The organism is Brevundimonas sp. Soil_N_31 (assembly GCF_057655995.1).
The window spans coordinates 544756-590333 of the sequence record NZ_JBDGLE010000001.1 but is presented as its reverse complement, the minus strand read 5'-3'; the positions used below and the strand labels follow the sequence as shown (position 1 = coordinate 590333).

The window sequence follows — 45578 nt, the reverse complement described above, 5'->3', positions numbered from 1 at the left end:
CCGGGTTCGATCACCCCGCACACCAAGTTCGTGGCCGAGGCCTACATCCTGAACAAGGAAGAAGGCGGCCGTCACACCCCGTTCTTCACGAACTACCGTCCGCAGTTCTACTTCCGCACGACGGACGTGACCGGCATCGTGCGCCTGAAGGAAGGCGTCGAGATGATCATGCCGGGCGACAACGCCGAGCTGGACGTCGAGCTGATCACGCCGATCGCGATGGAAGAGAAGCTGCGCTTCGCCATCCGTGAAGGCGGCCGCACCGTCGGCGCCGGCGTCGTGGCCAAGATCGTCGAGTAATCGACGGGCGGCTTTCGAGCCGCACAGTACGAGTAAGCGTACCGGCCTCAAGCAACCCGCAAGGGCGGTAGGCCAAGAGTAAAGCGTAACAGAGCGGCCCCCGGAGACATCCGGGGGCCGTTTTGCATGTCAGTCGTTCGGGGCGCCGGTCGCGGGATCGGTTTCCGTGCGGCCTGAGTTGCTGCTGCCCTCGGCGCCCTTGGGCTCGGTGGCCGGGCGAGGCGGACTGCCCTCCTTGTCGGGACGCTGGTTCTCGTTCTCGGTTTCGCGGGTCTTGGGGCGTGGTTTCGGCATGAGCACCTCCTGAATGAGGTCAATGCGGCGATACGCGGTGAAGCTCCGATCTTTTGTGCAAGGCGCTGAACGCTAACCCGGCCTCAAGGGCTTGGCCGTATGAGGCGGTGTTGGAACGGGACTTGCTGTGATCGTTCCGAAGGGAGCGTCATGTCGGGACCACTATCAGTTGAAATCCGCAACCTCGTCGACCTGTCGGCCGAGGAGGGCGTCCAATGGAACAAGTGGGCGCGCGCGGACCCGGACCTGAGCAGCCCCTATTTCCGGTGGGAGTTCGCACGGACGGCCGGGCCGATCTGTCCCGGTTCGGCTGTGGCCGTCTTCAAACGGGACGGCCGCGTCGTCGGCTATTATCCGCATCAGCGTCGGGGCGGGACGGTTCAGCCCCTCGCCGCGCCGATGAACGACTATCACGGCGTCATCGGCCCGCGCGAGAACAAGCCTTCGATGCAGGAGGCGGCGGCCTTGATCGGCGCGCCGCGTTTCGCCGCCGCCGCCTGGATCGGCGAGGCGCCGCAGGCGATGCTGCGCAATCACAGCGTGGTCTCCGTGGTGCCGGATGAGGGCGGATTCGACGCCTGGTACGCACGACGCCGGAAGGCCTTCCCGAAATACTTCAAGGACAAGGAGCGCTCTCGTCGCGGCCTGGACGGTGCGTTCAGGGCGGTCGAAATCGAGATCGAGCTGCACGATCACGCCCTGCTGAAACGCCTGATCATCGAGAAGAGCGAACAGTACCGCCGCACGGGGCATCACGACATCTTCGCCTGCGGCTGGACGGGCGACGTCCTGCACGCCTTGATGGATTGCCGGGGCGAGGACGGCTTCGGCGCCTCGATGGCCGTGCTGCGGGTGGACGGGCGGGTCGTCGCCATGGAGTACTCCATGCACGCCGGGCGTCATTTCCACCTGTGGTTCCCGGTCTATGAGCAGGAGGTCGCGCGCTGGTCGCCCGGCATCGTGCTGACGCAGGAGACGATCCGTCTGGGCTCGGAGCGCGGCTATCGCATCTTCGACTACGGCGTCGGCGTCGGCGGCAACTACAAGAAATACTATGACGACGGGGGCCTTGTGACCGTCGAAGGCGTTGTGGCTCGACCGGGCGTCGGCGTCGCCATGTGCGCGACGGCGAGCGCCGCCCTGGGCGTGCTGGGCCATGCACGGGCGGAGCGGTTGCGCATCAGCACGCGGCGGCGTTGGTCCGTGGTCGAGGCGTGTGAGACAAGTCTGGCCGGTCAGGCCTCGGGCGTGCTGAGAGCGGCCGCCGACATGGTGCGGAAACAAAAAGCGGCCGGCTCGGCCGATTGATGAGGAGAGCGGTATGACGGCTTCCATGACCCGCTACGCGGGCCCGATCACCCAGGCCGAGATCCACCCTCACGCCCTGGTGGCCGACGGCTTCGCCGAGGATCAGGCGCTGGCCGAGGTGCTGGACCGCTATCCGGCCGATTTGTTCGACATCAACCTGTACGACTATGACGACGAGGGTCAGGTCAGCCTGCGCACCGGCGCGCGCGGGCGCCTGAACGGCGCCGAACTGCTGGAGGCGATCCAGCAGGGCCGCCTGTGGGTCAATATGCGCAAGGTGGAGCAGGGCTGGCCCGAGCTGTGGCGCGCGGCCATGGTCGACTTCGAGCGCATACTGGGCGGCTATGGAGTGAAGGCGGCCAGCGCCAGCGGCCAGCTGATCCTGTCCTCGCCCAAGGCGCGGGTGCCCTACCACTTTGACGCCGGCGGCGTGGTGCTGTTGCACATGCGCGGCCGCAAGCGCCTGTTCGTCTATCCGGGTGATGAGGCCCATCTGCCGGAGCGCAGCATGGAGCAGGTCGTCACCCGCCAGACGACCGAAGAGATTCCCTATCGCCGCGCCTTCGAGGACGACGCCCGAATCGTCGACCTGGAGCCGGGGCAGGCGCTGACCTGGCCCTTCTATGCGCCGCATCGGGTGGAGAATCTGGACCGTTTCTGCGTCTCCCTGTCGGTGGAGTTCCAGAGCTGGCCGTCGCGTATCCGCAACGGGGCGCTCTACACCAACGCCTTCCTGCGCAGCCGGGGAGGGGAGCCGCGCACGACGGATCGCATGAGCAAGCCCGAACTGGCCGCGCGCTGGGCCGCTTCGGTGGCGTTGAAGCGCACGGGCCTGATGAAGAGCCGCATCGCCGCGTTCGAGCGGGATTTCGAGCCTGCTGTGGGCGCGACGGATGGCGCTGCGGCCTTGGCGCCGGATCGTGCAGGCGGTCCCGCAACCTGACGGTCGCCTTAGGTTAAAAGGGGTTCATGACCTCGATTTAAACTGACTTTGCGGGGCGCGGCCCTCAGTTTCGCCTGGACACAGAGACAGGGAGACCCCGCTGATGAAACCCGCTGCAATAGCCGCCGCCATGGGAACCGCACTGGCCGCATCCGCCGTTCTGGCGGCGCCGGCCATGGCCGAGGATGTGACGATCCGCAACGCCGTGGCGCGCGTCATCGTTATTCCGGAAGATCGCTCGGACGTCGGCGTCGAGATCACGCAGGGCTCGGCCGGCCTGCCGGAGCTTCGGATTGAACGCAGAGGCGCTCAGGTCCGCATCGATGGCGGCTTGGGACGCGGGCGCGGCATGAGCTTTAACGGCGGCCAGATCGGCTCGTGCAACAGCGGCCCCGCAGACGCTCGCCAACCCGGCGAAGGCGCGACGGTCGAGGTGCGCGGCAAGGGCCGCATCCGCATGGAGGAGGCCCCTCTGATCGTCCTACGCACGCCGCGCGACGTGGATGTCAGCGGCGGCGGCGCCATCTTCGGTTCGGTGGGGCGCGGCGCCCGGTCCGTCGAGTTGGGTAATGGAGGCTGCGGCTCGTGGACGGTGGCCAACGTTGATGGCGATGTGGACCTGTCGGTCGGCGGATCCGGCTCGATCAGGGCTGGTACGTCACGCAATCTGGAAGCTGCGGTCGGCGGTTCCGGTTCGGTCTTCGCCGGCGCCACGGGCAAGCTGGACGCCAGCGTCGGCGGTTCGGGCGGCATCGATGTAGCGCGTGTGGATGGAGAGACCAACGTCGCCATCGGCGGATCCGGCGGCGTGCGGGTGCGCGGCGGCCGCGCCTCGACCCTGGAAGTCTCAATCGGCGGTTCGGGCGACGTGAGCTTCGGCGGAACGGCGGGCGATGTTTCGGTCGCCATCGCTGGTTCGGGCGACGTGCGAGTGGCCGAAGCCACGGGCGCGGTGTCCCGCTCGATCGTGGGATCAGGGGATCTGCGCATCGGTCGCTGACGCCGCGCCCCCCTGAAGGAGAAGGCCCGGGAGCGTGGAACCCCTCGGGCCTTTTTCATGCCTGGAGCCTGGACGGTCCGGGCAAACAAAAACCCCGGCGGATCGCTCCGCCGGGGTTTCGTTGATCCGTGCGGTCGGAAGACCGCGAAGATCGCTTAGAGGCCGAGCAGGGCGGACACGCCGTTGTGCGTGCGGCCCAGGTTGGCGCCGGCTTGGTCGCGGGCTTGCAGACCGCCGCCGAAGCTGTAGCGCATGCCGATCTTGAAGACGTTGGCGTCGACGTCCAGGTCCGAGGACTTGACGTAGTCGTAGCCGCCGAAGACCGAGTACGGCGAGTTGGCGAACTGGTACTCAGCAGCCACGCCGGCCGACCAGGCGTCGACGTCGCCGTTGCCGATGAACATGTTGTCGGCGTCGACGTTGGTGTAGGCGGCGCCGCCGCTCAGGCGCAGTTGCGGGGTGGCGTAGAAGGCGGCGTCACCGGCCACGGTCCAGATGTCGGCGTCAGCCGCGGTGCCGTACGAGACGACGCCCGTCAGGGTGGCGCGGTCCAGGTACTTCTGACCTTCCAGGCCGAAGGTGTTCAGCGTGGTGTTGCCCAGTTCCGAAGCGGCGTAGAAGCCGCCGAAGCGCATGTCTTCGATCTTCTTCGACAGGTGCACGGCGCCGGCCAGGGTGGTTTCGTCGCCAGCGTGCTGGACGTCCGTGTAGGCGGCTTCAGCGTTGAAGGTGACGGTCCAGTCGCCGAACACCGGCGAAGCGACGGTGCCGTCGATGACGCCGCGGTTCACGTCGGTGCCTTCGACGTCAGCGTAGTTGTAGGCGATGCCGACCGAGCCGATGGCGTCTTGAGCGAAGGCGGGAGCGGCCATCAGGGTCGCGGCGGCGACCGAAGCGAGAAAGACGGTTTTCATTTTTTTGTCCTTATGTACTGCCGCCAAACAAGCTTGGCCCGTCCGGCGATGGGCGAGACATAGGTCGCTCTTTGGCGCTTTGCCGTAACAAACATGTCATGCAGAGGTCACATCAGGGGCGATGTTGCCCAAAAGTGACGCATTGCGGCATAACTGCGTCAGTATGCGGCGCGCATTGCGGCGACGCCTTTCCGTGGTGTTCATCTGGCCGTTTTCCCGCCTCAGTCCCTAACGGTCGGCCCGTGTTATGTTGCGGTGCGGCGGTCGGGGAGGGGCGCGGGCGACGTGAGTCGCAAACCCTGACGGGGCGGGGATTTCCGCCCTTGACGGAAACGGAATCGGAAGGCATAAGCACCCCTCTTGTTGGACCGGCTGTGCACTTTCGGGTGCAGACGCGGTCCGCAGGGACGACCTAAGTTACTGTTCTTTGCAGCTTCTTGGGAACTTACGGCCTTCGCGGGGGACTGCGTGGGCCGCTCGTTTTTGCGGATTTGCGTTTCCTGGGAGCGAGTGATCGCTCTGAGGCTTCGGTCTTTGAAATGGTTCACAGGGACGCGGCTCCGGCCGCATGGGAATAACAACCGATATGGATCAAAGCATCCGCATCAGGCTCAAGGCCTTCGATCACCGCGTCCTCGACTTTTCGACGCGCGAAATCGTTAACACCGCCAAGCGCACGGGCGCGACCGTTCGTGGTCCGATCCCGCTGCCGACCCTGATCGAAAAGTTCACCGTGAACCGCTCGCCGCACGTCGACAAGAAGTCGCGCGAGCAGTTTGAAATCCGCACGCACAAGCGCGTGCTCGACATCGTCGACCCCACCCCGCAGACCGTGGACGCGCTCATGAAGCTCGACCTGTCCGCCGGCGTGGACGTCGAGATCAAGATCTAAGAAAGAAAGAGGCGGGATCCGACATGCGCACGGGCGTGATCGCCAAGAAGCTGGGGATGACCCGCGTGTTCGCCGATGACGGCGCACACGTTCCGGTCACTGTGCTCCAGCTCGACGGCTGCCAAGTCGTCGGCCAACGTACCAAGGAGCGCGACGGTTACGTCGCCCTTCAGCTGGGCGCTGGCGTTAAGAAGGCCAAGAACACGGCCAAGGCTCAACGCGAAGTCTTCGCGAAGGCCGAGGTCGAGCCTAAGGCCTATGTAACCGAGTTCCGCGTGGGTGAAGACGCCCTGCTGGACGTGGGCGCCGAACTGTCGGCCGACCACTTCCTCGCGGGCCAGAAGGTCGACATCCAGGGCCATACCATTGGTAAGGGCTTTGCCGGCGCCATGAAGCGCTGGAACTTCGGTGGTCTGCGCGCCTCGCACGGCGTGTCGATTTCGCACCGTTCGCATGGTTCGACCGGCCAGCGTCAAGATCCGGGCAAGGTCTTCAAGGGCAAGAAGATGGCTGGCCATCTCGGCCAGGAAGTCGTCACGACCCAGAACCTGACCGTCGTCCGCGTCGACGCCGAGCGTGGCCTGATCCTGATCAAGGGCGCTGTCCCGGGTCACGACGGCGCCTACGTCAAGGTCAGCGACGCCATCAAGAAGGCCCGTCCCTCGGACGCCCCGTTCCCGGGCGCCGTGAAGTCGGCCGCTGCTCAACCCGCTTCGACCCCGGCGGAAGCGCCGGCCGTGGAAGCGACCGAAGGCGGTGAAGCGTAATGAAACTCTCGGTCATCAAACTCGACGGCAAGGCTGCTGGCGACGTTGAGCTGTCGGACGCCGTCTTCGGCATCTCCGACATCCGCGGCGACCTGCTGGCCCGTTACGTCAACTGGCAGCTGGCCAAGCGCCGCGCCGGCACGCACAAGGTTCAAACCCGCAACGAGAACTCTCGTACGGGCAAGAAGATGTACAAGCAGAAGGGCACCGGCGGCGCTCGTCACGGTTCGCGCCGTGCGCCGCAGTTCGTCGGCGGTTCGCGCGCCTTCGGTCCGGTTGTCCGCGACCACGGCTACTCGCTGCCGAAGAAGGTCCGCGCCCTGGCTCTGCGTCACGCCCTGTCGTCCAAGGCCAAGGCCGGCGACCTGGTCGTCGTCGACAGCGTCTCGGTCAAGGAAGCCAAGACGGCCTCGCTGCGCGAGACCTTCGGCAAGCTGGGCTGGACCAAGGCTCTGATCATCGCGGGTCCGGAAGTTGAAACCAACTTCGGCCTGGCCGCGCGCAACATCCCGCACATCGACGTGCTGCCGAACGCCGGCCTGAACGTCTATGACATCCTGCGGGCCGACAAACTGGTGCTGACCAAGGCGGCTGTTGAAGCCATCGAGGCGCGCTTCGCTGAGAAGGAAGCCGCATAATGGCCGCCGCTCAACCCACCGCCAAGCACTACGACACCATCCTGGCTCCGGTGATCACCGAGAAGGCCACGATCCTGTCGGAGCAGAACAAGGTCGTCTTCCGCGTCGCCGGCACGGCGACCAAGGACGAGATCGCCGCTGCGGTCGAAAGCCTGTTCAAAGTCAACGTCCTCAAGGTCAACACCCTGGTTCAAAAGGGCAAGACCAAGCGCTTCCGGGGCATCCTGGGCCGTCGCGTGGACATCAAGAAAGCGATCGTGACGCTGGCCGATGGTCAGTCGATCGACGTCACGACGGGGCTCTAAGAAGATGGCTCTGAAGCATTACAATCCGACGTCGCCGGGCCGCCGCGCCCTGGTGCTGGTCGACCGTTCCGAGCTGCACAAAGGCCGCCCGGAGAAGTCGCTGACCGAAGGCCTGACCAAGTCGGGCGGTCGTGGTCAGGGCGGTCGCATCGCTGTCCGCTTCCGCGGCGGCGGCGCCAAGAAGCTGTACCGCAAGATCGACTTCAAGCGTCGCAAGTTCGACGTGGTCGGCACGGTCGAGCGTCTGGAATACGACCCCAACCGCACCGCCTTCATCGCCCTGGTGGTCTACCCGGACGGCGAGAAGACCTACATCATCGCGCCTCAGCGCCTTCACGCCGGCGACACCATCGTCGCGGGTGAGAAGGTCGACGTGAAGCCGGGCAACGCCATGCCGCTGCGCTCGATCCCCGTCGGCACCATCATCCACAACGTGGAGATGAAGCCGGGCAAGGGCGCTCAGCTGGCCCGTTCGGCCGGCGCCTACGCTCAACTGGTCGGTCGCGACCAGGGCTACGCTCAGATCCGTCTGGGCTCGGGCGAGCTTCGCATGGTCCTGGACGGCTGCATGGCCGTGGTCGGCGCCGTGTCGAACCCCGAGCACATGAACCAGAACCTGGGCAAGGCGGGCCGCAAGCGTCACATGGGCTGGCGTCCGCACGTCCGCGGCGTCGCCATGAACCCGATCGACCACCCGCACGGTGGTGGTGAAGGCCGGACCTCTGGTGGTCGCACCCCGGTTACGCCGTGGGGCAAGGACACCAAGGGCACCCGTACCCGCAAGAACAAGGCCACGGATAAGTTCATCATCCGTAGCCGTCACGTGAAGAAGGCTCGCTAAGAATGGCCCGCTCCTCCTGGAAAGGCCCGTTTGTCGACGGGTATCTGCTCAAGAAGGCCGACGCCGCTCAATCGTCGGGCCGCAAGGACGTGATCAAGACGTGGTCGCGCCGCTCCACCATCCTGCCGCAGTTCGTCGGTCTGACGTTCGGCGTCCACAACGGCCAGAAGCATGTGCCGGTGTCGGTCTCCGAAGAAATGGTCGGCATGAAGTTCGGCGAGTTCGCCCCGACCCGGAACTTCCCGGGCCACGCGGCGGACAAGAAGGCCAAGAGGAAGTAATCCATGGCCCAGACCAAGAACCCCCGTCGCGTTGAAGCGACCGAGGCCCGCGCCAAGCTGGTCAACGTCCGCATCAGCCCGCAGAAGCTGAACCTGGTGGCCGCGTCGATCCGCGGTCTGCCGGTCCAGAAGGCGCTGAACGAGCTGGAATTCAGCCACAAGCGCATCGCTGGCGATGTCCGCAAGGTTCTGTACTCGGCGATCTCGAACGCCGAGAACAACCACAACCTCGACATCGACAACCTGGTTGTCGCCGAGGCCTTCGTGGGCAAGAACCTGGTGATGAAGCGTTTCGCGAGCCGCGCTCGCGGTCGCTCCTCGCGCATCCTGAAACCCTTTAGCGAGATCACGATCGTGGTCCGTGAAGCCGGCGAGGCTGCCTGATGGGACAGAAAATCAATCCGATCGGTCTGCGCCTCGGCGTGAACCGCACGTGGGACAGCCGCTGGTTCGCCGGCGGCGCTGACTACGCCAAACTGCTCCACCAGGACCTGAAGCTGCGCACGTGGCTGAAGGAACGCCTGTCGGCCGCCGGCGTGTCGCGCATCATCATCGAGCGCCCCCACAAGAAGTGCCGCGTGACGATCTACGCCGCCCGTCCGGGCGTCGTGATCGGCAAGAAGGGCGCTGATATCGAGAAGCTCCGCAAGGACATCTCGGCCCGCACCGAAGGCGAAGTTCACCTGAACATCGTCGAGGTCCGCAAGCCGGAGACCGACGCTCAGCTGATCGCCGAGAACATCGCTCAGCAGCTGGAACGCCGTATCGCGTTCCGTCGCGCCATGAAGCGTTCGATGCAGTCGGCCATGCGCCTGGGCGCCAAGGGCGTCCGCATCAACGTGTCGGGCCGTCTGGGCGGCGCCGAAATCGCTCGTATGGAATGGTACCGCGAAGGTCGCGTGCCTCTTCACACGCTGCGCGCCGACATCGACTACGGCTTCTATGAAGCCAAGACGACCTACGGCATCATCGGCGTGAAGGTCTGGGTGTTTAAGGGTGAAGTGCTCGAGCACGACCCGATGGCCCAGGACAAGCGTTGGGCCCAGGAAGCCTCGGGTCCGTCGTCCAACGAAGGCCGTGAGCGCGGCCCCCGCGGTGATCGCGGTCCGCGCCGTGGTCGTGAGGGCTGATAGGCCATGTTGCAACCGAAAAAGACCAAGTACCGCAAGGCCTTCAAGGGCCGCATCCACGGCTCGTCCAAGGGTGGTTTCTCGCTGAACTTCGGCTCCTACGGTCTGAAGGCCGTCGAGCCGGAGCGCATCACGGCGCGTCAGATCGAAGCGGCTCGCCGCGCGATCACCCGTCAGATGAAGCGTCAGGGCCGCGTCTGGATCCGTATCTTCCCGGACGTGCCGGTCTCCGGCAAGCCGGCCGAAGTGCGGATGGGTAAGGGCAAGGGCGCGGTGGACCACTGGGCCGCTCGCGTGGCCCCGGGCCGCATCATGTTCGAAATCGACGGCGTGCCGGACGACGTGGCTCGTGAAGCGCTGCGCCTCGGCGCCGCCAAGCTGCCGATCCGCACCAAGGTGGTCACCCGCCTGGACGCCGGCATCGTTACGGAGCAAGCCGCCTAATGACCAAGATCGCCGATCTCCGGTCGCAAACCGTCGACCAACTGTCCGACGAGCTGCTGAAGCTCAAGAAGGAACAGTTCAACCTGCGCTTCCAGGCCGCCACCGGCCAGATGGAAAAGACCCACCGGGTCTCGGAAGTGCGCAAGGACATCGCTCGCATCTCGACGCTTCTGCGCGAGAAGCGTGCGGCCTCGTAAGGAAACACCGATGCCCAAACGCATTCTTGAAGGCGTGGTCGTCTCCGACAAGGGCGACAAGACCGTCGTCGTGAAGGTCGAGCGCACCCTGCTGCACCCGCTGCTCCGCAAGACGGTCCGCAAGTCCAAGAACTACCATGCCCACGATGAAGCTAATGCTCTCAAAGTCGGCGATATCGCGCGCATCATCGAATGCGCCCCCAAGTCCAAGCTGAAGCGCTGGGAAATCATTTCCCCGGCCTCGGCTTCGTAAGAAGAAGGATCGGATCCCATGATCCAGATGCAAACTAACCTGGAGGTCGCCGATAACTCGGGCGCTCGCCGGGTCATGTGCATCAAGGTGTTGGGCGGCTCCAAGCGCCGCTACGCCTCGATCGGCGACACCATCGTCGCCTCGGTGAAGGAAGCGATTCCGCGCGGCCGCGTGAAGAAGGGCGACGTCGTTCGCGCCATCGTCGTGCGCACCGCCAAGGACATCCAGCGCAAGGACGGCTCGGTCATTCGTTTTGACAAGTCGGCCGCCGTCATCGTCAACAAGCAGAACGAGCCTGTCGGCACCCGTATCTTCGGCCCGGTTCCGCGCGAGCTGCGCGCCAAGAACCACATGAAGATCATCTCGCTGGCTCCGGAGGTTCTGTAACCATGGCCGCCAAGATCAAGAAGGGCGACAACGTCGTCGTCCTGACCGGCAAGGACAAGGGCCGCACCGGCAAGGTGATGCAGGTTCTGCCGACCGAAAACCGCGTCGTCGTGCAAGGCGTCAACATGGTTCAGCGCCACACGCGCCCGACCCAGGCTGACCCGCAAGGCGGCATCAAGCACAAGGAAGCCTCGCTTCACCTGTCGAACGTCGCGATCGCCGACGCCAACGGCAAGGCGACCCGCGTGGGCTTCAAGGTCGAGGGGGACAAGAAGGTCCGCTTCGCCAAGTCGACGGGAGACGTCATCTGATGGCCGACACCAAGTACACGCCGCGCCTCAAGGCCGAGTATCAGGACCGCATCCGCGGCGTCCTGAAGGAAAAGTTCGGCTACTCCAACGAGATGCAGATCCCCAAGCTGGACAAGATCGTCCTGAACATGGGTATCGGTGAAGCTGTCGCCGACTCCAAGAAGGCCAACGCGGCCCTCAAGGATCTGACGGCCATCGCCGGTCAGAAGGCTGTGCCGACTAAGGCTCGTAACTCCATCGCCGGCTTCAAGCTGCGCGAAGGCATGGTCATCGGCGGCAAGGTCACGCTGCGCGGCGCCCAGATGTACGAGTTCCTGGACCGCTTCATCACGATCGCCCTGCCGCGCGTGAAGGACTTCCGGGGCCTGAAGGGCACTTCGTTCGACGGTCGCGGCAACTACGCCACGGGTCTGAAGGAGCACATCGTGTTCCCGGAGATCAACTACGACCAGATCGACCAGATGTGGGGCATGGACATCGTTGTCTGCACCACGGCCAAGACCGATGAGGAAGCCAAGGCTCTCCTCACCGAGTTCAAGTTCCCGTTCGTGAACTGATCGGGAAGGGAAGAGAACAATGGCTAAGAAAAGCGCCGTAAACCGCAACGAAGCCGTCAAGGCCCTGGTTGCGAAGTATGCCGCGAAGCGGGAAGCCCTGAAGGCGACCGCCAACGACGAGAGCCTGCCGCTGGAGGAGCGCTTCGACGCGCGCCTGAAGCTGGCGGCCCTGCCGCGTAACTCCGCGCCGACCCGCATTCGCAACCGTTGCGAAGTCACGGGCCGCCCGCGGGCTTACTACCGCAAGCTCAAGATGAGCCGTGTCGCCCTGCGTGAGCTGGGCAACATGGGTCAGATCCCCGGCCTGACGAAGTCGAGCTGGTAAGGGGAGCGAACAGATATGATGATCAACGATCCCCTGAGCGATATGATCGCTCGCATCAAGAACGCGGCCACCCGCAAGCGTTCGTCGGTGCTCACCCCGGCTTCCCGTCTGCGTCAGCGCGTCCTCGACGTGCTGCAGGACGAAGGCTACATCCGCGGCTACTCGCTGGTTCAAAACCCCGGTGAGTTTCCGCAGTTCGAGATCGAGCTGAAGTACTTCGACGGCCAGCCGGTGATCGCCGAGATCGCCCGCGTGTCGAAGCCCGGCCGCCGCGTCTATTCGGCCATCAGCGATCTGAAGCCGATCAAGAACGGCCTCGGCATCTCGATCCTTTCGACTTCGAAGGGCGTCATGTCCGACGCCGCCGCCCGCGACGCTAACGTCGGCGGCGAAGTCCTCTGCAGGGTCTACTGATATGTCTCGTATCGGCAAGAAAACCATCGCCGTGCCGAAGGGCGTGACTGTCACGCTCAACGGCCAGGCCGTCACCGTGAAGGGTCCGAAGGGCGAACGCTCCTGGACCGTCGCCGAAGAGATCGAAGTCACGCAGGAAGGCGACGAACTGTCGCTGACCCCGCGTTCGGACACCCAGCGCGCTCGCGCCATGTGGGGTCTGTCGCGCACCCTGGTCGCCAACATGGTGACCGGTGTGACCGACGGCTTCGAGAAGACCCTGGAACTGGTCGGCGTCGGTTACCGCGCCGCCCTGAAGGGCAAGGATCTCTCGCTGCAGCTCGGCTTCTCGCACGACGTGGACATCGTTCCGCCGGAAGGCATCACCTTCGCCGTGCCGAAGCAGACCGAGATCAAGATCTCGGGCAACGACAAGCAGGCTGTGGGCGAAATCGCCGCCGTCATCCGCAAGATGCGTCCGCCGGAACCCTATAAGGGCAAGGGCGTGCGCTACCAGGGCGAGTTCGTCCGGCGCAAGGAAGGCAAGAAGAAGTAAGTCATGGCTCTCTCTCTTCAACAACAAGCCAAGCGCCGCGCCGAGCGCACCCGTCGTCGCCTCAAGGCGGTGGCCAATGGTCGTCTGCGTCTGTCGGTCTTCCGTTCGGACAAGAACATCTCGGCTCAGATCATCGACGATGCCCAGGGCATCACGGTGGCTTCCGCCTCGTCGCTGGAAGGCGGCAAGGGTTCCAAGGGTTCGGACGTCGCAGCCGCCGCCAAGATTGGCAAGCTGATCGCCGAGCGCGCCATCGAGAAGGGCGTCACGGACGTCGTCTTCGACCGTGGCGGCTACATCTATCACGGCCGGGTCAAGGCGCTGGCGGAAGCCGCGCGCGAAGCCGGTCTGAACTTCTAAGGGAACGGCAAGCATGGCTCGTGAACCCCAACGCGGCGGCGGCGATCGCAACCGTCGCGACAACCGCAACGCTCCCGTTGAAGGTCCGGATTCGGACATCATCGAGAAGCTGGTGCACATCAACCGCGTCGCCGCCACCGTCAAAGGCGGCCGCCGGTTCTCGTTCGCGGCCCTGATGGTCGTCGGCGACGGCAAAGGCCGCGTCGGCTTCGGTCACGGCAAGGCGCGCGAAGTGCCGGAAGCCATCCGTAAGGCGACCGAAGAAGCCAAGAAGACCATGATCAAGGTTCCGCTGCGCGAGAACCGCACCCTGCACCACGACGGCTCGGGCCGTTGGGGCGCCGGCAAGATCATGATGCGCGCTGCCCCTCCGGGCACGGGCGTCATCGCGGGCGGTCCGATGCGTGCGGTCCTCGAAACCCTCGGCGTCCAGGACGTCGTGGGCAAGTCGACCGGCTCTTCGAACCCCTACAACATGATCCGCGCCACCTTCGAAGCTCTGAAGGTTCAGTCGTCGCCGCGCCAGATCGCCTCCAAGCGGGGCAAGAAGGTGTCCGACCTGATGGGCCGCCGCAATGACGGCGCCTCGGCGCCGGAAGCCGTGGAGGGCTGATAGATGGCCAAGACCGAAAACAAGACTGTGACCGTCCGTCAGACGGCGAGCCCGATCCGCCGCAAGTCGGATCAGCGCGCCACCCTGGTGGGCCTGGGTCTCAACCAGATCGGCCGTGAGTCGACCCTGGAAGACACCCCCTCCGTCCGTGGGATGATCGCCAAGGTCGCCCACATGGTGGAAGTGGTCGAGAAGTAAGACGGTTCGCCCTCTCCCGTTCGCGGGGGAGGGCGTTTCGCTTTATGAAGGAAGCATCTTGCGATGCTGACGCGGGTCGCTTAATCAGCGGCCCTTCAATTTATCCAACGCCGAGTCAGGACCGCCTGGCGGACCTGGCGCTAGCACCCGAAAGGATCAGGCAATGAAGCTGAACGAAATCCGTGACAACGAAGGTGCCGCCAAGAAGCGTATGCGCGTCGGCCGCGGCCCGGGCTCGGGCAAGGGCAAGACCGCCGGTCGCGGCGTCAAGGGTCAGAAGTCGCGTTCGGGCGTCGCCATCGGCGGCTTCGAAGGCGGCCAGATGCCGCTGTACATGCGTATGCCGAAGCGCGGCTTCAACGTGCCGAACGCGCCGAAGCTGGCTGAAGTCAACCTGTGGCGCCTGCAAGAGGCCGTCGAGGCCGGCAAGCTGGACGCCAAGGCCGAGATCAACGGCGCGGCCCTGGTCGCCGCCGGCGTGATCCGTCGCGTCAAGGACGGCGTGCGCGTCCTGGGTGAAGGCGAACTGAAGGCCAAGCTGAACCTGGTCGTGTGGTCGGCCTCGTCCGGCGCCGTCAAGGCGATCGAAGCCGCCGGCGGCTCGGTCACCCAGCAGCGCATCGAAGCCGAAGCTAAGGCTGCGGCTCGCCTCGAAAAGCGCAACGCCGCTCGCGGCAAGGCGCCGGAACCCAAGGCTCCGAAGGGCGACGCCAACAAGATCTCGGCTCGCGCCAAGCGCACCGCCGCCAAGGCCTAAAATCCGATATCGTCATCCTGTCGGGGGCGCGGCTTTCGCGCCTCCGTCGGGATCGTCCGGACCGGGATGACGATTTTCCGAAAGCGGCCCTCGCAAGAGCGCCGCTTTCCGCCTATCTGACGACGGGCATAGTCGTGGGGACCGCCTGATGGCTTCGGCCGCTGAACAACTTGCTGCCAATATGAACATGGGCTCGTTCGCGAAAGCGACCGAGCTGCACAAGCGCCTGCTGTTCACGCTGGGCGCGCTGCTGGTCTACCGGATCGGCACCTATGTTCCGATCCCTGGGATCAACGGCGAGGCCTTCCTGGCCTTCTTCCAGAACCCGGATGGCCAACGCGGCATCCTGGACATGTTCAACATGTTCTCGGGCGGCGCCGTCGAGCGCATGGCCGTGTTCGCGCTGAACGTCATGCCCTACATCTCGGCGTCGATCATCGTCCAGCTGATGGGCGCGGTGTATCCGCCGTGGGAGAAGCTGAAGAAGGAAGGCGGCGAGTCGGGCCGCAAGCAGCTGAACCAGTACACCCGCTATCTGACGGTATTCCTGGCCCTGGCCCAGTCCTTCGGCATCGCGGTGGGCTTGAACGCCCAGCCGGGCCTGATCGACCAGCCGGGTCTGTTCTTCATCATTTCGACGGTCACCGTCCTGACCGGCGGCACCATGTTCCTGATGTGGCTGGGCGAGCAGGTGACGGCGCGCGGCGTCGGCAACGGCATCTCCCTGATCATCTTCGCGGGCATCGTGGCGGTTCTGCCGTCGACGGTGGCGCGGATGCTGGGCTTGGCCCAGCAGGGCCAGATGTCGGCCTTCACCCTGCTGTTCATCGCCATCATGGCGGTGGCGGTCATCGTCTTCATCGTCTTCATGGAACGCGCCCAGCGCCGCCTTCTGATCCAGTATCCGAAGCGCCAGGAAGGCAACCGCATGACCGGCGGCGACAAGTCGTTCCTGCCGCTGAAGGTCAACACCGCGGGCGTGATCCCGGCCATCTTCGCCTCGTCGCTGCTGATGCTGCCGACGACGGTGGCCCAGTTCACGGCCAATGCGAACCTGCCGGACTGGATGAGCTGGCTGCCCCTGGTGACGGCCCAGCTGACGCACGGCCAACCGGTGTTCATGATCCTGTACGCTGTCCTGATCGTCTTCTTCTGCTTCTTCTACACCTCAATCACCTTCAACCCCGAGGACACGGCCGAGAACCTACGCAAGTACGGCGGCTTCCTGCCGGGCATTCGTCCGGGCAAGCGCACGGCCGAGTATCTGGACTATGTGCTGACGCGCCTGACGGTGATCGGCGCCGCCTATATCACCGCCGTCTGTCTGCTGCCGGAGTTCCTGGTCAGCAGCCTGGGCAACAGCCTGTACTTTGGCGGAACGTCTATCTTGATCGTGGTCTCGGTGACGATGGACACTGTCGCCCAGATCCAGTCGCACCTGCTGGCGCACCAGTACGAGGGTCTGATCAAGAAGGCCAAGTTGCGCGGCCGTGGCCGGGGCGGTTCCGCTCCTGTCCGTCGCTGATCGGGTAGGGGAGCCCGGAATATAAAATGAACCTGATCCTGTTCGGGCCGCCTGCGGCCGGCAAGGGCACCCAGGCCAAGCGGCTGGTCGAAGAGCGAGGCATGGTCCAGCTCTCGACCGGCGACATGCTGCGTGCGGCTATTGCTTCCGGCTCGGAGCTGGGGCTGAAGGTCAAGGACGTGCTGGCGCGCGGCGACCTCGTCACCGACGAGATCGTCATCGCCCTGATCGAAGCCCGCCTGCCGGAGGCCGAGGCCGCCGGCGGCGCCATCTTCGACGGCTTCCCCCGCACGGTGGCCCAGGCTGAAGCCCTGGACCTCATGCTGGCCAAGTGCGGCGCCAAGATCGACAGCGTCATCCGCCTGAAGGTGGACGACGCCGCCCTGACCGACCGTATCGGCAAGCGGTTCGCCGAGCAGGGTCGGGCGGACGACAACCCCGAGACCTTCAAGGACCGCCTGGCCGTGTACAACCGCCAGACCGCGCCGCTGCTTCCCTACTATGCAGACCAGGGCAAGCTGACCGAGGTCGACGGCATGGGCGACATCGCCGCCGTGGCCGCCGCCATCGACGCGGCGCTGGACGCCTGAGCCGGCACGCGGTCTGATCCCCTCCGCTTCTGAAGCGTTAGCGTTCGGAAGTCTGTGCGGGAGAGACGGTTGCGGCCGAAACGAATGAGGCAATGGCGCTGGGGCGCGGCGGGGCTGGCGGCCCTTCTGCACCTCGGCGCCTTTGTGCTTTTGGGCGTCGGTCGGCCCGAGGCGACCTTCGTGCCGCCACAGCCGCTCATCATTGTCGATCTGGTCCGGCCTGAGCCGGTCGCACCGCCGCCGCCGCCTCCAGAGCCTGCGCCGTCCCAGGGCGGCGGCGCCCCGGCCGCGCCATCCGTCGTGCGCCCCGTGCGTCCCCGTCCTGAGCCGCCCAAGCCGGAAGTCACGCCGCCGCCGCGTCCGGCCCCGGAGCAACCGCTGGTGATCGGCATTGCGCCCGAACCTGGCCCGACGCCTGGTCAGGGGCAGGGCGGGCAGGGGACCGGCAGCGGGGGCGGCAGCGGATCGGGCGTCGGTCCTGGCGTGGGCGACGGCCCGCCGCGTATCATTCGCGGCCCCACGGTGGGGGAGCTGCGGACGCTGCATCCGCGCGAGGCCTTCCGCCAGCGGCGAGGCGGTCAGGCGACGCTGGCCTGCCGGGTGCGCCTCGACACCACTCTGAGCGATTGCCGCCTGGTCGACGAATCGCCGCCGGGGATGGGATTCGGTCAGGCGGCCCTTGCGGCCTCGCGTTATTTCCGCTTTCGTCCTGCGACGCAGAACGGAGCGCCGCTTGATGGTCGAGAGGTCCGGGTGGGGGTCGAATGGCCCTGAGCCAGCCTGCTCACGGCGCTTGCCCGTTGACGCATTGGGAATCCCCTGTATAAGGGCGGCCTTCCGCGAAGGGCGTACACGTTCCAGGTCTGTTGACCGGAGCGGTTTCTGCGTCTGAATTAACGCGTACTTGGAGAATTTCGTGGCCCGTATCGCAGGCGTCAACATTCCGACGAACAAGCGCGTTGAAATCGCGCTTCAGTACATTCACGGCATTGGCGCGCACAACGCCAAGGAGATCACGGCCAAGATCGGCATCGAGCCGGCGCGCCGCGTGAACCAGCTGACCGACGCGGAGATCCTGCAGATCCGCGAGACCATCGACCGCGACTTCACCGTCGAAGGCGACCTGCGTCGCGAGACGTCGATGAACATCAAGCGCCTGATGGACCTGGCCTGCTACCGCGGCCTGCGTCACCGTAAGGGCCTGCCGGTCCGCGGCCAGCGCACCCACACCAACGCTCGCACCCGCAAGGGTCCGGCCAAGCCGATCGCCGGCAAGAAGAAGTAAGAGAGAGGCCTGACCGATGGCTAAGGAACCGGGTCGCGTTAAGCGCCGCGAACGCAAGAACATCACCTCGGGCGTGGCCCACGTGAACGCTTCGTTCAACAACACCATGGTGACCATCACCGACGCTCAAGGGAACGCGATTTCCTGGTCGTCGGCCGGCCACATGGGCTTCAAGGGCTCGCGCAAGTCGACGCCGTACGCCGCTCAGATGGCTGCGGAAGACGCTGGCAAGAAGGCCGCCGAGCACGGCGTCAAGACGCTGGAAGTGAACGTCTCGGGTCCGGGTTCGGGCCGTGAGTCGGCCCTGCGCGCCCTGCAGGCCGTCGGCATGACGATCACGACCATTCGTGACGTGACGCCGATGCCGCACAACGGCTGCCGTCCGCCGAAGCGCCGTCGCGTCTAAGGTTCACGCCGCCTAACCCTTCTCCCGGCGGCTCCTGTTGTTCTGAACGTGAGAACACGGAGCCGTCGAAACCCGTTCGAGGGACTTTATGATCGAAAGAAACTGGCAAGAGCTGATCCGTCCCGAGAAACCGCAAGTCGAGGGCGGGTCTGACCCGCAGCACAAGGCGCGTCTGATCGCCGAGCCTCTCGAGCGCGGTTTCGGTGTGACGCTCGGCAACGCGCTTCGTCGCGTTCTGCTGTCTTCGCTTCAAGGCGCGGCGGTCACGGCCATTCAGATCGACGGCGTGGTGCACGAGTTCTCGTCGCTGGAAGGCGTTCGCGAGGACGTGGTCGACATCGTTCTGAACATCAAGCAACTGGCCCTGCGTATGCACGCGGAAGGCCCGAAGCGCATGACGCTGCGCGCCACGGGCCCCGGCCCGGTGACCGCGGCTCAGATCGACCTGCCGGCCGACATCGAGGTGCTGAACCCGGATCACGTGATCTGCACCCTGGATGACGGCGCTTCGGTCCGCATGGAACTGACGGTGCAGAACGGCAAGGGCTACGTCGCCGCCGAACTGAACCGCCCGGAAGACGCCCCGATCGGCCTGATCGCCGTCGACGCCCTGTATTCGCCGGTGAAGCGCGTCGCCTATCGCGTCGAGCCGACCCGTCAGGGCCAGTCGCTGGACTACGACAAGCTGATTCTGGAAGTTGAAACCAACGGCGCCGTCTCGCCGGTTGACGCTGTGGCTTACGCTGCGCGCATCCTGCAAGACCAGCTGCAGATCTTCATCACCTTCGATGAGCCGACCAAGGCTGTCGAGCAGTCGGACGGCAAGCCCGAACTGCCCTTCAACCCGTCGCTGCTGAAGAAGGTGGACGAGCTGGAGCTGTCGGTCCGTTCGGCCAACTGCCTGAAGAACGACAACATCGTCTACATCGGCGACCTGATCCAGAAGACCGAGGGCGAAATGCTTCGCACCCCGAACTTCGGCCGCAAGTCGCTGAACGAAATCAAGGAAGTTCTGGCGTCCATGGGCCTGAGCCTCGGCATGGACGTGCCGAACTGGCCGCCGGAAAACATCGAAGATCTGGCCAAGAAGTTCGACGACCAGATCTGATCATCAACCCTCCGCCCAGGTCCGTTGGATCGGTTGGGGCGGTTAGAATGAGAGGCCCCAGGTCTCGTCCGCCAAGTAGGGACGGGAAACCAGGGTTGAGTAGGAGAGACCCCGATGCGCCACGGCGCCGCCTATCGTAAGCTCGGCCGTACGGTCAGCCACCGCCAGGCCATGTTCGCCAACATGGCCGCCTCGCTGATCAAGCACGAGCAGATCACGACCACCCTGCCGAAGGCGAAGGAACTGCGTCCCTTCGTCGAGAAGCTGGTCACCCTCGCCAAGAAGGGCGACCTGCACGCTCGTCGTCAGGCCATCAGCGCCGTTCGCGACGTGCCGCAAGTCGGCAAGCTGTTCGACACGCTGGCCCCTCGTTACGCCGAGCGTAACGGCGGCTATATCCGCATCATGAAGGCGGGCTTCCGTCACGGCGACAACGCCGCGATGGCCGTGATCGAGTTCGTCGATCGCGACGTGGCCGCCAAGGGCCTGGACTCCGGTCCGGTCTTCGCCATCGAAGGCGACGACGAGGCCTGATTTCGGCTTCATCGCTAAGATGCCGAAAGGACGACCGGAGCAATCCGGTCGTCCTTTTCTTTGTCTGGAATTCTGTGACGGGCAGGATGTTTCAATGACCTTCGCCATGCCTTCCTTCGAGACATGGCATGGCCGCCGCGTCTCGATCTGCTCCGCGGATGGTTCGTTGTTGGCGACGACAGGCGACATCAACGACTTCCTGTCGATGGCCTTTGAAGCGAACGCGGACTGGCTGGCCCTGCCGGTCAGTCGTCTGGGGCAGGATTTTCTTCGTCTGCGCACCCGCCTTGCGGGCGAGACGACCCAAAAGTTCGTCAACTACCATGTGGGTTTGGCGATCATCGGCGATATCTCGGTCGGGATAGCCGCATCGGATGCGCTGGCCGGCTATGTGCGTGAGAGCGATCGAGGCCGTGCGGTCTGGTTCCTGCCGGACCTCGGCAGTTTGAAGACGGCTCTGGAGGCGGGGAGGGACGCGCCCTAGCGTCGTTCAACGTCGAGGCTTCGGTTTCATGCGGTCCATCCGAAGAGAATTTGCGCCCGGGGGCGGTGTTTTCCGAAGTCGTGCAAATTGCGTCGGGCGCGGGAAGACGCCAAGCTGTCGCCAAGCCTCGCAGAAGGCTGAGAGTGAACGCATCAGGAGATCCCATGTCTCGTCCCCCCGCCATGCTGGCCGCAGGTCTGGCTTTGCTGGCCTTCTCGTCGCTGGCCATGACAACGACCAGCGTGCTGGCGCTGGAGGCGGCGGTCTCGCCCCAGGCTGCGACGGCGACGCCCGCCCGCACTCTGACCACGCCGCTGGAGGCGTTCGGCCATGAGGTCGGGGCGGACTATCGCCTGATCACCTACACCCAGTTCGAACGCTATCTGCACACCCTGGCCGGACAGTCGGACCGGATGAAGCTGGTTGAGATCGGGCGCTCGTCCGGAGGACGGACGCAGTACCTCTCGGTCGTCTCCTCGCCCCAGAACCTGGCGAACATCGACCGCTATCAGGAGATCGCGTGGCGCCTGGCCAAGGCCGAGGGCGTCAGCGAGGAGGAGGCCCGCGCCCTGGCCTCCGAAGGCAAGGCCGTGGTTTGGATCGACGGCGGCCTGCACTCGACCGAGACGGTGCCGCCCCAGGCCCTGATCGCCGCCCTGTATGAATGGCTGACGGCCGAGGACGCCGAGGCCAAGCGCATCCTGGACGACGTGGTCATCCTGTTCGCGCCGCTGAACCCGGACGGGTGGGAGCTGGTCTCCACCTGGTACATGCGCAACGAGGATCCGCTGAAGCGCGAGTACGACAGCATCCCGGTGCTGTATCAGAAGTACGTCGGCCACGATAACAACCGCGACTACTACCTGTCGGCGATGACTGAGACGACCAACGTCAACCGGCAGTTCTTCCGCGAGTGGTTCCCGCAGATCATCTACAACCACCACCAGACGGCGCCGGCGGGAACCGTGGTCTTCATGCCGCCGTTCCGCGACCCCTTCAACTACAACTATGATCCGCTGGTCATGAGCACCCTGTCCGAGGTCGGGGCGGCGATGCACAGCCGCCTGATCGAGGAGGGCAAGCCCGGCTCGACCATGCGCAGCGGGGCCAACTATTCGACGTGGAACAACGGGATGGAGCGCTCCGTCACCTATTTCCACAACGCCGTCGGCCTGCTGACCGAGATCACCGGCCACCCGACGCCCAGCCGGATCAGCCTGATCCCGGACAATCAGCTGCCGCGCAACGACCTGCCCATGCCGGTCGCGCCTCAGACCTGGCGTTTCGCCCAGTCGATCGACTATTCGCAGTCGATCAACCGCGCCGTGCTGAACTACGCCTCGCGCAACAAGGACCGGACGCTGTTCAACATCTGGCGCATGGGCCAGAACGCCATCGACAAGGGGAATACCGACACCTGGCGCGTCACGCCCTCAACGATTGAAGCCCTGCAGACTGCGGCCGGAGAGAACGCGCAGCAGGGGCGTCGCGGCGTTGATCCTGCGCTGTATGAGCAGATCCTGCGCGACCCGGCCCGTCGCGATCCGCGCGGCTATGTCATTCCCGCGGACCAGGCTGACCTGCCCACCGCCGTCGCCTTCCTGAACAGCCTGATCAAGACCGGCGTGGACGTGGAGCGGGCGACGCGCGCCTTCACCGTCGGGGCTAAGACCTATCCGGCCGGTTCCTATGTGGTGAAGACGGCCCAGGCCTATCGCCCGCACGTACTGGACATGTTCGAGCCGCAGGATCACCCACACGACCTGCAGTATCCGGGCGGGCCGCCCAAGCTGCCCTATGACGCCACCGGCTACACTCTGGCCATGCAGATGGGCGTTCAGTTCGACCGTATCCTGGACGGCTTCGAGGCCCCGACCGAGCGCGTCGCCGATGTCATGGCGCCGCCGCCGGGCAGGATCGAGGGAACGGGTCGGGCGGGCTGGCTGATCGATCATGCGCCGATCAACGGTTTCATTCTGACCAACCGCCTGCTGGCGGCGGGCGCGCCCGTCTTCTGGCAGGAAGGCGAGACCCGCGCTGGCCGCACGACTCTGGCTCCCGGCGCTCTGTGGATTCCAGCTGACGACAAGACTCGCCCGATCGTCGAGGCGGCCGTACGCGACTTGGGCCTGAACGCTCACGCCGTCGCCCGTGCCCCCGGCGGCGACCGCATCGCCCTGAAGCCGATTCGGATCGGTCTGGTGGATCGTTACGGCGGCTCCATGGCTTCGGGCTGGACCCGCTGGATGCTGGAGCAGTTCGAATATCCGTTCGAGGTTGTCTATCCGCAGCGCCTAGACGCCGGCGATCTGAACAAGGACTTTGATGTTCTGGTCTTCGCGTCGGACATGATTCCTGCGGACCTGTCGGCGGCGGCCCAGCGCGAACAACCGGACCCTGAGACGATCCCGGCCCAGTATCGCGGTTGGTTGGGGGCCGTCACGGCCGAGAAGACGGCGCCGCAGATCGACGCCTTCGTGCGCGACGGCGGCAGTCTGGTCACCATCGGTTCGTCGCATCGCCTGGCCAAGGCCATCGGCGCGCCGGTGCAGGACGTGCTGACCCAGGCCGACGGCAGGCCGCTGGCGCCGACCGACTTCTTCATTCCTGGCGCGGTGCTCAAGACTGAGGTGGACAACAGCCGCCCTCTGGCCTTCGGAGCGCCGCGCGAGATGAACGTCTTCTTCAATCGCAACGCGGGCTTCCGCCCTGCGGGCGAGGGGGCGTCGATGGTGCGCTATCCGCAGCAGGTGGCGGTGAACAGCGGCTGGGCTATCGGGTCGGAGCGTCTATCGGGCGCAGAGGCGGTGCTGGACATCAAGCACGGCGAAGGCCGGGTGATCGTCCTGGGGCCGGACGTGGTGAACCGCGCCCAGGCGCGGGCTTCGTCACGGCTGCTGTTCAACGCCCTGTTCTACGGTCCCGCCGTGACGGGCGCCGACCGTTAAGTCTCCCCCCAGAGGCGGAAGTGAAAAGGCCGCCCGGCGTCCACCGGGCGGCCTTCTTTTTCAGAGATGGGCGGATCAGCCTTCGGTCGAACCGTCCTGGGGCGCCTTTGCGGCGCGGCCGCGGCTGTAGATGAAGTAGACGCCCAGGCCGACCAGGTTCCAGAACACGAACCACAGCTGCGTCTTCTGCGGCAGGCTGGCCAGCAGGTACAGGCAGCCGGCGATGGCCACGGGGCCCACGACCCAGCCCAGGGGCGTGCGGAACCCGCGCGGCATGTCAGGCGCGCGACGGCGCAGGATCAGCATGCACAGGGCCACGGCGCTGAACGCCACCAGGGTGCCCGCGTTAGCCAGGGCCACGATCTCGTCCAGCGGCACGAACAGGGCGATGGCGCCGACCACGACGCCGGTGAAGACGGTGATGCGCACCGGCGCCCCGCCCTTGGACACGCGGGCCAGGCCGCGCGGCAGCAGGCCGTCACGCGCCATGACGAAGAAGATGCGGCTCTGGCCGTAGAAGAAGGCCAGGATCACCGTCGGCAGGGTCAGCACCGCCGTCACCGCCAGGAAGTGGGCCGCGCCCGGCTGGTTGATCTCGCGCAGGATCAGGGCCAGCGGCTCGGGGCTGTTGGCGAAGCGGGTGAAGGGCGTGGCGCCCAGGGCGGCCGTGGCGATGACGGTGTAGATGGCGGCGCAGGCCAGCATCGAGCCGATGATGCCGATGGCCAGGTCGCGCTTGGGGTTGCGGGTCTCTTCGGCCGCGGTGGCGATGGCGTCGAAGCCATAGAAGGCCGAGAAGATGATGGCCGCCGCCGCCATGACGCCGCGCTCGACGCCGTCATCGCCCATCTGACGGGCGAAACCGAAGGGGCTGAAGGGCTCCAGGTTGGCGGCGTTGAAGTGGGGCAGGGCGAACCAGACGAACAGGGCCAGGGCCGACAGCTTCACCGCCACCAGGATCAGGTTCAGCGTCGCGCTCTTCTTGGCTCCGGCCAGCAGCAGGGCGCCCACGGCCATGATGATGAACAGGGCTGGGACATTGGCCACGCCGCCGGCGTGCGGTCCCTGCATGAGGGCCATGGGCAGGCCCAGCCAATCATGCAGCAAGGGAGCCGCGTAGCCTGACCAGCTGACGGCCACGGCGCTGACCACCAGGCTGTATTCCAGGATCAGGCTCCAGCCGATGATCCAGGCGACCGCCTGGCCCAGCACGACGCGGGAATAGGTATAGGCGCTGCCGGACGCCGTCACCGTGGTCGCCATCTCGGCGTAGCACAGGGCGGCGCAGGCGCAGACAAAGCCAGCGATCAGGAAGGACAGCAGAACCGCCGGCCCCGCCTTATCCGCGCCGATGCCGATCAGCGTCAGGATGCCGGTGCCGACGATAGCGCCCACGCCCATGGCCACCAGATGCGGCCAGCTGAGGCTGCGGGCCAGGCTTTGAGCGCCGGACTCGGCGTTGGGGCGCGGTTGCGCGTCTGGGCCGCCCATCGGTGGCTCCTGTCTTGAGGAGATCATGAAGCCAGCGGGTTTGCTGCGGATGGCCGGGCAATACAAGGGGCGTGGGCCCGTCGCCCTGAGCGCGGGTTCGGTTTCTGATCCGATGGCGGAATTTTCGTCACGGTTTCTCAGTCGAAACGGCATGAAACGGAGGTCGATCCGTCACCGGCTCGCGCAAGCTTCGGTCCTGCTTTTCGCTATCCCTCGCCGCCGGGCAGGAGGGGTTCGACGTCATTCCGGTCGGTATGACCGCCTCCCGCCGCAGCTTTTTGACCAACCGGTGGAACGACGATGAACAGCAGCTTCAAGACCCTGCTCGTGGTGGCGGCCAGCACGCTCGCCCTGGCGGCCTGCGGCGGATCGGCCGAGGTGGCCTCGCCCGGCGAAGGCGACTTCGGCAATGGCAACGGGAACGGCAACGGCAATGGGAACGGCAATGGCGGCAACGGCCAGGCCGCGGCTGACTGCCCGACGGGCTTCGCCAACGTCGGCACCATGGCCAACGGCACGCTGCGCAATTGCCAGCTGCCGCAACAGATCAACGGCGCGCTGACCGTGCCGCTGCGCGCCGGCACCATCTACTCCATCTCGGGCCGCACGGCCGTCGGCACGGACGGCGGCGTCGACGCCTCGGCCAACACCGGCACGCAGGGCATCCTGACGGTCGAAGCGGGCGTGACCATCTTCGCCTCGGGCGGCGGCGACTACCTGCTGGTCAACCGCGGCTCGCAGATCTACGCCGAAGGCACGGCCTCCCAGCCGATCGTCTTCACCAGCCGCCAGAACGTCGAAGGCGCGACGACCGAGAACTCGCACGGTCAGTGGGGCGGCATCGTCATCGCCGGCCGCGCGCCCCAGGCCAACTGCCAGCTGACCGCGCCTGTCACCTGCACGGGCCAGGTGGAAGGCACCAACGCCTTCTACGGCGGCGGCAACGTCAACGACAACTCGGGCCGTCTGCGTTACGTCCAGATCCGCTACTCGGGCTTTGAAATCTCGACCGGCAACGAGCTGCAGGCCCTGACCCTGGCCGGCGTCGGCGCGGGCACGACCATCGAATACGTCCAGTCCTACAACTCGTCGGACGACGGCATCGAAATCTTCGGCGGCAACGTTAACCTGAAGCGCATCGTCATCAACGGCGCCGACGACGACGCCTTCGACACCGACACCGGCTGGCGCGGCGGCGCCCAGTTCGGCATCGTGACCCAGCGCGCCCCGAACGCGACCAGCCGTTCGGCCGGTTTCGAGTTCTCGGCCGCTCCGGCCTCGACCCCGCTGGCCCAGCGCTACAACTCGCAGCCTAAGATCGCCAACTGGACGATGGTGGGCCGCAACTCGCCGACCGACGCCCACACCGTCGCCCACTTCGACACGGGCACGAAGGCGACCGTGGTCAACTCGGTCTTCACCAGCGCCGCCGGTTCGCTGGCCGGTTGCCTGGACATCGCCGACGCCGACACGGCCAGCGTGAACCCGGTGTTCAACTCGGTCTTCATGTCCTGCGGCATCTCCTACCGCGCCAGCGGCGCCGCTCGCTCGGAGCCGATTTTCACGGCCGGCGCGAACAATACGGCCAAGGGAACCTCGACCCTGACCGCCCCGACCGCGGGCGTGACCATCTCAAACCAGGTTCTGACCTTCATCAACGGCGCCAATGAAACCGCCGTGACCCCGGTCAAGGCCTCGAGCGTCCACGCAGCCTTCACCGACACCGACTACATCGGCGCCGTGAAGAACGCTTCGGACACCTGGTGGCAGGGTTGGACCTGCGGCCTGACCGCCAACGCGAAGTGCTGATGAACCCTCTGGCGAGGCGGTGGTCCGAAAGGGCCGCCGCCGACCCTTTGAGCGTCCAGCCTCTCTCGACCTACGCAAGGCAGCCGAACATGAAGAACAAGACCCTGACCCGTAACGGGCTGCTGCTGGCCAGCAGCGCCCTGGTCGCCGCTTTCGGCGCGCCCAGCCTCGCGCTCGCCCAGGCGTCCGCCCCCGTCGCCGCCGTGGCTCTGAGCAATGAACCGCCCGCCGATCCGGAAAGCCCGGATCAGGTGTCGCAGACCCCGGCCACCCAACTGGGCGACATCGTCGTCCTGGGCCGCAACATCCCGCAGCCGAACCGTCAGAGCGCCGAGGTGGCCGCTTTCCTGACGTCGGAAGACCTGCAACGCACCGGCGACTCCACCGCCGCCGCCGCCCTGACCCGCGTGACCGGCCTGTCGATCGTCGAAGGCCGTTTCGTCTATGTGCGCGGCCTGGGCGAGCGCTATTCCTCGGCCCTGCTGAACGGTTCGCCGCTGCCCAGCCCCGAGCCGCTGCAGCGCGTCGTGCCGCTGGACCTGTTCCCCTCCAGCATCCTGGCGGGCGTGACGGTTCAGAAGTCCTATTCCCCCAACTATCCGGGCGAGTTCGGCGGCGGGGTCATTGACCTGCGCACCGTGGACGCCCCGGCCGAGCCCTTCCTGACCTTCAAGGCGGGCATCGGCGGCAACACCGAGACGACGGGCCGCGACAACCTGGTCTATTACGGCTCGGACACCGACTGGACCGGCTTCGACGACGAGACCCGCAAGATTCCGGGGCCGATCGACCTGGCCTTCCGCACCGGCAAGCAGATCAACATGGCCAACTTCTCGGCCGCCGAGCTGCAGACGATGGGCCGCTCGATGGTCAATGCGCCGCTGCGCCTGATGCAGCGTCAGCAGACGCCGGTCGACGGCAGCCTGGAGCTGACGGGCGGTTTCCGCACCCCGACCGAGGTCGGCGACCTGGGCGTCATCGCCGTGGCCGGCTACGACAACTCCTGGCGCACCCGTCAGGCGATCCAGGAAGAGGGCCAGTTCCAGGGCGACGACCTGGTGCCGGTCTCGACCTTCGACGTCGAGTCCAACCAGAACGACGTGCGCCTGAACTTCCTGGGCGGCCTGTCGCTGACGACTGACGATCATGAGGTGAAGTGGACCAACCTCTACGTCCGCACCACGACCAAGCGCGCGCGCACCTCGGCCGGGCCGGACTTCGACGCCGGCGGCAGCGTGATCCGCAACGATTACACCGAATGGTTCGTGCGTCAGCTGTTCACCAGCCAACTGGCGGGCGAGCACTACTTCGGCGCCGACGGCGAGTGGAAGCTGGACTGGCGCGCGGCCTACGCCAAGACCTCGCGCGACGCCCCCTATGAATCGCGCTTCCAGTACGGCGTCGACGCCCAGGACCGCTTGATCCACAACGTCCAGGGCAACCAGATCTCGTTCAGCGAGCTGGACGACGAAATCTGGTCCGGCGGCGTGGACCTGGCCTATAAGCTGCCGATGGCGGCGGGGCGCGAGGCGACCATCAGCGTCGGCGCCTCGACCCTGGACAACACCCGCTCGGCCGAACGTCACGACCTGCAGTTCGAGGCCGTCAACGGTCTGACCGACAGCCAGCGCCGCGCGCGGATCGACTATCTGTTCTCGGACTTCAACATTAATCCGTGGACGCTGCAGCTGCGCGAGATCGCCGGCTCGAACGGCGCCAACGCCTATGACGCCGACATGAAGGTCAACGCGATCTACGCCATGGTCGACGCCGAGTTCGTGCCGACCATCCGCACCACCTTCGGCGTCCGTTTCGAGGACGGCCAGCAGAGCGTGACCCCGCGCGACCTGTTCGGCGGAACCTCGTCCTATGAGGCGACCGAGATCGAGGAGCAGTACTGGCTGCCGTCGTTCACGGCGACGTGGAACTTCACCGAGGATCAGCAACTGCGCTTCGGCGCGTCCAAGACCATCGGCCGTCCGCAGTTCCGCGAACTGGCGCCTCAGGCCTACACCGATCCGGAAAGCGACCGCGTCTTCATCGGCAACCCCTATCTGACGGACACCGAGATCCTGAACCTGGACGCGCGCTGGGAATGGTATTTCGGCCGCCAGCAGTTCGTCACGGCGGGCGTCTTCTACAAGAAGCTGGACAAGCCGGTCGAAGCGGTGATCGTCGATGTCGGCAACCAGCGCCAGCAGACCTTCCTCAATGCGCCGGAAGCAACCGTCATGGGCGTCGAGGCCGAGGTGAAGAAATACTTCGAGTTCGCCGATCAGGCGGCCTTCATCTCGAACAAGCGCTGGCTGGTGCAGGCCAACTACACCTGGTCGGACTCCGAGGTTTCGGTCGGCGAGGGCGACACCGTCATCACCTTGGGCGGCGGCGGCCGTCCCGAACAGGCGTCCTTCTTCATCCAGGACGGCAGCCGTCTGCAAGGCCAGTCGGAGCACGTCGCCAACCTGCAGCTGGGTTGGGAAGACGACACGGCCCGTTCGCAGGCGACCTTCATCCTGAACTATGTCTCGGAGCGGATCACCGCGCGCGGCGCGGGCGTCGGCACGGCGCGCGAGCCGGACTATGTGCAGGAGCCGGGCGCCTTCCTCGACTTCGTCTATCGCAAGGACTTCACCGTGAAGGGCCGCGACCTGGGCTTCGCCCTGGAGCTGCGCAACCTGCTGGGGACGGACTTCGAGGAGTATCAGGAGAAGGGCAACAAGATCCGCATCAACCAGTACGACCTGGGCCAGAGCGCCTCGGTCAGCCTGACGGCGCGTTTCTAAGCGTAGACTGCGCCTGAACATTTGAGCCGGGAGGTCTAGCGGCCTCCCGGCTTTTTTTATCCCTCTCCTGTTGGGAGAGGGCTTGAGCCTCCAAGAGCGAAGCGATTGGCGAAGGCGAAAGGGTGAGGGTTCGCGGGTGAAGTCGGCCGAAGGCCGTAAATGATCGGTTGCGCTACGGCTTACGCCGACTGACGGGACAAGCCTCTCACCCTTTGGCTGCTTCGCGCCGCCCTTCGGGTCGCGCCAGAACGATCGCTGCGCTCTCGTGCGCTCAAGCCCTCTCCCATCGGGAGAGAGTGACGGTTGCGTGTCACTTTTTCCGAACCCGCCGTATCTGTCGTGACAACTTCTCGGCGCTGTCATGGTTCGGAGCGAGCCGGGTACGGAGCATCCGCCTAGGGAGTCGTTGCGGCCGCGAGAGGCCGTTGGGGATGTCTTCCTTGCTCGCTGGCCTTCGCAAACTGAGCGCCGTTTCGTGGGGCAAGGGCGGCCTGTCCCTTCGCCGCCTATCCCTTCGTCGTCCGCCGTTGCGGCGCGTGGTCGAGGCGACGTTGATCCTGCTTCTTCTGGTGCAGGCCGGGCGGCTGGTCTGGCTGTTCGCGGCGCCGACGCCGCAAGCGACGCAGGCGCGGCCTCTGCCGGAGGTCGACCTGGGCGTGCTGTCGCGCTTCGACGCCTTCTTCCGCAACGGCGGAGGCGGGGCCGAGGCGGCGCCGTCGGACAGCGGCGGCCTGAGTCTGTTCGGCGTGCGCGCGGACGGCGCGGGCGGCGGCTCGGCCATCATCGGCCTGGCGGACGGACGCCAGGTCTCGGTCGGCGCGGGCGAGGAGGTGGAGCCGGGGCTGACCCTGAGCGCTGTCGCCCCCGACCACGTCATGCTGTCGCGCGGCGGCGCGCCGTTTCGTCTCGACTTTCCCGACATAGCCCCGGGCGTTGCGCCCGTTGCGCCCGTTGCGCCTGTAGCGGCGGCGCAACCCGCCGTGACTGCGCCCCAATCCGCTTCGGCCGAAGGCGTGGTGGTCGATCCTCAACGTCTGATCGCCCAGGCGGGGCTGCGGCCGCGCATCCAGGGCCTGGGGATCAAGGGGCTGACCGTGTCCGCCTCGGGCGACGGGGGCGAGCTGCGCAACGCAGGCCTGCGCTCAGGCGACGTCATCCTGTCGGTCAACGGCGCGGCCCTGAACAGCCCGCAAGCGCTCGCCGCCCTGCGCGGCCAGTTGGCCGACGCTCCCTCGGCCCAGATCCAGTTCGAGCGCGACGGTCAGGTCCGCTCCACCACCGTAAGGACGCGCCCATGAAGGCCCCCAGTCGTCGCTCTGGAAGCCGCTCCCTGTTGACCGGCGTTCTGGCCGCTGTTCTGGCGGTCCAGCCGCTGGCCGCCGCGCCGGTGATGGCGCAGGAATCGCGCCAGACGCTGAACGTCCAGAACGCTGACATCCGCGCCTTCGTGCAGGATGTGGCGCGCACGACGGGGCGCACCTTCATCGTCGATCCGGCGGTGACGGGCACGGTGACGGTGTCCAGCCCGCGCCCTCTGACCCGGGCCCAGCTGTTCGAGGTCTTCCTGTCGACGCTGCGGGCCAATGGCCTGGTGGTGACGCCGACGTCGTCGGGCGCCTATCGCATCAGTCCGGCGCAGGGCGCGGCGCAGGGACCGGCCACGGTCGGCGCCGAACGGTTCTCGACCGAGGTCTTCACCCTTCGCCACATCGACGCCGCCTCGGCCGCTGAGACTATCCGGCCGCTGGTCGGGGCGCAGGGGCAGGTGCTGGCCAACCCCGGCGCCAACAGCGTGGTGGTGGCCGACTTCGCCGACAACCTGTCGCGCATCCGGGCGCTGGTGGGCCGCATCGACGTCGACCGTTCGGCCTATGAGGTGGTGGCGCTGGAGAACGCCTCGGCGCGCGAGATCGCGGGCGTGCTGCAACAGGTGACGGGCGGCCCCGGCGGTCCCGGCCTGGTGACGATCACCCCGGTCGAAAGCTCCAACGCCCTGGTCCTGCGCGGCGACGGGCAGGCGCTGGCGCGGGTGCGCGGCCTGATCGCCGATCTGGACGGCCGGGCGCGGGCCAGTCAGGACGTCAACGTCGTCTTCCTGGAGCACGCCGACGCCGAGCAGCTTCTGCCGGTCCTGCAACAGATCGTTGGCCAGCCGGGTGATGCGGCGGCGACGTCCTCGCCGCGCCTGCGCACCGCGCGCGCCGGGGCGAACCAGACGACCAGCGGCATGGGGCAGGGCGGCCTGACCACGACGGGCGAGGTCGACAGCGGGCCGATCGGCTCGACCACCGTAACCGCCACCGGCCAGCGCGCGACGATCGCCCGCTTCCCCGGCGCCAACGCTCTGGTCATCTCCGGCCCGGCGGACCTGCAACGCACCCTGACCGAGGTGATCCGCCAACTGGACGTGCGCCGCCAGCAGGTGCTGATCGAGGCCATCGTCGTCGAGCTGAGCGACAAGGCCGTGCGCGATCTCGGCGTGCAGTGGCTGATGGCGGGCGAGCAGGGCGTCGGCCTGACCAACTATTCCGACCGCGCGGCGCCGCTGGTTCCCATCGCGGGCGGGGCGGCGGCAGGGCAACTCGACAAGGACGACCCCTTGCGCGAGCGGTTGCAGAACCTGGCGCTGAACAGCCTGCTGGGCGCCAACGGCTTCGTCGGCGGGGCGGGCGGCAAGTGGGGCGACGGCCTGTTCGGCTTCATCATCAATGCGGCCAAGACGGACGCGGGCTCCAACCTGTTGCAGACCCCGTCGATCATGACGTTGGACAATGAAGAGGCGACCTTCCTGGTCGGGCAGGAGGTGCCGATCACCACCGGCCAGACCATTCTGGACGGCAACTCCAACCCCTTCACCACGACCGAGCGCAAGGACATCGGGGTGCGCCTGACGGTGCGGCCCCAGATCAATGCGGGCGGCTCCATCACCCTGACGCTGAGGCAGGAGGTGTCGAGCATCAACGGCCTGCTGACCAGCGGCGCCAACGACCTGATCCTGGACAAGCGCGAGCTGGAGACGACGCTGGTGGTCGACGACGGCGACATCGCCGTGGCGGGCGGCCTGCTGGATCAGAACGACCGGCTGGAGACCAGCAAGGTTCCCGGCCTGGGCGACATTCCGGGCGTCGGCGTCCTGTTCCGCTCGACCAGCCGCGAGCGGGGGCGGACCAATCTGATGGTCTTCCTGCGCCCGACCATATTGCGCACCACGGCGGACGCGCAGGGGCTGGCGGCGGATCGCTGGGGCTATATGCGCGGCGAGCAGCAGCGCGTTCACCCCGATCGCGAGCCCAGCCTCGACGCCCTGTTGCGCGACTATATGCAGGCCCAGCCGCCCGCCGCTCCGGTAGCGGGGGAGCCGCTGGTCATCGCCCCCGTGGCGCCGGTGGCGGCGCGGCCGTTGCCGCCGGTGACGGGGGGCGCCCGGTGATCACCGTCGTCGATCCGCGTCTGCCCTACGGCTTCGCCAAGACCCACGGCGTCCTGCTGCTGGCGGCGGGCGAGGTGATGGCGGTCGGGGTGCGCGAGGGCGCCGACCCTCTGGCCCTGGTCGAGGCGCGCCGCGCGCTGGGCCGTCCGCTGGAGGCGACGCCGCTGAGCGCCGCCGCCTTCGACCGCAAGCTGTCGGAAGTCTATGCGGGCGAGCAACTGACGGCGGCCGACGACGACGACCTGTCCCTGCCTGTGGGCCTCGACAGTCTGGTGGACGACATTCCGGCGGCGGCTGATCTGCTGGACGCCACGGACGACGCGCCGGTCATCCGCCTGATCAACGGCGTCATCGCCGAGGCCGCCCGCATCGGCGCCTCGGACGTGCATCTGGAAAGCTATGAGACGCGGCTGCTGGTGCGGATGCGGGTTGACGGGGTGTTGCGCGAGGCGCTGAGCCTGAATCCGCGCGTGGCGCCGCTGCTGGTATCGCGCATCAAGGTCATGGCGCGGCTCGACATCGCCGAGAAGCGCAAGCCTCAGGACGGGCGCATCCCCCTGACGCTGGGCGGCAAGTCGCTGGACGTGCGCGTCTCGACCCTGCCGTCCCGGGCGGGCGAGCGGGTGGTGCTGCGGATTCTGGACAAGGATCAGGCCGGGCTGACGCTGGACCGGCTGGGCATGGACCCGGCGGCGCTGGAGGCCTTCCGTCATGCGCTGGCCGAGCCGAACGGCATCATCCTCGTCACCGGGCCGACCGGCTCGGGCAAGACGACCAGCCTCTATGCCGGGCTGTCGCTGTTGAACGACGGCTCGCGCAACATCCTGACGGTCGAAGACCCGGTCGAATACGCCATGGAGGGCGTGGGCCAGACTCAGGTGAACCCCAAGGTCGGCATGACCTTCGCCGCCGGTCTGCGCGCCATCCTGCGCCAAGACCCGGACGTGGTCATGGTCGGCGAAATCCGCGACACGGAGACGGCGGCCATCGCCGTTCAGGCGTCGCTGACCGGCCATCTGGTGCTGTCGACGGTTCACACCAATGACGCGGCCGGGGCGGTGACGCGCCTGCGCGACATGGGGGTCGAGCCCTTCCTGCTGGCCTCGACCCTGCGGCTGGTGGTGGCCCAGCGGCTGGTGCGGCGCCTGTGCTCGCATTGCCGGATCGAGGAGACGGCGGACAGGGCGACGGCGCGGCTGATCGGGGCCGAGGAGGGCGTGCGTGTCTGGCGGCCGCACGGCTGCGTCGACTGCGGCTCGACCGGCTATGTCGGCCGCATCGGCCTTTATGAGACCCTGACGGTGGACGAGAAGGTGCGCCGTCTGATCGCCTCGGGCGCGGATGAAGACGCGGTGTTCGACGCCGCTTTCGCGCGCGGCGGGACGCTGGCCGATCGGGCGCGGACGCTGGTGCTGGAAGGCGTCACCTCGGTCGAGGAGGCCCTGCGCGTGGCGCGTCAGGAAACCGCCGCCGAAGAGGTCGCGGCCTGATGGCGGCCTTTGATTACATCGCCGCCGACGCCATGGGGCGGACGGTCAGCGGCTCCGTGACCGCCGCCGATGAGGCCGCCGCGCGCAAGGCGCTGGCGAAGCGTCAACTGGCGCCGTTGCAGCTGTCGCCGGGCCGTGCGGGCGCGGTCACGGTGTCGAAATCCGGCCGGACCGGACGACTGTCGCCCAAGGCGTTGGCGCTGACGACGCGGCAGTTGGCGACGCTGGTCTCCGTCTCTCCGCTGGAGGAGGCGTTGCGCAATCTGATGCTTCAGGCCGATCGACCCAACGTCCGGCGGGTACTGGAAGGCGTCCACGCCGGGGTGATCGAAGGGCGGCGCCTGTCCGACGCCATGGGCCAGCAGGGCGCGGCCTTTCCGCCGCTGTACCGCGCCATGACGGCGGCGGGCGAGCAGTCGGGCGCGCTCCAGCCCATCCTTGAGCGTCTCGCCGACGGGCTGGAGCGGGACGAGGTCGTGCGCGGCAAGGTGCTGACGGCGCTGGTCTATCCGTGCGTGCTGGCGGTGGTGGCGCTGGGCGTCATCGTCGCCATGATGACCTATATCGTGCCCAAGGTGGTCGATCAGTTCGATAGCATGGGCCAGACCCTGCCGCTGCTGACGCGGCTGGTCATCGGCCTGTCGGACCTGATGCGCGACTGGGGCTGGCTGATCCTGTTGACGCTGGCGGCGGTCGCCGCCGCGGGCTTGATCGCGCGGCGGCGCGAGGCGGTGCGGCTGAGGCTGGACGGCTGGGTGCTGCGACTGCCGCTGGTCGGGCGGCTGACGCGCGACCTGCACGGCGCGCGCATGGCCCGCACCCTGTCGACCATGATCGCGGCGGGCCTGCCGGTGCTGGAGGGGCTGACCATCACGGCCCGCACCGTCTCCAACCGCGCCCTGCGCCGCGCCACCGAACAGATGGCTGAGGCTGTGCGCGAAGGCGGCGGCCTGTCGGCCGCCATGCGCCGCGCCGAGGTGTTCCCGCCCATCCTCGTCTACATGACCGCGTCCGGCGAAAGCAGCGGTCGGCTGGAGCCTATGCTGGAGCGCGCGGCCGATTATCTGGAGCGCGAATTCTCCAACTTCACCGCCGTGATGCTCAGCCTGCTGGAGCCGGCGATCATCGTGGTCATGGGCGGGATCGTCGCCGTGATCGTGCTGTCGATCCTGCTTCCCATCCTTCAGATCAACACCCTGGCTCTGGGGTGAGAGAGGCATTGATGTTCCGTTCCCTCGTTCACCCTTCTTCGCCGTCATCCTCGGCCTTGAGCCGAGGATCCAGACGCTCGACAGTCGCCAGTCAGGCTGCGGCGCTCTGTAAGGCAGGCGCGGCGTCTCTGGATCCTCGGCTCAAGGCCGAGGATGACGGCGGGAGGGGGCGTCGTGCCGGCTTCACCCTGGTCGAGCTCATGGTCGTCATCGTCATCATCGGCCTGTTGGCGACGGTGGTGGCGATCAACGTCCTGCCCAGTCAGGACAAGGCCATGGTCGGCAAGGCGCGGGCCGACATCTCGGTGCTGGAGCAGGCGGTGGAGACCTATCGCCTCGACAACCTGACCTTCCCGACGGACCAGCCGGGCTTGAAGGCCCTGACCGCGCCGCCCGCCGATCTGGCGCGGCCGGAACGCTATCGCCAGGGCGGCTATGTCCGCCGCCTGCCGGAAGACCCGTGGGGCAATCCCTATCAGTACCGCCGCCGCAGCGCCCATGGCGGCCAGTTCGACATCTGGTCCTTCGGCGCCGACGGCCAGGAAGGGGGCGAGGGGAATGACGCCGACATCGGCAACTGGCAGGGCTGAGATCCGCCTAGCCACTCCCTCCACGTCATCCCCGGTCTTGTGCCGGGGATCCATAGACTCGCGGCTGGATCGTCGGGACGCAACGTCTCTACGGCGCCGCCCGGCGCGGCCGGGTTCTCGGGTCAAGCCCGAGAATGACGGCAGAACGGGTTTCACCCTCGTCGAACTGATGGTGGTCATCGCCATCATCGGCGTGGCGGCGGGGGCGGTGCTGCTGTCCATGCCGGACCCGCGCCCGACGCTGGCGGTCGAGGCCGAACGGTTCGCCGCGCGTCTGACGCTGGCGCGCGAAGAGGCGGTGATGACCAATCGCCCGGTGGCCTTGCGCGCCGATGCGGCGGGCTATGGTTTCGAGAGTTTCGACGGCGCCGTCTGGACGCCTTTGACCGGCGTTCTGGCGCCGAAGGCATGGGGCGAGGGCGCCGCCGTCTCCGGCGCCGCCCGCGCCGTGTTTGACCCCACCGGCGGCGCCGACGCCGCCAGAGTGCGACTGGAGCGCGAGGGCCAGGCCGTCACCGTCGCCATCGACGGGGCGGGCGAGGTGACGATCCATGAGTGAGGGAGCGCCCCGCGCGGGCTTCACCCTGATCGAGTGTCTGGTGGCGCTGGCCGTGTTCGGTCTGGCGGCGATGGCGTTGCTGAACCTGTCGGGCGAGAGCACCCGCTCGGCGGCGCGGGTCGAGACGCGGACGCTGGGCGGCGTCGTCGCCGACAATGTCGCCGCCGAGGCGATGATCGCGCGCGACCTGCCCAGCGGCACCACGTCGGGGCAGGCGTCGCTGGGCGGACGCGAATGGCGCTGGGTGCGGGTGGTCAGCGCGACCGACATGCCGGGCGTCGGTCGCATCGACGTTCGCGTCTTCGCCGATGAGGAACAGGCCGCCGAACGCGTGCTGTTCCGGGCGGCGGGCGCATGAGGAAAGATCGCCTATCCGCTCAAGCAGCGAGCCGCCGCGCGGCGAGCGATAGCGGAAGAAAGAGAGCCGGGTTCACCCTTGTCGAGGTCATGATCGCCCTGCTGATCTTCGCTCTTCTGGCGGGAGCGGGCGCGCTGGTGCTGGGGCAATCGATCGAGACGCGGTTCGCGGTGAAGGCGAATGCGGACCGGGTGGCGGCGCTGCAACGCACCCGCGCCCTGCTGCGCGCCGATCTGGCGCAGGCGACGGCGCGGCGGGTGCGCGGGCCGACGGGGCGTCCGGCGCCTCAGGCGATCATGGGGCCGCAGTCGCCGGGCGATCCGCTGCTGGTGCTGGCCCGCAGCGGCTGGAGCAATCCGGACGGCGCGCCGCGCGCCTCGGTTCAGAGGGTCGAGTACCGGCTGGTCGAGGATCGGCTGGAGCGCCGCGTGGCCTCCTATCTGGACGGGGCGCGGGCCGGGCCGCCGCAGGTGCTGTATCGCGGCGTGACGCAGGCGCGCGTCGCCTTCATCCAGAACGGGTCCGAGGCGCCCGCCTTTTCCGCCAGCAGCGACCGGCCCCTGCCGGACGCCGTGCGGGTGACGCTGACGCTGGACGGTTTCGGTCCGGTCGAGCAGCTGTTTCTGGTCGCGGCCGCATGAAGGAAGGGGCGCGCGATCGTCGGGGCATGGCCCTGCTGACCGTCCTGCTGCTGGTGGCGGTGATGGCGGCGCTGTGCGTGGTGTTTCTGGACGACGTGCGCTTTTCCGTGCGTCGCACCACCAACGCCGAGAGCCAGACGCAGGCGCAAGCCTATGCGGCGGGGGCGGAGGCGCTGGCGCGGCGGCGGCTGTCCGATCTGGTGCGCGCCGATCCGGCGCGCACGCCGTTGCAGCCGCAATGGAACGGCCGCGTCTTCGCCCTGCCGCTGGAAGAGGGCGTGGGGCGGGCGGTGATCCGCGACGGCCAGTCCTGCTTCAACCTGAACAGTCTGGTGCTGGGGCAGGGTGAGGATCTGATCGCGCGGCCCGAAGGGGCGGCGCAGTTCATCGCGCTGGGCGCCGCGCTGGGCGCGCCGCGCGGGCGGATGGCGGCGGTGGCGGCGGCCCTGACCGACTGGATGGACGGCGACGACGAGGTTTCGCCGCAGGGGGCCGAGGACGCCGCCTACGCCAGCCGTCCGACGCCCTATCGCACCGGCGGGGTCATGTTGGCCGAGGTCAGCGAACTGCGCGCCGTGGCGGGGGTGGACGATGAACTCTATCGCCGTCTGAGGCCCTATCTTTGCGCCTTGCCGGAAGCCCGGTTGTCGCCCCTGAATGTGAATACGCTGGAGCCGCAGGACGTCGTGCTGCTGGTCGCGATCAGCCGGGGCGTGGTGGGGTTGAACGCGGCCAAGGCAGCCATCGACGCGCGTCCGGCGACGGGTTGGAGCAGCCCGGACGCCTTCTGGGCTCAACCCGCCCTGTCCGGCGTGGTCGTCGATGAAGAGGCCAAGGGGCAGATCACCTTGGCCACCCGTTACTTCGACCTGAGGGTCGAGATCGAGCATGGCGACGCCCGCGCCGTCCGCACCGCCCTGATCCATGTCGCGCCCGACGGCGCGGCGCGCACCGTCATCCGTCGCTGGACGCTTGAAGAATGAGCATGGAAGAATGAGCCACGCCCGCATCCTGTTCATCCCGACTCACGCGACCCTGGCGGCGCGTTTCCTGCTGGTCGATCGCGAGGGCCGCGTCGTCGGGCGCGGCGAGCTGGACCCGCATCAGGCCGACGCTCCGCCGCCGATGCGCACTATCGCCGTAGCGCCGGGCGCCGACGTCATGACGCGCTGGCTGGACCTGCCGCCGGGCAATATGGCGCAGGCCAGAGCCGCCGCGCGTTGGGCCTTGCGCGATCAGGCGGCGGGCGAGGTAGAGGGGCTGGACGTGGCCCTGGGCGCGGCGCCGGTCGACGGCGGCCCGCGCCTGACCGCGGCGGTGTCGGCCAAGCTGCTGCAGGCCTGGCTGCGCTGGATGGAGACCTTCGACATCCGGCCGGAGGCCGTCGTGCCGGACAATCTGTGCCTGCCTGCGTCGCTGGAGGCGGAGACATTGACGGCTGCACAGGCGGGGGCCGATGTGGCGCTGCGCGGCTCGGCCTTCGCCGTGACGGTCCAGCCGGATCTGGCGGAGGCGGTTGCAGCCGGGCGCTCTTTGACCTGGCTGGAAGGGGAGGCGTTGGACGCGGCCCTGGCGGCGGGGGCGATGGCGGCGCCGGTCGATCTGTTGCAGGTCCATGACCGGCGCGAGCGGGGGCAGGCGGCCAAGGGCTGGCGGCTGGCGGCGGGTCTGGCGGCGGCGCTGTTGGTCTCGCCCCTGATCCTGATGGCGGCCGAAGGGCTGCGCGACCGCGCGGCGGACGATCGCGCCGAGGCCGGTGCTCGGGCAGGGGCGGTGAAGCTCTATCCTGAGCTGGCGACGGCGGACGATCCGGCGCCGGAGGCTCTGCGGCGCCTCGACGCCGGGCCGCCGCCGGGGGGGGCGGCGCGCGCCTTCGCCGCCGTCTTCGCCGCCGTCGAGCGCGTGCCGGGCGCCGAACTGGACGACGCGACCCTGGGCGGCGAGGGGCTGCGCGTCACCCTGGCCCATCCGACGTTCAATGATCTGGACGCCGTGCGCGCCGATTTGGCCGAGGCCGGGCTGGCGGTGGTCGATGAAACCTCGGCCGAGGAAGGCGGGCGCATGGTCAGCACGCTTACGATCGGAGGCGCCCGATGAAGGCCCTGTTCTCTTCCGTCGCCGCCTGGTGGGACGGCCGGTCGCTGCGCGAGCGGCGGATGCTGGCGGTCATGGGGGCGCTGGTGCTGGGCGTCGTCGGCTGGCTGGGCGTGGTGCGGCCGCTGGACGGTTGGCAGGCCGATCAGGCGCGCGCGCGCGTCGCCGCCGAACGGCGACTGACGCAGGTCGAGACGGCGGTGGTTCAGCGCGGCGAACGACCGACTGAGGCGGTCGATCTGCAGGCTCTGGTCGCCTCCACCGCCTCGGCGGCGGGGGTGCAGCCGACGCTGGGCATGTCCGAGGGCGGGCGGCTGGGCTTTCGGCTGGATCGCGTGACGACGGCCCAGGCCTTCGGCTGGCTGGCCGTGCTGGAGCAGGGCGGGACGCGCATCGAGGAACTGGGCGTGGTCGAGAACGCGGACGGGACGCTGGGCGTGACGGGCGCGCTGGCGTCCGGGGGCTAGGCCGGAGCGCTTTTCGGCCCCGTTGGAATCGTCCGTTGTGGACTTGGAGGGCGCGGCGGGGCAGGTATCGCAGCCATGATCTCTCGTCTGGCTCTTCCCCTGGTCAGCGCGGCCGTCCTGGCGGGCTGCGCTTCTGCGCCGCGCGTCGAGACGCAGTTGTCGGCCGCCGTGCCCGCGAACGTGACCGTCTATCGCCTGCTTGAGGCCGAGGCGCCGAGCGAGGCCGACCGCGCGGCGGCCGAGGCCGTGCGTCAGGCGTTGAGCGCGCGCGGCTGGCGCGAGGTGGACGACAAGGCCGCCTGGCGGGTCGAGACGGCCTATGCGGTGCGGCCTCAGAAGACCGGCGTCTTCACCGACGTCGATGCGCGCCAGGGCGAGTGGACCGATGCGCCGCGCCTGCCGCAATGGTGGAGCCAGGGCCGCCAGACGCACAGTCTGACGGTGATCCTGACCGGGCCGGGGAATGAGGCGGGGGCCTATCGCGCCTCGGCGGTGGCGATCCTGGGGCGGCGTCAGGCCGAAACCGCGCCGGGCCTGCTGGCCGAAGCGGCGGTGGCGCAGTTGGACGCGGCGAACTAGGGCCGACCGTCTGTAGCTTCATTCCTCTTCCATGAGCCTGGGCAGGGTCAGGGTGAAGGTCGCGCCCGGCGATCCGGGCTGGTGGCGGATGGTTCCGCCGTGGCGTTCGGCGACGGTGCGGACGAAGGCGAGACCCAGACCCGCCCCGCGATGATCGGCGCCGCCGTGGCCGAAGGCCTGGAACAGGCGTCGGGCGGCTTCTTCCGACAGGCCCGGCCCCTGATCGCTGACGCTGAGCACGCAGACTGGACGGCCGTCTTCTTCGGCGCCGGTCAGGCTGACCTGGATGACGCCGCCCGCCGGGCCGTATTTCAGGGCGTTGTCGAGCAGGTTGGTGGTCAGGCGGCGAAGCAGGGCGGGGTCGCCCTGAACCAGGAACTCTTCCTCGCCGTCGGGCGTCAGGATGCGGACGCCCTTCTTCGACGCCTGGGGCCAAAGGATGTCGGCGGCGTCCATGGCGACCTGGCCCAGGTCCAGCAGCTCTGAACGATAGGGCTGGCTCTCGGCGCGGGCCAGTTGGACATAGCCTTCGGCGAGGTCGAGGGTCTGGCGGGCGTAGTCGGCGATGCGGCGCTCGACCATGGGGTTCAGTCGCGGCGCGGGGCCGTCCAGCAGGGTCAGGATCGACACCTGGGGCGCGCGCATGTCGTGGCTAAGCAGTTGCAGGGCCTCGGCGCGCTGGCGCTCGGCGGCGCGGAAACGGGTCATGTCGGCGAAGCGCATGATGTGGCCGACCGGATGGCCTTCGGCGTCGGTCAGCAGGGCGGCGGCGGCCTTCAGGATGCGGCCGTCGGGCGTGGTGATGTCGCCGGGATCGCCCTCGGGATCGAGGAAGCGGCGCCAGGCCGGTTCGCCCAGGGACTGGAACAGCAGGGGCAGGTCGGCGTCGTCCCTCAGTCGGTCGCCGAACAGGGCCTCGGCCCGGTCGTTGGACAGGATGATGCGGGCGTGGGGGTCGGCGACGACGGTGGCGTCGGGCAGGCTTCGCAGGGCGTCGGAGATGAAGCGTTCCAGATCGCGCACCTGGCGCACGGCGGCGCGCAGGGCGTCCACCTGACGGGCCACGACGTCGCCGCCCTGGGCGCGGCCGATCAGGCGCACGCCGTCGCGCTCGAAGGCGTCGACCTCGCTCTGCATATAGGCCGAGGCGGCGGCCAGGCGGCGCCAGCTCCACAGCGGATAGGCCAGGGCCAGGCCGGCCACGGCGGCCGAGGGCGGGAACCACAGGCCGCCCGCCAGGAAGGCGACGGCGACGGCGATCAGAGTCAGCACGATCAGCCCGGCCCCCAGGGCCATGTTGGCGGCCGGGCGCAACACCAGGAAACCGGCGACCAGCAGGCCGAGCGGTAGCAGGGACAGGATCAGCACCCAGATGGGCGACAGGCTGCGCGGGCCGCCGCCCTCGATCAGGGTCTGGAGCAGGGCGGCCTGCACCTCGACGCCGGGGCGCAGTTCGCCGTGCGGCGTGGCCGGCGTGGCGTAACGGTCGCCGAGGCCCGGCGCCGTCGCCCCGACCAGCACCAGCCTGTCCTTCAGGAAGGCGGCGGGCGTCTCGCCGCTGAGCACGTCGGCGAAGGACAGGGTGCGGAAGGCGCCGGGCGGGCCGCGATAGATCAGGGCTTCCGGCGAGGCCGCGAAAAGCTCGTCGCCGCCGTGTGGCGCGGGCGGCGCGGGTGCGGCGCCCTTGGCGGCGGCCAGGGGCAGGATCAGGTGCGGCCAGGTCCGCCCGTCTGCCTGAAGATAGAGGGGCAGGCGGCGCACGGCGCCGTCGTCGTCGACCGTCAGGTTGACGTGGCCCAGGCCCGCCGCCCTCGATCAGGGTCTGGAGCAGGGCGGCCTGCACCTCGACGCCGGGGCGCAGTTCGCCGTGCGGCGTGGCCGGCGTGGCGTAACGGTCGCCGAGGCCCGGCGCCGTCGCCCCGACCAGCACCAGCCTGTCCTTCAGGAAGGCGGCGGGCGTCTCGCCGCTGAGCACGTCGGCGAAGGACAGGGTGCGGAAGGCGCCGGGCGGGCCGCGATAGATCAGGGCTTCCGGCGAGGCCGCGAAAAGCTCGTCGCCGCCGTGTGGCGCGGGCGGCGCGGGTGCGGCGCCCTTGGCGGCGGCCAGGGGCAGGATCAGGTGCGGCCAGGTCCGCCCGTCTGCCTGAAGATAGAGGGGCAGGCGGCGCACGGCGCCGTCGTCGTCGACCGTCAGGTTGACGTGGCCCAGGCCCGCCGCCGTCTCGGTCAGGATCGGCGCAGGGGCGTCCTCGCGAAAGGCGGCGCCGTTCAGGCCGGGGGCGTCCAGCACCACCGGCAGGCGGACCTTGCCGTTGCGGGCCAGGGCGGCGGCCAGGGCGTCGTCCTGCGGGGAGGCTTCGGTGAACAGGACGTCGTAAGCGACAGGCCCCGCGGCCGCCTGGGTCAGGCGGTCGATCAGCCGGGCGTGCAGGTCGCGCGGCCAGGGCCACTGGCCCAGCGCCTCCAGGCTGCGGTCGTCGATGGCGATGATGACGATGTTTTCGTCGGCCGGTCCCGCCTCGGCCCGCATCAGGGCGTCATAGACCAGGTGGTCGGCGCCGTCGGCGACAGGCGTCAGCGCCATCCAGCCGACCAGCAGGGCGGACAGCGTCGCCACCAGCCCCCATTCGACCAGGGCGCGACGGCCGGTCAGGCGGGCGCCGAGCCAGCCTCTCCAGCCGCCTTTCGGCCCTGCGGTCGCGGGCACGGCGCTATCGTCCGATGCGGAGCTGTTGCGGTTCGGACCAGGCTTCCAGCAGACGGCCGAAGCGATGGCGCGCGCCCTGCACCCGCCAGCTGTAGACGCCCGGCGGCAGGTCGCTGAGGGTGAAGGCTTCGTCGGTCAGGCCGGGCTGGTCGACCAGCAGGGGGCCGTCGACGGTTCCGTCTTCGGCCTCGCGCCACAGCTGGAAACGGAAGGTGGCCTCGCCGACGCCCTCGGCCTCCCAGCGGAAGCGGTAGAAGCGGCGGCGGTCGCGCTGGTCCAGAGCCGAAGCCAGGCCGCCGACGCCGTTGCGGGCGCGGATGAAGCTGTAGGTGACAGCCTTGCCCTCCAGCCCCTCGGGCGAGAGTGCGGTCAGGCGCAGGAAGAAGGCGCCTTCCTCCATCTCGCCGAAGACCAGGGGGCCGCCGGGCGCGCTGTCGGCCTCGGCGAAGGCCTCGATCATGCCGGCGTCCTGGGCGACGCGGCCGCGATAGCGTTCGGCGCCGGGCAGGGGCTGGATGTCGAAGGCGACCTGGGCCTGGGTCTGCGGCCCGTCGGGGCGAACCAGGGCGGGCGCGGGCAGCAGGGGCAGCAGGCGCACAGCGCCGGCGGCGGCGCTGACGCCCTGATCGATCTGAGCCACGGCCTCGGCCTGGCCCGAGGCGATGGCGACGGCGCCTTCCAGAACCTCGGTGGTCGAGCGGTCGGCGTCATCGTCGAAGGAGACGCGGAAGTCGGTGCCGCGCACGGCCGAGACCGAGACGGGGGTGCGGATGGCGAAGCCGCCGGGGCGCCGCCGGGGGCTGACGCGCGACTCGGCGCGACCGGCTTCGACCGTCAGGGCGTGGTCGACGGCGCCGTTGATGGCGTAGCGGCGCAGGCGGCTGACGCGCACGCGGCTGTTGGAGGGCACGACCACATGGCCGCCGTCCGACAGGGCCAGACGGACGAAGGCGTTGGCGCCGGTGCTGAGGACGGCGCCTTCGCGCACGGTCTGGCCGGAGGCGGGGGCGGCGGATCGGCCGTCCTGGTTCAGGGTCGCTGCGCCCCGGAAGCCGGCGATGCGCGCCTCGTCAGGATCTGCGCGCAGCAGATCCATCGGCAGGGCCAGGGTGCGGCCGATCGCGAGGCGACGCGGATTGGCGACCCGGTTCTCGCGCTGGACCCGGCGATAGTCGAGCGGCCGGTTCATATAGGCGGTCGCTAGGTCGATCAGGGTGTCGCCGCGCTGGACCACATAGTCGAGCGTCTCGACGGCGGCGGAAGACGCCGTGCGGGGCGCGGGCGGAGCGGCCGAAGTCTGTGCGGCGGCGCTTCCTGCGGCCAGCATCGCCGCAACCGCCAGAGCCGCAGACCAATCCGTCTTCATTCCGCCACCTGCGTCTTCATTCAGGCGTCAGGGCCGGGTTCGGCTGCCGTGACGCGCTCAAGGCGGTATCCGTAGCTGTAAATGGGGGTCAGGCGGAAGCCTCGCTCGGGCCGAAGCTCCAGCTTGTTGCGGATGCGCGAGATGTGCATGTCCAGCGAA

The 45578-nt window shown here is 67.9% G+C and carries 54 protein-coding genes and 1 pseudogene (1 of these 55 running past the window's edge); 48 read left to right on the top strand and 7 right to left on the bottom strand.

From position 1 onward, the window contains the following. On the top strand, window positions 1–300 hold a 300-nt coding region (locus AC3A3G_RS02890; protein ID WP_487487482.1), incomplete at its 5' end, for an EF-Tu C-terminal domain-related protein. Window positions 301–429: 129 nt separating this feature from the next. Here AC3A3G_RS02890 and AC3A3G_RS02885 read toward each other — a convergent pair. Then, window positions 430–594 carry a hypothetical protein gene (locus tag AC3A3G_RS02885; RefSeq protein ID WP_200165640.1) on the bottom strand — a complete coding sequence of 55 codons (165 nt, stop codon included), beginning with the start codon at window positions 592–594 and terminating at the stop codon, window positions 430–432. 150 nt (window positions 595–744) lie between these two features. On the opposite strand from AC3A3G_RS02885, the gene AC3A3G_RS02880 reads away from it, so the two are divergent. The 3 genes from AC3A3G_RS02880 to AC3A3G_RS02870 all read left to right on the top strand — a co-directional run bounded on the left by AC3A3G_RS02880 (window position 745) and on the right by AC3A3G_RS02870 (window position 3845). Further along, on the top strand, window positions 745–1902 hold the full coding sequence (locus AC3A3G_RS02880; RefSeq protein WP_200165638.1) for a GNAT family N-acetyltransferase: 1158 nt from the start codon (window positions 745–747) through the stop codon (window positions 1900–1902). A gap of 25 nt (window positions 1903–1927) precedes the next feature. Continuing rightward, window positions 1928–2845 (top strand): transcriptional regulator, encoded by a 918-nt coding sequence (locus AC3A3G_RS02875; protein ID WP_487487481.1) that lies wholly within the window; start codon window positions 1928–1930, stop codon window positions 2843–2845. A 103-nt stretch (window positions 2846–2948) separates the two neighbouring features. Then, entirely contained in the window at window positions 2949–3845 is an 897-nt protein-coding gene (locus tag AC3A3G_RS02870; protein WP_125899648.1) for a head GIN domain-containing protein, read from the top strand. Window positions 3846–4000: 155 nt separating this feature from the next. Here the strand turns inward: AC3A3G_RS02870 and AC3A3G_RS02865 are convergent, their stop codons facing one another. Continuing rightward, entirely contained in the window at window positions 4001–4759 is a 759-nt protein-coding gene (locus AC3A3G_RS02865) for an outer membrane protein (RefSeq protein WP_368925468.1), read from the bottom strand. Between the two features lie 586 nt (window positions 4760–5345). Here AC3A3G_RS02865 and rpsJ point away from each other — a divergent pair. From rpsJ to AC3A3G_RS02715, 30 genes are all read left to right on the top strand, one after another. Further along, window positions 5346–5651 carry a 30S ribosomal protein S10 gene (gene rpsJ / locus AC3A3G_RS02860; RefSeq protein ID WP_003164367.1) on the top strand — a complete coding sequence of 102 codons (306 nt, stop codon included), beginning with the start codon at window positions 5346–5348 and terminating at the stop codon, window positions 5649–5651. 23 nt (window positions 5652–5674) lie between these two features. Beyond that, window positions 5675–6418, top strand: a complete 744-nt coding sequence (gene rplC / locus AC3A3G_RS02855) for a 50S ribosomal protein L3 (protein ID WP_087139530.1) — start codon at window positions 5675–5677, stop codon at window positions 6416–6418. Continuing rightward, the gene (gene rplD / locus AC3A3G_RS02850) at window positions 6418–7056 is read left to right on the top strand and encodes a 50S ribosomal protein L4 (RefSeq protein ID WP_003164369.1); all 639 of its coding nucleotides are present in this window, start codon (window positions 6418–6420) and stop codon (window positions 7054–7056) included. Before rplC ends, rplD begins: the two co-directional genes overlap by 1 nt. Further along, a complete protein-coding gene (locus AC3A3G_RS02845) occupies window positions 7056–7361 on the top strand; it encodes a 50S ribosomal protein L23 (protein ID WP_003170030.1) in 306 nt (101 codons plus the stop codon). The genes rplD and AC3A3G_RS02845 overlap by 1 nt, the downstream gene beginning before the upstream one ends. 4 nt (window positions 7362–7365) lie before the next feature. Further along, window positions 7366–8202 carry a 50S ribosomal protein L2 gene (rplB, locus tag AC3A3G_RS02840; protein WP_003164371.1) on the top strand — a complete coding sequence of 279 codons (837 nt, stop codon included), beginning with the start codon at window positions 7366–7368 and terminating at the stop codon, window positions 8200–8202. Between the two features lie 2 nt (window positions 8203–8204). Next, on the top strand, window positions 8205–8483 hold the full coding sequence (gene rpsS / locus AC3A3G_RS02835) for a 30S ribosomal protein S19 (protein WP_003164372.1): 279 nt from the start codon (window positions 8205–8207) through the stop codon (window positions 8481–8483). 3 nt (window positions 8484–8486) lie between these two features. Beyond that, window positions 8487–8867, top strand: coding sequence for a 50S ribosomal protein L22 (gene rplV, locus AC3A3G_RS02830; protein WP_003164373.1), 381 nt, complete (start codon window positions 8487–8489; stop codon window positions 8865–8867). Further along, window positions 8867–9613, top strand: coding sequence for a 30S ribosomal protein S3 (rpsC, locus tag AC3A3G_RS02825; protein WP_003164374.1), 747 nt, complete (start codon window positions 8867–8869; stop codon window positions 9611–9613). The genes rplV and rpsC overlap by 1 nt, the downstream gene beginning before the upstream one ends. A gap of 6 nt (window positions 9614–9619) precedes the next feature. Continuing rightward, on the top strand, window positions 9620–10057 hold the full coding sequence (gene rplP / locus AC3A3G_RS02820) for a 50S ribosomal protein L16 (protein WP_003164375.1): 438 nt from the start codon (window positions 9620–9622) through the stop codon (window positions 10055–10057). Continuing rightward, complete coding sequence (gene rpmC / locus AC3A3G_RS02815; protein WP_003164376.1) at window positions 10057–10254, top strand: 50S ribosomal protein L29; 198 nt, start codon at window positions 10057–10059, stop codon at window positions 10252–10254. Before rplP ends, rpmC begins: the two co-directional genes overlap by 1 nt. A gap of 10 nt (window positions 10255–10264) precedes the next feature. Next, a complete protein-coding gene (gene rpsQ, locus AC3A3G_RS02810; protein ID WP_087139529.1) occupies window positions 10265–10507 on the top strand; it encodes a 30S ribosomal protein S17 in 243 nt (80 codons plus the stop codon). Between the two features lie 18 nt (window positions 10508–10525). Beyond that, complete coding sequence (rplN, locus tag AC3A3G_RS02805; protein ID WP_003164378.1) at window positions 10526–10894, top strand: 50S ribosomal protein L14; 369 nt, start codon at window positions 10526–10528, stop codon at window positions 10892–10894. 2 nt (window positions 10895–10896) lie between these two features. Then, the gene (gene rplX / locus AC3A3G_RS02800; RefSeq protein ID WP_125899651.1) at window positions 10897–11205 is read left to right on the top strand and encodes a 50S ribosomal protein L24; all 309 of its coding nucleotides are present in this window, start codon (window positions 10897–10899) and stop codon (window positions 11203–11205) included. Further along, window positions 11205–11762: a 50S ribosomal protein L5 gene (gene rplE / locus AC3A3G_RS02795; protein WP_087139527.1), complete on the top strand. Its 558-nt coding sequence runs from the start codon at window positions 11205–11207 to the stop codon at window positions 11760–11762. Before rplX ends, rplE begins: the two co-directional genes overlap by 1 nt. Window positions 11763–11781: 19 nt before the next feature. Further along, a complete protein-coding gene (rpsN, locus tag AC3A3G_RS02790) occupies window positions 11782–12087 on the top strand; it encodes a 30S ribosomal protein S14 (protein ID WP_003164381.1) in 306 nt (101 codons plus the stop codon). Window positions 12088–12102: 15 nt separating this feature from the next. Next, window positions 12103–12501: a 30S ribosomal protein S8 gene (rpsH, locus tag AC3A3G_RS02785; protein ID WP_087139526.1), complete on the top strand. Its 399-nt coding sequence runs from the start codon at window positions 12103–12105 to the stop codon at window positions 12499–12501. Between the two features lies 1 nt (window position 12502). Next, on the top strand, window positions 12503–13036 hold the full coding sequence (gene rplF / locus AC3A3G_RS02780; protein ID WP_087139525.1) for a 50S ribosomal protein L6: 534 nt from the start codon (window positions 12503–12505) through the stop codon (window positions 13034–13036). Window positions 13037–13039: 3 nt separating this feature from the next. Then, on the top strand, window positions 13040–13396 hold the full coding sequence (gene rplR, locus AC3A3G_RS02775) for a 50S ribosomal protein L18 (protein ID WP_003164382.1): 357 nt from the start codon (window positions 13040–13042) through the stop codon (window positions 13394–13396). 13 nt (window positions 13397–13409) lie between these two features. Continuing rightward, a complete protein-coding gene (rpsE, locus tag AC3A3G_RS02770) occupies window positions 13410–14009 on the top strand; it encodes a 30S ribosomal protein S5 (RefSeq protein WP_003164383.1) in 600 nt (199 codons plus the stop codon). A 3-nt stretch (window positions 14010–14012) separates the two neighbouring features. Beyond that, complete coding sequence (gene rpmD / locus AC3A3G_RS02765) at window positions 14013–14207, top strand: 50S ribosomal protein L30 (protein WP_003164384.1); 195 nt, start codon at window positions 14013–14015, stop codon at window positions 14205–14207. A gap of 163 nt (window positions 14208–14370) precedes the next feature. Continuing rightward, entirely contained in the window at window positions 14371–14964 is a 594-nt protein-coding gene (gene rplO, locus AC3A3G_RS02760; RefSeq protein ID WP_200165631.1) for a 50S ribosomal protein L15, read from the top strand. A gap of 148 nt (window positions 14965–15112) precedes the next feature. After that, window positions 15113–16489 (top strand): preprotein translocase subunit SecY, encoded by a 1377-nt coding sequence (gene secY, locus AC3A3G_RS02755; protein WP_200165629.1) that lies wholly within the window; start codon window positions 15113–15115, stop codon window positions 16487–16489. 26 nt (window positions 16490–16515) lie between these two features. After that, window positions 16516–17079 carry an adenylate kinase gene (locus AC3A3G_RS02750; RefSeq protein WP_087139523.1) on the top strand — a complete coding sequence of 188 codons (564 nt, stop codon included), beginning with the start codon at window positions 16516–16518 and terminating at the stop codon, window positions 17077–17079. Between the two features lie 84 nt (window positions 17080–17163). Then, a complete protein-coding gene (locus tag AC3A3G_RS02745) occupies window positions 17164–17853 on the top strand; it encodes an energy transducer TonB (protein ID WP_200165627.1) in 690 nt (229 codons plus the stop codon). 142 nt (window positions 17854–17995) lie between these two features. Further along, a complete protein-coding gene (rpsM, locus tag AC3A3G_RS02740; protein ID WP_025978145.1) occupies window positions 17996–18364 on the top strand; it encodes a 30S ribosomal protein S13 in 369 nt (122 codons plus the stop codon). A 16-nt stretch (window positions 18365–18380) separates the two neighbouring features. Further along, complete coding sequence (gene rpsK, locus AC3A3G_RS02735; protein WP_003164390.1) at window positions 18381–18770, top strand: 30S ribosomal protein S11; 390 nt, start codon at window positions 18381–18383, stop codon at window positions 18768–18770. A gap of 88 nt (window positions 18771–18858) precedes the next feature. After that, window positions 18859–19878, top strand: a complete 1020-nt coding sequence (locus AC3A3G_RS02730; RefSeq protein ID WP_003164391.1) for a DNA-directed RNA polymerase subunit alpha — start codon at window positions 18859–18861, stop codon at window positions 19876–19878. A 114-nt stretch (window positions 19879–19992) separates the two neighbouring features. Continuing rightward, the gene (gene rplQ, locus AC3A3G_RS02725; protein WP_087139521.1) at window positions 19993–20412 is read left to right on the top strand and encodes a 50S ribosomal protein L17; all 420 of its coding nucleotides are present in this window, start codon (window positions 19993–19995) and stop codon (window positions 20410–20412) included. 94 nt (window positions 20413–20506) lie between these two features. Further along, window positions 20507–20896, top strand: coding sequence for a DUF4180 domain-containing protein (locus AC3A3G_RS02720; RefSeq protein WP_368925459.1), 390 nt, complete (start codon window positions 20507–20509; stop codon window positions 20894–20896). Window positions 20897–21060: 164 nt separating this feature from the next. After that, complete coding sequence (locus AC3A3G_RS02715) at window positions 21061–23844, top strand: M14 family metallopeptidase (protein WP_487487480.1); 2784 nt, start codon at window positions 21061–21063, stop codon at window positions 23842–23844. 75 nt (window positions 23845–23919) lie between these two features. Here the strand turns inward: AC3A3G_RS02715 and AC3A3G_RS02710 are convergent, their stop codons facing one another. Further along, a complete protein-coding gene (locus AC3A3G_RS02710) occupies window positions 23920–25335 on the bottom strand; it encodes an amino acid permease (protein ID WP_200216287.1) in 1416 nt (471 codons plus the stop codon). 300 nt (window positions 25336–25635) lie between these two features. Between AC3A3G_RS02710 and AC3A3G_RS02705 the strand changes: the two genes are divergently transcribed. From AC3A3G_RS02705 to AC3A3G_RS02640, 14 genes are all read left to right on the top strand, one after another. Further along, window positions 25636–27144, top strand: a complete 1509-nt coding sequence (locus AC3A3G_RS02705; protein ID WP_125899655.1) for a hypothetical protein — start codon at window positions 25636–25638, stop codon at window positions 27142–27144. An 89-nt stretch (window positions 27145–27233) separates the two neighbouring features. Then, window positions 27234–29927, top strand: coding sequence for a TonB-dependent receptor domain-containing protein (locus tag AC3A3G_RS02700; protein ID WP_200165622.1), 2694 nt, complete (start codon window positions 27234–27236; stop codon window positions 29925–29927). A 431-nt stretch (window positions 29928–30358) separates the two neighbouring features. Next, a complete protein-coding gene (locus tag AC3A3G_RS02695) occupies window positions 30359–31225 on the top strand; it encodes a type II secretion system protein N (protein WP_487487479.1) in 867 nt (288 codons plus the stop codon). Next, window positions 31222–33357 (top strand): type II secretion system secretin GspD, encoded by a 2136-nt coding sequence (gspD, locus tag AC3A3G_RS02690; protein WP_487487478.1) that lies wholly within the window; start codon window positions 31222–31224, stop codon window positions 33355–33357. The genes AC3A3G_RS02695 and gspD overlap by 4 nt, the downstream gene beginning before the upstream one ends. Further along, on the top strand, window positions 33354–34847 hold the full coding sequence (gspE, locus tag AC3A3G_RS02685; protein WP_487487477.1) for a type II secretion system ATPase GspE: 1494 nt from the start codon (window positions 33354–33356) through the stop codon (window positions 34845–34847). The genes gspD and gspE overlap by 4 nt, the downstream gene beginning before the upstream one ends. Beyond that, window positions 34847–36058 carry a type II secretion system inner membrane protein GspF gene (gspF, locus tag AC3A3G_RS02680; RefSeq protein ID WP_487487476.1) on the top strand — a complete coding sequence of 404 codons (1212 nt, stop codon included), beginning with the start codon at window positions 34847–34849 and terminating at the stop codon, window positions 36056–36058. The genes gspE and gspF overlap by 1 nt, the downstream gene beginning before the upstream one ends. An 11-nt stretch (window positions 36059–36069) precedes the next feature. Continuing rightward, complete coding sequence (gspG, locus tag AC3A3G_RS02675) at window positions 36070–36648, top strand: type II secretion system major pseudopilin GspG (protein WP_289647737.1); 579 nt, start codon at window positions 36070–36072, stop codon at window positions 36646–36648. After that, window positions 36557–37207, top strand: a complete 651-nt coding sequence (locus AC3A3G_RS02670; protein WP_325148027.1) for a GspH/FimT family pseudopilin — start codon at window positions 36557–36559, stop codon at window positions 37205–37207. The genes gspG and AC3A3G_RS02670 overlap by 92 nt, the downstream gene beginning before the upstream one ends. After that, window positions 37200–37565 carry a type II secretion system minor pseudopilin GspI gene (gene gspI / locus AC3A3G_RS02665; protein WP_487487475.1) on the top strand — a complete coding sequence of 122 codons (366 nt, stop codon included), beginning with the start codon at window positions 37200–37202 and terminating at the stop codon, window positions 37563–37565. The genes AC3A3G_RS02670 and gspI overlap by 8 nt, the downstream gene beginning before the upstream one ends. Then, window positions 37562–38206, top strand: coding sequence for a type II secretion system minor pseudopilin GspJ (gene gspJ, locus AC3A3G_RS02660; protein WP_487487474.1), 645 nt, complete (start codon window positions 37562–37564; stop codon window positions 38204–38206). The genes gspI and gspJ overlap by 4 nt, the downstream gene beginning before the upstream one ends. Window positions 38207–38232: 26 nt before the next feature. Continuing rightward, window positions 38233–39189, top strand: coding sequence for a type II secretion system minor pseudopilin GspK (gene gspK / locus AC3A3G_RS02655; RefSeq protein ID WP_487487473.1), 957 nt, complete (start codon window positions 38233–38235; stop codon window positions 39187–39189). A 10-nt stretch (window positions 39190–39199) separates the two neighbouring features. Beyond that, window positions 39200–40303, top strand: coding sequence for a type II secretion system protein GspL (gene gspL / locus AC3A3G_RS02650; RefSeq protein WP_487487472.1), 1104 nt, complete (start codon window positions 39200–39202; stop codon window positions 40301–40303). Next, window positions 40300–40767: a type II secretion system protein M gene (locus tag AC3A3G_RS02645; protein WP_487487471.1), complete on the top strand. Its 468-nt coding sequence runs from the start codon at window positions 40300–40302 to the stop codon at window positions 40765–40767. Before gspL ends, AC3A3G_RS02645 begins: the two co-directional genes overlap by 4 nt. Before the next feature lie 75 nt (window positions 40768–40842). Next, the gene (locus AC3A3G_RS02640; protein WP_487487470.1) at window positions 40843–41346 is read left to right on the top strand and encodes a hypothetical protein; all 504 of its coding nucleotides are present in this window, start codon (window positions 40843–40845) and stop codon (window positions 41344–41346) included. An 18-nt stretch (window positions 41347–41364) separates the two neighbouring features. On the opposite strand, the gene AC3A3G_RS02635 is transcribed toward AC3A3G_RS02640, so the two are convergent. From AC3A3G_RS02635 to AC3A3G_RS02620, 4 genes and pseudogenes are all read right to left on the bottom strand, one after another. Then, on the bottom strand, window positions 41365–43107 hold the full coding sequence (locus tag AC3A3G_RS02635; protein ID WP_487487469.1) for an ATP-binding protein: 1743 nt from the start codon (window positions 43105–43107) through the stop codon (window positions 41365–41367). A 565-nt stretch (window positions 43108–43672) separates the two neighbouring features. After that, window positions 43673–43930, bottom strand: a pseudogene (locus tag AC3A3G_RS02630) (CHASE2 domain-containing protein); the annotation flags it as partial. 127 nt (window positions 43931–44057) lie between these two features. Next, on the bottom strand, window positions 44058–45419 hold the full coding sequence (locus AC3A3G_RS02625; RefSeq protein ID WP_487487468.1) for a FecR family protein: 1362 nt from the start codon (window positions 45417–45419) through the stop codon (window positions 44058–44060). Between the two features lie 20 nt (window positions 45420–45439). Further along, window positions 45440–45578, bottom strand: partial view of a response regulator transcription factor gene (locus AC3A3G_RS02620; protein WP_368924080.1) — the end only. Its footprint extends 572 nt past the window's final position; only the last 139 of its 711 coding nucleotides appear in the window; the start codon falls outside the window, past its right edge; the stop codon is at window positions 45440–45442.

What these genes read in the sequence shown, in the direction of transcription:
- AC3A3G_RS02885 (WP_200165640.1), bottom strand. Translation starts at nt 594, where the DNA reads ATGCCGAAACCACGCCCCAAGACCCGCGAAACCGAGAACGAGAACCAG.
- AC3A3G_RS02880 (WP_200165638.1), top strand. Translation starts at nt 745, where the DNA reads ATGTCGGGACCACTATCAGTTGAAATCCGCAACCTCGTCGACCTGTCG.
- AC3A3G_RS02875 (WP_487487481.1), top strand. Translation starts at nt 1,928, where the DNA reads ATGACCCGCTACGCGGGCCCGATCACCCAGGCCGAGATCCACCCTCAC.
- AC3A3G_RS02870 (WP_125899648.1), top strand. Translation starts at nt 2,949, where the DNA reads ATGAAACCCGCTGCAATAGCCGCCGCCATGGGAACCGCACTGGCCGCA.
- AC3A3G_RS02865 (WP_368925468.1), bottom strand. Translation starts at nt 4,759, where the DNA reads ATGAAAACCGTCTTTCTCGCTTCGGTCGCCGCCGCGACCCTGATGGCC.
- rpsJ (WP_003164367.1), top strand. Translation starts at nt 5,346, where the DNA reads ATGGATCAAAGCATCCGCATCAGGCTCAAGGCCTTCGATCACCGCGTC.
- rplC (WP_087139530.1), top strand. Translation starts at nt 5,675, where the DNA reads ATGCGCACGGGCGTGATCGCCAAGAAGCTGGGGATGACCCGCGTGTTC.
- rplD (WP_003164369.1), top strand. Translation starts at nt 6,418, where the DNA reads ATGAAACTCTCGGTCATCAAACTCGACGGCAAGGCTGCTGGCGACGTT.
- AC3A3G_RS02845 (WP_003170030.1), top strand. Translation starts at nt 7,056, where the DNA reads ATGGCCGCCGCTCAACCCACCGCCAAGCACTACGACACCATCCTGGCT.
- rplB (WP_003164371.1), top strand. Translation starts at nt 7,366, where the DNA reads ATGGCTCTGAAGCATTACAATCCGACGTCGCCGGGCCGCCGCGCCCTG.
- rpsS (WP_003164372.1), top strand. Translation starts at nt 8,205, where the DNA reads ATGGCCCGCTCCTCCTGGAAAGGCCCGTTTGTCGACGGGTATCTGCTC.
- rplV (WP_003164373.1), top strand. Translation starts at nt 8,487, where the DNA reads ATGGCCCAGACCAAGAACCCCCGTCGCGTTGAAGCGACCGAGGCCCGC.
- rpsC (WP_003164374.1), top strand. Translation starts at nt 8,867, where the DNA reads ATGGGACAGAAAATCAATCCGATCGGTCTGCGCCTCGGCGTGAACCGC.
- rplP (WP_003164375.1), top strand. Translation starts at nt 9,620, where the DNA reads ATGTTGCAACCGAAAAAGACCAAGTACCGCAAGGCCTTCAAGGGCCGC.
- rpmC (WP_003164376.1), top strand. Translation starts at nt 10,057, where the DNA reads ATGACCAAGATCGCCGATCTCCGGTCGCAAACCGTCGACCAACTGTCC.
- rpsQ (WP_087139529.1), top strand. Translation starts at nt 10,265, where the DNA reads ATGCCCAAACGCATTCTTGAAGGCGTGGTCGTCTCCGACAAGGGCGAC.
- rplN (WP_003164378.1), top strand. Translation starts at nt 10,526, where the DNA reads ATGATCCAGATGCAAACTAACCTGGAGGTCGCCGATAACTCGGGCGCT.
- rplX (WP_125899651.1), top strand. Translation starts at nt 10,897, where the DNA reads ATGGCCGCCAAGATCAAGAAGGGCGACAACGTCGTCGTCCTGACCGGC.
- rplE (WP_087139527.1), top strand. Translation starts at nt 11,205, where the DNA reads ATGGCCGACACCAAGTACACGCCGCGCCTCAAGGCCGAGTATCAGGAC.
- rpsN (WP_003164381.1), top strand. Translation starts at nt 11,782, where the DNA reads ATGGCTAAGAAAAGCGCCGTAAACCGCAACGAAGCCGTCAAGGCCCTG.
- rpsH (WP_087139526.1), top strand. Translation starts at nt 12,103, where the DNA reads ATGATGATCAACGATCCCCTGAGCGATATGATCGCTCGCATCAAGAAC.
- rplF (WP_087139525.1), top strand. Translation starts at nt 12,503, where the DNA reads ATGTCTCGTATCGGCAAGAAAACCATCGCCGTGCCGAAGGGCGTGACT.
- rplR (WP_003164382.1), top strand. Translation starts at nt 13,040, where the DNA reads ATGGCTCTCTCTCTTCAACAACAAGCCAAGCGCCGCGCCGAGCGCACC.
- rpsE (WP_003164383.1), top strand. Translation starts at nt 13,410, where the DNA reads ATGGCTCGTGAACCCCAACGCGGCGGCGGCGATCGCAACCGTCGCGAC.
- rpmD (WP_003164384.1), top strand. Translation starts at nt 14,013, where the DNA reads ATGGCCAAGACCGAAAACAAGACTGTGACCGTCCGTCAGACGGCGAGC.
- rplO (WP_200165631.1), top strand. Translation starts at nt 14,371, where the DNA reads ATGAAGCTGAACGAAATCCGTGACAACGAAGGTGCCGCCAAGAAGCGT.
- secY (WP_200165629.1), top strand. Translation starts at nt 15,113, where the DNA reads ATGGCTTCGGCCGCTGAACAACTTGCTGCCAATATGAACATGGGCTCG.
- AC3A3G_RS02750 (WP_087139523.1), top strand. Translation starts at nt 16,516, where the DNA reads ATGAACCTGATCCTGTTCGGGCCGCCTGCGGCCGGCAAGGGCACCCAG.
- AC3A3G_RS02745 (WP_200165627.1), top strand. Translation starts at nt 17,164, where the DNA reads ATGAGGCAATGGCGCTGGGGCGCGGCGGGGCTGGCGGCCCTTCTGCAC.
- rpsK (WP_003164390.1), top strand. Translation starts at nt 18,381, where the DNA reads ATGGCTAAGGAACCGGGTCGCGTTAAGCGCCGCGAACGCAAGAACATC.
- AC3A3G_RS02730 (WP_003164391.1), top strand. Translation starts at nt 18,859, where the DNA reads ATGATCGAAAGAAACTGGCAAGAGCTGATCCGTCCCGAGAAACCGCAA.
- rplQ (WP_087139521.1), top strand. Translation starts at nt 19,993, where the DNA reads ATGCGCCACGGCGCCGCCTATCGTAAGCTCGGCCGTACGGTCAGCCAC.
- AC3A3G_RS02720 (WP_368925459.1), top strand. Translation starts at nt 20,507, where the DNA reads ATGACCTTCGCCATGCCTTCCTTCGAGACATGGCATGGCCGCCGCGTC.
- AC3A3G_RS02715 (WP_487487480.1), top strand. Translation starts at nt 21,061, where the DNA reads ATGTCTCGTCCCCCCGCCATGCTGGCCGCAGGTCTGGCTTTGCTGGCC.
- AC3A3G_RS02710 (WP_200216287.1), bottom strand. Translation starts at nt 25,335, where the DNA reads ATGGGCGGCCCAGACGCGCAACCGCGCCCCAACGCCGAGTCCGGCGCT.
- AC3A3G_RS02705 (WP_125899655.1), top strand. Translation starts at nt 25,636, where the DNA reads ATGAACAGCAGCTTCAAGACCCTGCTCGTGGTGGCGGCCAGCACGCTC.
- AC3A3G_RS02700 (WP_200165622.1), top strand. Translation starts at nt 27,234, where the DNA reads ATGAAGAACAAGACCCTGACCCGTAACGGGCTGCTGCTGGCCAGCAGC.
- AC3A3G_RS02695 (WP_487487479.1), top strand. Translation starts at nt 30,359, where the DNA reads ATGTCTTCCTTGCTCGCTGGCCTTCGCAAACTGAGCGCCGTTTCGTGG.
- gspD (WP_487487478.1), top strand. Translation starts at nt 31,222, where the DNA reads ATGAAGGCCCCCAGTCGTCGCTCTGGAAGCCGCTCCCTGTTGACCGGC.
- gspF (WP_487487476.1), top strand. Translation starts at nt 34,847, where the DNA reads ATGGCGGCCTTTGATTACATCGCCGCCGACGCCATGGGGCGGACGGTC.
- gspG (WP_289647737.1), top strand. Translation starts at nt 36,070, where the DNA reads ATGTTCCGTTCCCTCGTTCACCCTTCTTCGCCGTCATCCTCGGCCTTG.
- AC3A3G_RS02670 (WP_325148027.1), top strand. Translation starts at nt 36,557, where the DNA reads ATGGCGGCCAGTTCGACATCTGGTCCTTCGGCGCCGACGGCCAGGAAG.
- gspI (WP_487487475.1), top strand. Translation starts at nt 37,200, where the DNA reads ATGAGTGAGGGAGCGCCCCGCGCGGGCTTCACCCTGATCGAGTGTCTG.
- gspJ (WP_487487474.1), top strand. Translation starts at nt 37,562, where the DNA reads ATGAGGAAAGATCGCCTATCCGCTCAAGCAGCGAGCCGCCGCGCGGCG.
- gspK (WP_487487473.1), top strand. Translation starts at nt 38,233, where the DNA reads ATGGCCCTGCTGACCGTCCTGCTGCTGGTGGCGGTGATGGCGGCGCTG.
- gspL (WP_487487472.1), top strand. Translation starts at nt 39,200, where the DNA reads ATGAGCCACGCCCGCATCCTGTTCATCCCGACTCACGCGACCCTGGCG.
- AC3A3G_RS02645 (WP_487487471.1), top strand. Translation starts at nt 40,300, where the DNA reads ATGAAGGCCCTGTTCTCTTCCGTCGCCGCCTGGTGGGACGGCCGGTCG.
- AC3A3G_RS02640 (WP_487487470.1), top strand. Translation starts at nt 40,843, where the DNA reads ATGATCTCTCGTCTGGCTCTTCCCCTGGTCAGCGCGGCCGTCCTGGCG.
- AC3A3G_RS02625 (WP_487487468.1), bottom strand. Translation starts at nt 45,419, where the DNA reads ATGAAGACGGATTGGTCTGCGGCTCTGGCGGTTGCGGCGATGCTGGCC.